The sequence below is a fragment of the Pseudomonas sp. FP2300 genome (assembly GCF_030687595.1).
Classification (GTDB): domain Bacteria; phylum Pseudomonadota; class Gammaproteobacteria; order Pseudomonadales; family Pseudomonadaceae; genus Aquipseudomonas; species Aquipseudomonas bijieensis.
This window is the reverse complement of sequence record NZ_CP117440.1, coordinates 4,250,478-4,307,284: the sequence shown is the minus strand read 5'-3', so window position 1 is coordinate 4,307,284 and position 56,807 is coordinate 4,250,478. Positions and strand designations below refer to the sequence as shown.

Sequence of the window (56,807 nt, the reverse complement as noted above, 5' to 3'; positions counted from 1 at the left end):
TGGTTCGGCATCCTGGTAGCGGCTACGGTGCCGTTGAGCAGTTTCCTGAAGCGGCCGGCGGCCCTGAAGGCACTTGATCGGCTCACGGGCGGTGTTTTTGTCGCGTTTGGGCTCAAACTCGCTGTTTCCAATCCTGCTTGAGCCGAATGCCGCATTGCCAATAGCCAGTTCACGCATGCGGATTCAAAGAGCCGGCAGTTTCTGCGTCAGCGGTTGGGTCTTTGGCGTACCCGTGCGAACCAGCATCGGGCCGAACACCGCCAGCAGGCCCAGCAGAATGAGCGGGAAGTACATCAGCGACTCCAGGCCAAAGCGCCCCACGATAATTGTGATCGCGGCGTGCCCCATGAGCATCCCTGAAAAGCCGATGCCCTTAACGATGCCGATCATGACCCGCATGCCCGCATTCAGGCTGTCGCAAAAGTAGATCGGCTACAGGGTTCGTATTGACGAGCGAATCGCCCGCGCGCATTCGATAACCGCGGGCGCCAGCTTGCGTTCGGCTTCCTCCATGGTCCAGCGACTGCTGGGCACGACCACATGCACTGCCGCCACCGGCAAACCCTGGCTGCCTATGATTGGCGCGGCAATGGACATGTCGCCCAGGAACAGCTCTTCCTTGTTTATGGCGTAACCCCTGCGCCGCGTGATCTCGATCTGCTCGATGATGTCGTCGATCTCGGTCAGTGTGTACTGGGTGTGTCGTTTGCGATCGCTGGCTTGCAGGGTGGCAGCGAGTTCGTCGTCTGGCTGGGCACTGAGAAAGGCCCGTCCGGAACCGGTGCAGTACATCGGTATGCGGCTGCCGATGGGCATGTGGATTGGGATGAATTTCGGCGCTACGAAGCGAGCGACGTAGACCATGTCCAGCCCGTCGGGCTCGGTCAGATTGGTCGTCTCTCCGGTAGCCTGCGCGAGCTCGGCAAGGAATGGGTTGGCCACGTCGACCAGCGTGTCGGCGGCCAGGTAGTTGTAGCCGATTTCCATGACCTTCGGGGTCAGCTGGAAGCGTTTGGTCTGCGGATGCTTGCGCACATAACCCAGCTCTTCGAGGGTGTGGATCATGCGTTGGGCGGAGCTTTTGTTGATCTCTGCCGCTTGCGCGATATCCGCCAGATTCATCGTGCGCCTGGATGCGTTGAAAGCTCGCAACACCGCCAGGCCTTTCTCCAATGACTGATTGAACAGGGGATGAGGGGTATCGCTCATATGGAAATCCTTGTTTTTTTGCTTTGTGTATATCGATATTCGATACTTATAAATCTCTTTACGATTTTAGTAAATCGTTTATAGTCATTTTAAGCCCTCCTGCCATTCACTTGGGGCAACCCTTACCGGACTTAAGACAAATAAAAGCGTCCAATGGGAGATACGCCATGCTTACTCGCTTTCGTGCACTCACGTTCGTTGTTGCCCTGGCTACCAGCATCGTTTCAGCCAATGTCGTCGCCGAGCCCGTCTACAAGGTTGGCGCAACCGCGACGGGCATTCCCTTCACCTTTCTCGACGTCAAGAGCCAGAGCATCCAGGGCATGATGGTTGACGCCGCGCAGGCGGTGGCCAAGGCTGGTGGTTTCGAGGTGGAGATCCAGCAGACCACTTTCGCTTCACTCATTCCGTCACTGACTTCAAACAAGATCGACCTGATTTCCGCGGCCATGCTCCGCACGCCGGCGCGGGAAAAGGTGGTGCAGTATTCCGATCCGGTCTTCAGCTATGGCGAGGGGTTGATCGTCAAGGTCGACGACCAGACCCAGTACACCCGCATGGAGGACTTTGCCGGTGAGGTCGTCGGCGCCCAGGTCGGTACCGTGTTCATCGATGAGCTGAACAAGCGTGGCGTCTTCAAGGAAGTCCGTAGCTATGATTCGATCCCGGACCTGATGCGAGACCTGGCGCTTGGTCGTATCAAGGCAGGCTTCGCCGATCGTCCGGTCGTCGCCTACCAATTGGCTCAAGGCACGCAGAACAAGGTGCATCTGGTCCAGAGCTATCAGCCCGTGGTGATCGGGGATGTCTGCCTGATCATGCGCAAAGGTGACAGTGCGACACTGGAGCAGGTCAACAAGGGCATCGCTGCGATCAAGGCTGATGGTTCGCTCGATCAGATCATCAGCAAGTGGAAACTCAACTGATGGTTGCGTCGGCCGCCCGCAACGGCGGGCGGGTCCACTCATTGTTTCGTGGGTAGCCTTATGTTTTTCCAGAATGCCTTGGACTTTCTTCCTATCTTGCTCAAAGGGGCGGCGGTCACTCTGCAGGTGACGGCCGGGTCGTTTGTCCTCAGTTCGCTGATCGGGCTGGTCCTGGCCCTGATGATGGTCTCCAAAGTCCGCGCGATCGCCTTGTTTGCCATCAGCGTGGTGAACGTCATTCGTGGTCTGCCGATCATTGTGCAGCTGTTTTACATCTACTTCGTCCTGCCGGAATTCGGCATCCAGCTGACGGCAATGCAGGCCGGCATCATTGGCCTGGGGATCGCTTATTCGGCGTATCAGGCCGAGAACTTTCGGGCCGGTATCCAGGCGATCCAGCAAGGACAGATCGAGGCGGCCGAATCCTTGGGCATGCGGGGCGCGATGGTGATGCGGCGAGTGGTGCTGCCCCAGGCATTTCGCATTGCCTTGCCGCCTTACGGCAATACGCTGGTCATGATGCTCAAGGACTCGTCGTTGGTCTCTACCATCACCGTGGCCGAGATGACGCGTGCGGGGCAACTGATTGCCTCCTCGACCTTCGAGAACATGACGGTCTATACCCTGGTGGCGTTGCTCTACCTTGCCATGAGCCTACCACTGTCCTTTGCGCTGCGTCGTCTGGAAGCACGCTTCAGCACCCGGAGAACGTCATGATCGAGATCAAGGGCATTCACAAGCGTTACGGCAACGTCCCTGTTCTTGAAGGCATCGATCTGCAGGTCAAGAGTGGTGAAGTGGTGTGTCTGATCGGCCCTTCGGGTTCGGGCAAATCCACGTTGCTGCGCTGCATCAACGGTCTGGAAAGTTATGATCAGGGCGACGTCCTGATCAGCAACGAACGGGTCGACCGCAATGCCAGGTCGATCCACGATATTCGCAGCCGGGTGGCGATGGTCTTTCAGCGCTTCAATCTGTTTCCGCACCGCACCGCGCTGGAAAATGTCATGGAAGGGCCTATCTACGTGAAGAAGGAGCCCCCCCAGGCCGCCCGCAGGAACGCCGAGGCGCTGATGGAAAAGGTGGGCTTGTCCCACCGAATGAATGCCTACCCGGACGAACTGTCCGGTGGCCAGCAGCAACGGGTCGCCATTGCCAGGGCGTTGGCGATGAACCCGCAGGCCATCCTCTTCGACGAGCCGACCTCCGCGCTCGATCCAGAGCTGGTCGGTGAAGTGCTGGCGGTGATGCGCAATCTCGCCAATGAAGGCATGACCATGATCGTGGTCACCCACGAGATGGCCTTCGCTCGAGACGTGGCCGACAAGGTCTGTTTTCTTCACAGCGGCAAGATCGTCGAGTCAGGCCCGGCGGGGGAGGTGCTGAGTACCCCGACACATCCGCGCACCCAGGACTTTCTGCGCCGGCTGCTCAATCACAGTGCAGAGGTGCAGGCATGAATGCTCCTTTCGCACCTCAACTGCCAGCCTCTCTCTGGGCCGCGACTGCGACACCGGCGGTGGAAACGCCGGCGCTGGCTGAAGACAAACACGTGGATGTCGCCATCGTGGGCGCCGGCTACACCGGTTTGGTCACGGCTTTGCGACTGGCCGAAGCAGGTGTCAATGTCTGCGTGCTGGATGCCGGGGAGCCAGGCTGGGGGGCGTCGGGGCGCAACGGCGGACAGGTGATCCCCGGGCTGAAATTCGACCCTGATCAATTGCACAGCAAGTTCGGTACGGCTCGCGCCGAAGCGATGCTCGATGTGGCCGGTTCCGCCGCCGACGAAGTGTTTTCGTTGGTTCGCCAGTACGGTATCGAGTGTGACGCGACCCAGAAAGGCTGGATCCAGCCCGCCTGTTCGGCCACCGCGATGAAGGCGATCGAACAACGCGCCGCACAATGGCAACGCCGCGGGGTCAAGGTGGAGCTGCTGGACCGGGCTGCGGTCAGCCAACGTATTGGCACCGAAAATTACCTGGGGGGTTGGGTTGATCCGCGGGCCGGCAGCTTGCACCCACTGAGTTATGCCCGTGGCCTGGCGAAGGCTGCAATAGGGCGGGGCGCGATGATCCACGGCCACAGCCGTGTCACGGGATTGCAGCGACAGCAATCGGGGTGGACGTTGTCCACTGCGCAAGGATCCAGGGTCAATGCGCAGCGGGTGTTATTGGCCACCGATGGCTATACCGACGACCTGTGGCCAGGATTGCGCCAGACCGTCGTCGCGGCCAACAGCTTCATCATCGCGACCCGTCCGCTCCCACCGGCGATACGCAAGACCATCCTGCCCGGTGGCGAGGTTTGTTCGGACTCACGACGCTTGCTGCTTTATTTCAAGCAGGATGCACAGGGGCGTCTGCTTCTGGGAGGGCGAGGGCCTTTCTCGGAGCCTTCCCGGCAGCGTGACTGGGCGCACCTGGAGCGTTCGCTGAGGGCGCTGTTTCCGCAAGTGGCGGATGTGCCTGTCGAGTACCGCTGGAGTGGTCGGGTCGCCCTGACGCAAAGCTTTCTGCCCCATGTGCATGATCCCGCGCCGGGGCTGTCAGTCCTGCTCGGCTACAACGGTCGCGGCATTGCCTTGTCCACGGCGTTAGGCAAGCATCTGGCGGCGAAGCTGTCAGGGGCGACACAGGACTTCCCGTTTCCGGTCATGCCACTGCGCCAGATTCCCTTCCATGCCTTGCAGCGGCTTTATCTGGCTGCCGGCATCAGCTATTACCGGGTGTTGGATGCGCTGTTTTGAGCGCTGCTTGAAATTGGAGTTGAGCTTCGATCGCGTCCTTGTCGATGACTGACCAGACCTCGCGGATCCTGCCGTCCTCGAACGCGTAGAAGACGTTTTCCGCGAAGGAGATCCGCGCTCCATTGACGGCAAGGCCCAGGAACTCTCCAGTCGGCGTGCAATTGAATGCCAGGCGAGCCGCCAATTTGGGTGGCTCTATCACCAGGAACTCGATTTCAAAGCGCAAGTCAGGGATATCCCGGTAGTTCGCTTCCAGCATGCTTCGATAGCCGTGCAGTCCTAACCGTCTCGCGTTATGAACCACATCCGGATGCACGAAATGCCCCAGGCTTTCCCAGTCCTGTGCATTCAGGCAGGCGATGTAGTCGCTATAGAGGGTTGCAAGGTTCGAGGTCATGGGACTGTTCTCCGCTATATGCCTGTTTCCGCCTTCTGCGATCCCTGGCCTTGTTGCCAAGTGTCATGAAGGTGATGTGCTGGTTATCGATGGGGGGTGAGCCCCCGACGATAAAGGTCGAGCCATGCGCCGTTTGACCCTGTAGCAGTCATTGATATCCAGCGCGTTTGAAACTCTCACCCAGCTTAACCCCCATTTCAGGGGGAGCCGGCAAACTGATCCAGCCCGCCGACTCATTTGCCCCCGGTCACGTCGAGGAATGTCCCGGTGACGAATGATGCCTGCGCGCTGGCCAGCCATAGAATGGCCTGGGCCACTTCCTCCGGCTGGCCACCCCGGCCCATGGGGATTGTGTCCTTGATACGGTCGACCCGCCCCGGTTCGCCGCCGCTGGCATGCATTTCGGTGTAGATGTGACCGGGGCGAATACCGTTGACGCGTATCCCTTCGCGGGCCACCTCTTTGGCCAGACCGATGGTGAACGTCTCCAGGGCTCCCTTGGACGCCGCGTAGTCGATATATTCGTTGGGACTGCCGAGGCGCGCCGACGCCGAAGAGACATTGATTACCACCCCGCCCGGACCGTTGTGCCGGTAGGACATGCGTTTCACCGCCTGTTGGGCACAGAGCATCGGACCGATGGAGTTGACCGCGAAGATGCGCTGCATGCGTTCGAAGCCGAGGTCTTCCAGGCGCGACTGCACGGCCAGTACCCCGGCGTTATTGACCAGTACGTCGATACGGCCAAATGAGCGGTCGATGGCCGCGAACAGATCGGCGACCTGTCCGGGGTCCGCACTGTCGGCCCGCATGACCAGCGCCCGACGGCCCAACGCCTCCACATCCGCCGCCACCGCCAGCGCGGAGGACTCATGGGCAATGTAGCTGATCGCGACGTCATAGCCTTGGGCTGCGGCGAGCCGTGCGGTGGCGGCGCCCACTCCGCGACCGCCACCGGTGATCAGAATCAACGGTGCCTGGGAGACGTTATTCATCGAGGGTACCTCCTGTAACGGTGAGAAAGCGGGTGTATCAGCCAATCAAGAGAGTGCCGCTGACAATCACTGCGCACGCCACGACTCGGCGAGTGGTGAGTGTCTCGCCAAGGAACGCGTAGCCAATCAACGCGGCGAACAACACGCTGGTTTCGCGCAATGCCGATACCGCGCCCAAGGGGGCTTCGTTCATGGCGTAGATGACGATTCCATAGGCCAGCAAGGAGACCAACCCACCGACCAGGGCGGTCAATGTGCCGGGCCGGAAGGAGAATAAGCTGCGGGCGTCGCGCAGGCCGATGTACACCGCCGGCATCAGCACGCCCCACAAGGCGCACATCCACACCGTATAGGCCAGTGGCGCGCCGGAGAGTCTGGTGCCAATGCCGTCGGTGACGCTGTAGGCGGCGATGAAGCAGCCGGTTCCCAGGGCATAGGGCAGGCTGGGCACCGACAGGTTGCGTCCCCTGAAGGCCAACGAAATGATTGCGCCTGATACCAGCGCGATACCCAGTAGCGCACCGGGAGCAATGCTTTCCCCGGCAAAGGCCGCGGCGCCCAGGGTGATCAAGACGGGTGACGATCCACGCGAAACCGGATAGGTCTGTCCCAGGTCGCCGACCCGGTAGCTGCGCACCAGGAACAGGTTGTAGCCGACATGCAGCAACGCCGAAAGCAACCCATAGCCCCAACTGGCAACTGCCGGTGGCTCCATGAACACCGCGGCGACGATACTGGCGATAGCGATGGCGATGCACATGATCGTCATCGACCACAGTCGATCGGTGCCGCCACGCAGTAGCGCATTCCAGCTGGCATGCAGGAGTGCGGCGAAAAGAACCAGCAAGGTGATATGGATAGGCATGCGCCATTTTATGCAGCCCGGCTGCCCGGACTACAGCGAAGTCTCCTCATCGTTTCATGAGTGAATCCTCATGCATTATCCGTAAGCTCGTTGGACTTTCAGCGCCTCGCTGGTCAACCATTGGCGAAAGCTGACGATGTGCGGCTGCGATTCGCTGCCTTTCGGGCAGACGAAGTAGTAGGCAAGGGGGGAGGGGAACGACACATCGAAGAGCCGCACCAGGCGACCGTCGCTGATTTCGGTTTCAACATGCCCGCTGCGCACCAGGGCGACACCCTGGCCGAGCAGGGCAGTCTCGACCGTCATGTTGGTGTCCCCAAACCGGACGCTTTCCTTGAGCGGCAAAAACTCCAGCCCGACTTTTTCAAACCAGGCCTCCCATTTCGGCACCAGCTCGGCGCCATCACGGGTCAGCAGTGGGTAATGCAGCAGTTCGGCAGGGCTGCGCGGTGTCCCGAATCGCTGCAGCAGATCGGGACTTGCCACCGGAAACACCTGCTCGCCGAACAGAAACTCCGAATACAGGCCTGGATAACTGCCCTTGCCGAGCCGGATCGCGACATCGGCCTGGGCGCTGGAGAAATGGATGATCTTGTCCGTGGTGTCCAGCGAGACCAGTAGCTCGGGATGTTGCCGGGAGAGGCTCGGCAAGCGTGGCAGCAGCCATTTCAGCGCGAAGGAGTACGTGGTGCTGACTTCGAGTCGGACTCTGCCTTTCTGCTCTCGAAGATCGGCCAGGGTCGCCTCCAGGCTCATGAAGAATTCCCGCACGATGGGCGCCAGCGTAGCTCCCGCTGCGGTGAGGCTTAACGACTTGCCACGTTCGAACAACTGCAATCCCCAGAGCTCTTCGAGATGCTTGAGCTGGTGACTGACCGCGCTTTGAGTGACATGCAGCTCATTCGCGGCAGAGGTAAAGGTCGCGTGCCGGGTGGCGACTTCAAAGGCACGCAGTGTGGCGGTTGGCGGCAGATCTCTCATGTACAGGGCGTCTCGGCGAGTCATCAGAAATGCGTAACATGAGCGCTAGCTCATGATAGAGCATCATAGCCGCAATGGCCTTGTCGGTCGTTCAGTTGACTGAAATCCTCCATGGCCGCGCGCGAAGCGGGCACGTTGAGACTATGCTGATGGCCACAGCAGGTAGTGCATTGGTTTCAATCGTCAGCCACCAAGGAAAGGAGTCCGTATGTCTTCAGTTCTTCATGCCCGGTTCGACTATCGCAACGACCGAATGAGCAGGCCCGTAACCTGAAGTGCCCTTCATTGCTCTGGACAACCTCCAGATGGTCGATGCCTTGACTTGGAAATGGCAAATGGCACGGAATGCGACGCACCAAACGCTCTGCATTGAGCTCGGAAATGAGGCAGGCGCGCAGGCGCCACTGAGAATTTCCCAGCGGATCGAATACGACTCACTGACCGAACTGCCTCATGGCGCCTTACCCGGCGACCGTTTGACTCCGTCGATTTTCCTGTCCAGGCGCCCCGACGAACAATGGGCGGTGATGTTTCTTGGGCTCGATCGTTTCCACCGCATCAAACATGTCCTTGGCTACCCGATGAGCAAAGACGTCGATGAGCCGAGCGTCAATCCCAAGCGTGATGGAGAACCGCATGAACACTAAACCGATTCGCAAAATCCTGTGGCGCTTCGCCGGCTGCGTGACCGGGTTGGCGATGGTTGCCGCCCATCCAGCCCAAGCTGCCGACGGTATCGCCAGCAGCCCTACCGCAAGCTATAGCATTGCCTTCAGCAACTCCTACACGGGCAGCGATTTCCGCAAGGTGATGGTGCGTAACTGGCAGGAGATTGCGGCCCAGGCGCAAAAGGATGGCTTGATCCGGGAGGCCCCGGTGGTCAGCGCGAATAACTCGGCGTCGGAACAAGCGGCCCATATCCAGGAGATGATCGTCAAGGGCGTGAACGCCATCGTCGTCCTGGCCGCGTCCGACACGGCCCTCAACGGGGTGATCCGCGATGCTTGCAACGCCGGCATCGTGGTGGTCGTCATGGCCAGTCTGGTCACCGAAAGCTGTGTCTATACCGTGGACTACAACTGGTCTGCCATGGGTCGCGTGGAAGTGGACTATATCGCCGAACGCCTCAAGGGCAAGGGAACGCTGCTGGAAATCCGTGGCATTGCCGGCGATGCCACCGATCAAAACATCAGCGATGGCATTCGCAAGGCCGCCAGCGACTATCCGGGCCTGAAATTCGCCAAGACCGTGTACGGCAACTGGACGGCTTCCGTCGCGCGCAAGGAGGTGGCGTTGGTGCTGCCGTCGCTGCCCAGCATTGATGCCGTCGCTACACAGGGGGGCGATGGTTATGGCGCGGCCATGGCGTTCAAGGCGGCGGGGCGCCCTTTGCCGATCATCGTGATGGGGAATCGTCAGGACGAACTTGCGCTGTGGAAACAGGAGCGCGATGCCAATGGCTATGAGACCGTCTCCGTTTCCGCCTCCCCGAGCGTATCCCAGGTGGGCTTCTGGGTGGCCCAGCAGATCCTGGCGGGCAAGCAAGTGCCGAAGTTCGTCGAGGTGCCGCTGGTACGTATCGATGGGAAAGACCTGGACGCCTGGCTCGCAACGATGCCGGTGGGCGGCGCCGCCAATCCTTTCTACAGCCAGGCTTCCGTGGCGGCGATGATCGACGCGGCCATCAACAAAACCGCGCCGTCGGCGCCTTTGCCGGAGGTTACGAAGCAGTAGCGGCGGGCGGGAAGTGAGGTGGCGAGGCGCGATGTTGACATTCAAGCCAGTCAGGGACAGGCCCATTGCCGTCAAAATTGGCCTGGCGGTCGCCGCGCTGGTGTTCCTGATGCTGGCGGTATCGCTCGTGAACCTCTACGGCCTGCGAGGCATGGTACGTGCGGTGGATTCGGCCAGCCATTCCGCGGAAATTCTGGCCTCGGTCAACGGGGCCACCGGGCGGGTGGAAAACTTCATCGCCACCCGCGACCAGGAAAGCCTGTCCCAGGCCGAAGGCATGGTGGCGACGGCTATCGCCGGCCTGACCGCCATTCCGGCGGCAGAAGCGCAATCGCTCAAGGGCAGTCTGGAAAGGCTCGCCGCGGCGATCGCCGCTTTGCGGGCCGCGACTCTGACCATGGATGGCGAAACGGAGAACATGACAGCCAATTACGGTCGGATGCGCGAGGCGACGATTCTCGTCGAACAGGGTATCGCCAATGGACTGAAGGGGCTTGATGCCCGCACCGCTGAGCACGAGGCGCGGGTGAGCAACATGGAAAGCGCCCATCGCATCCTGGATATCCTGCGCAACGGCGAACGGATCATCACCACTAATGTGGCCAAGATGCTGGCGACTGGTGATGGGTCGGCCGCCACCGCGGCGCGCAATGCTGGCGCGGCACTCCCGCCCGTGGTCGAGCAATTGCGCGAGGTGATGGGGGCGCCGCAGGAGGGAGAGAACCTGGAGCAGTTGGCGGCGGCAGCCGCTGCTGCCAGCGTGGCCGTGGAGCACCTTGGCGAGGCGCCCAAGCTCCAGGGAGGCGAGGCTTTGCGGCATCTCGCCGCCGTCGAGGATGTGGTCGAACGCCTCGATGCAATGTTGGATGAAGTGGATAGGCACGTTGCCCATGACGCAAGCGACATTCAAGCCGCCACCGGTTTGCTGCACAATGCAGCCGCGTTGTCCAAGCGTTTCGCCGAGCGCGTTGCCACCCTGGAGGCGCAGACCTTGTCGTTTCGCCTGTCACCGTCGGCCGAGATTGCCAGCTCTGTCAGCGACATCCTGGGCGAGCTCACCCGTCTCTCTCGCGTTCTTCCTTCGTCCGGAGGGCTGAAAACGGAGGCTACGCCGCAGACTGTCAGCGATCAGATTGCCGGCTACCGGGCGGCATTCGCCAGGTTCCATCAGGCGAGCACCGCCTTGAGCGACGCACGCGACCAGGTTCGCAACGAGGCACGCAGCGCCGGCCTGCTGGTTGCGCGCTTCGCTGGTCAAGCGCGCTCCGACGCCTTGGTCCACAATGATCGTGGCATGCTTGCGACGATAGTCGCCGGTACCGTCGCCATCCTGCTAGCCGGCGCCATTGCCTGGAGCACGTCGCGTTTTGTCGCGCAGCCCATCGTGGCCCTGGCCTCGGTCATGCGCCGGCTTGCGGCTGGCGACCTGAATGCCAAGATCGCCAGCGTCGGACGTGGCGACGAGATTGGCATCATGACCCGCGCCGTACGGGTGTTCCAGGAAAATGCCCTGCGCATCCGGGTGCTGGAGGCCGAGGCCGAAGCCGAACGACAGCAAGTCCAGGCCTCTTTGGAGCGAATGGTCGCCGAACGCACCGACACGCTGCACCAACAGACGGAGGTGCTGGAGGCGCAGGCTGTCGAACTCATCGAGGCGCGCAACCAGGCCGAGACGGCTAACCAGGCCAAGAGCGATTTCGTTGCCACGGTCAGCCACGAACTGCGCACCCCCCTGACCCTCATCCTCGCTCCCCTGGAGCAACTCTCGGCGGCGAGCACCCCGCCGGCGGACTGGCGTGTGCAAATCGACCGCGCCCAACGCAACGCACTGCGCTTGATGAACCGGGTGAACGACATTCTCGACTTCTCCAAGGCCGAAGCGGGCAAGTTTGAGTTGTGCCCGACGCCAATTGACTTGAACAAAACGGTCGGTGTGCTGGCCGAGGATGCCGCCATGGTGGCCGAGGGCAAAGGCTGCACCCTGACCTGCAGCATCGATCCCACGCTCGGCACGGTGTTCCTGGACTCCCGACACTTCGAGAAGATTCTGCTCAACCTGGTGAGCAATGCCATCAAGTTCACGCCTGCTGGCGGCACCGTGCACCTGGCCGTCACTGCGCTCGATGGCGGGCGATTTGAACTCGCGGTGCAAGACTCGGGGATTGGCATCGCACCTGACAAACTGCCGCTGCTGTTCCAGCGTTTTTCCCAGATCGACAACTCCGCCACGCGCCACTACAGCGGCACAGGCATCGGTCTCGCCCTGGTCAAGGATCTGGTCGAATTGATGGGGGGCGAAGTCGGCGTCAACAGCGAGCCTGGGCGGGGTTCATGTTTCTTTGTTCGACTTCCGCTGGGAGTTGAGCAAAACACCGTGCCGAGCGAAGTCCGCAATATGCAAGAGCGATCGTCATCGAGCGCAACAAGAACAACCGAGCAGCGCCACCTGCGTTTTGATGACGGCCGCCTTGGCGGTCACAACGACCAAGCTGCGGCGCAAGGCGCAGACGACCGGCCGTATCCGGAACACGCCTCGCGATCCAGAGTGCTGGTGGTCGACGACAGCCCGGAAATGCTTGGCTATCTCAAGGAGCTTTTGCAAAACGATTACATCGTCGTCACCGCAACTGATGGCGAGCAGGCCTGGGCACTCCTGCAGCGTCGCCCCATCGATGTCGTCGTCTCGGATGTGATGATGCCGCAGCTCGACGGCTTTGGCCTGACAGCCAGAATCAAGGCCAGCGCCGGTTTTGCCCATTTGCCCGTGATCCTGGTGACTGCCCGCGGCGGCAGCGAGGCCTGCGTCACCGGGCTGGAGAGTGGCGCCGATGACTATATCGCCAAACCCTTCTCGCCGCTGGAGCTCAAGGCGCGGGTACGCGCGGCGCTACGCATGAGCCAGGTGCAAACCGAACTGCATGCGAAATCCCGTCAGGCGGGCATGGCCGAAATCGCCACCACTGTGCTGCACAACGTCGGCAACGTTCTCAACAGCGTGAACGTATCGGCAGAGCTGGTCAGCAGCCAGATGCGCACCTCCAAAGCCCAGGGGCTGGGAAGGGTGGCGCAGATGATGAATGAACACGTCCATGACCTGAGCGATTTTCTCACCACAGACCACAAAGGAAAGATGCTGCCCGGCTACCTGCTCAAGCTGGCGGAGGTGGTGGCGACAGAGCAACAGAGCATCATCGGAGAGCTCGACCAACTCACCAAGGGCATTGACCATATCAAAACCATTGTCGCCGCCCAGCAGTCCTATGCCGTTGCCGTCAGTATCGTCGAGACAGTGCCGGTCCCGGAGTTGATCGATGATGCCTTGCGCATGAGCGCCGGATCACTGGCGCGCCAGGAAGTGGCGGTGGTCAAGGACATTGACGACTTACCGCTACTGGCGCTGGACCGGCACCGAGTGCTGCTGATTCTGGTGAACCTGATCCGCAATGCCAAGCAAGCATTGAACGGCGTGATCGATCGCAGCCCCAGCATCACGTTCAGTGCCTCTCTCGTCGACGGGCCAGCATTGCGTATCACGGTGGCCGACAACGGCAATGGGATTGCGCCAGAGCACCTGGCGCGTATCTTTTCCCATGGTTTCACGACGCGCAAAGACGGTCACGGTTTTGGCCTGCACAGCTGCGCGCTGGCCGCGCAGGAAATGGGTGGCAGCTTGACCGTGCGTAGCGACGGGGCCGGGCAGGGCGCGACGTTCATTCTCGATATTCCCATCGATGCTGCGCAGAGCCAGATGTGAGTCTCGTTTCCCGCTCCAAGTATTTAAAAATGGATCTCCGAAAAGAGGTCCATTTTTTTGCCGGAATCAAGGACTGTTCTAATTGCTGCGCAGGCGACCGCGCACCAAGTTGTCGCTTCCAAAACTGCGGCTACACTCGATCTTGCTGGCCAAGACGGATCGACGGCAGCAGTGAGTTTTCGTTGGTTCCGTTGAATTATCTATCTTCGAGACAAGGAGCAGTCATGACTTCGCTAGACTCACTTCAGCAAAGACAAATCAATCTTACCCACGCGTACGTGGTGAACAATGCGGCGCTGTCTTCGCCGGATTGGAAGAACATGAAGAACCCATCGCCGAACCAGGTCAAAGACAACATTCTTACGCGCCTTAATGGCTCCAAGGTAGGCGGCGGTTATGGCGTAGCCTGGGGGCCCGCCCTGGTCCCGGATGGCGAGCATGTGGCTCACATCACGGTGGTGCTGGTCGGCGGGCAAAACGAAAACGACATCGTCGTGGTGACGAGTGGGACCCTTGCTGATTCCCTCAAGGATCAAATAGATGACCTCGATATTTCTCCAATGGTGCCGTTGCAGAACCTCATCAAGAACTGTCCAGTGCCGGCACACTTGGCGCAGGGGACTGCGGACGGTGTAAAGGCGATACTGGATCAGGTATCGACAATCGGTGTCCAGGGCACACTTTGCGATTTTCTGGCAAAACAGCGCAGTGGTGCAACGATCCGGTTGGTCGGGCATAGCCTCGGCGGTGCCTTGATGTCGGTTCTAGCGCTTTACTTGAAAGATAAATTCTCGAACTTCAATTTCCATTGCGAAACGATTGCTGCGCCAACGGCCGGCGATGGTATTTTTGCGAGCTATTTCAATCAGCAGATGGCCGGCAATGCGCTACGCATCTACAACACGCTGGATGTCGTTCCGATGGCATGGTGCGCAACCTCTCTCGACTTCTCCTTGACTCTCTATGAGCCTACCAACGTCATCGATGAAAAAATGAAGGAAATGGTTTGCTCCAAAATCGATACCGTTACCCGTAATAACTTGAACTACACGCAATGGGGCATGGGCGGTGCAAACATGGAGCTGCGGCTCTGTGGGAAACTTCAATCTCCGTGCCCAAGCTATGAAGCGCAATCCGGCTATCAGCACATCTACGAATACATGACGCTGCTGGGGTTGCAGCTTGGTGATATCCCGATGCCGCCGCCGTCTGGCAGCTAGCGCACAGTCTCATCGATCAGGTGTTCGAGTTGCAGTTGCCGGCATTCGTCCGGGAAATCACACAGCTGCAACTCGCTTATTCGCAGCGCTAATTTCATCCGGATCGTTCATGACGCGCGCCTCATCATTATTTTCCACATTCGCAATTCTGGACTTGTTTTTGAAGGGTACTGTGACTACTGGCTCCTCAGGGCATGATCGGTAGCTCAATGAGATTCGGGCAGCCTGAGCGAATACCTTCTTCGACAGCTCCCGCAATATCGCCAGCGCGCTCGATCCTGCGGGAAGGGATCCCCAGGGAAGAGGCGAGGGCCAGGAAATCGATCGCCGGGTCGCAGAGGTCCATGCCGATGAACTGGTGAGTGCTTGAACTTAGATAGTGCGCCTGGCTACGAGCGTAGTTCTTCAAAATGTTGTACTCGCCATTGTTCATGACAACGAACGTGACCGGCAGCCGTTCATGCGCCGCCGTCCAGAGTGCTTGCGGTGAGTACATTGCCGAGCCATCACCGACCAGACAGACTACCGGGCTGCGGTCCAGGCCAAGTGACGTACCGACAGCCGCCGGCATGCCCCAGCCCAGGATGGCGCTGCGGGTAAAAAGATACTGGCGGGCCGAATGGGAATCCAGGCAGGCACGGACATGAGGAATCGTGGCGGGTGCTTCGTCGACGATCCAGACGTCCGGCCCGATAGCCCGGATAACCTCGTGGGCAGCCACGAAAGGCGTTGTCACCGGAGTGTTGAATTCGCGGCTGAGGCGAGCGACGACATCGGCACGACGTGTATCGCGTTCCTGGCCCGCGACGTTTCGCAGCGTCGCGATTGCCTCGCTGTGTGGGGCCAATTTCTTGTCCAGTATCGGCAACAGCGCTTGCAAGGAAAGTCTTAAATCCCCGATCAGCCCTAGCGCTGTCTCATGGACCCTACCTAGTTGGTGCCCATCGCCGGTCAATTGGATAAGGCGACAGTGAGATGGAATAGCGGGGCCCTGGGAATATTGATAGCTGATCAACGAATGGCCGCCGAGCAGGAAGACCGCGTCGAAGTCAGCGAACGTCTCCCTGATATCGGAAGCCTTCGCAGGCAGCGTTCCCCGCCACTGCGGATGCGCCGTCGGGAACGGAATATGCCCGGGCCAGGATGGCCCGTAGACCGGCGCGCCGAGTGCTTCGGCGAGCATCACGGCTTCAACTTCCGCGCTCGACTGGATCACTTCTTCTCCAACGATAATCGCCAGACAGCCGGGGGTAATTGTCGCTAAGGCAGTGGCCAATTCCTCAATCATCCCGGTCACGGCACCGCGCTCGATTCGCGATGGCGGGCCGGCCGTTACATCCGTGTGTTGCTCCATCACGTTAATCGGCAGGGAAAGGAAAACCGGGCCGGCCGGCCCCGTGCGACAGTCCTGAAACGCACGACGCAGCAGCATCGGGATGTGTTCGGGATGATGAATTTCCTCCGCCCATTTGACGCTCGGTCTGGCGAGAGCGACGAGGTCTCCGTGGAGCAGCGGGTCGGTCACGCCATGTCGCGTGTCTTGTTGGCCCGCCGTGACGACAAGCGGCGTATTCGCCATCTTCGCGTTGAGAATTGCGCCCATTGCATTGCCGAGTCCACCGGCCGTATGGAGGTTGACGAAGCCGGGGCGACCGGATGCCTGCGCATAACCGTCGGCCATCGCTACGACTGAGGCCTCTTGGAGGCCGAGGATGTATTGGATGTCTGGGGCGCCGGAGAGGGCGTCGAGCAAAGCCAGTTCGGTTGTTCCCGGATTGCCGAAGACGTGGCGTACACCTTCGCTGCGAAGCACTTCTACGAACAGGTCCGCGCCGCGTTGCCCGCAACTGTTGGAAAAAACATTGGAACCTAAAGGCATGGCGCAGAACCTCATCTGGTCTGGAAGCTTTAATTTAGCCGGCTTGCTGTGGTGACTGTCATACGGCAATCGGATTGCCCAAGCTGGCGAATACAGCTTGGTTCCCTCATTGTGCAAAGCATCAACCATTGGTCGGTTCTGTCTCTTGGCACCTGTCTCTCCATTAAGCCGACCTCGCTGTATATCCAAGAGCTTATTTAATTTGCGCCCGATCTTTCCAGTAACTGGCTCCGGACCGAACCGTTACCCGTGGCCTTCAAAATCGCATTGCACAAGGCCCGGGCGACAGGTGCGTAACTGGTCTGGCTGGGCTGTGCGGTTTCGGGAGCTGCGGTGGGATTGATCAGGTGCACCGCGATCTGTCCTGGCAGCCATGAGACGAGTGGCCAACGGGTGCGATAGGCAGGTTTAGGCCGGGTATCTCCGGTGTTCGGAGCAAAATCGCAGGATGTCACAAACGCTATCCCTATCAGGCAAGCGCCTATGAGCTGCGAGCGCACGCGACCAGGATTTTTCAAGAAACCCATGTCCGCGACAACGACCGTGTCATGAATGATCAAGCGGCCTTCGTCGCTCACCTCGATATCGAGAACGACCGCCATGCAGGTCTGCGCGTCATAGTGGGCAGCGATGCCTTGCGCCCGACCATGTCTTGGGGGCTTGCCCCAATGAGCTTTCTCTGCCGCTTCGGTGATGACGCTCCGCATTCGATGGCCATCGACGCTTGATAAGTGCCGAGTGCCGTCGTTCACCGTCGATGCCGGATCAATCAGCGAAAGCAGGTAGTCCCGGTGATCCAGCTTGCAGGCTCGCACCTGCGCGGCCATGAATCGCTGTTCGGCGAACAGGCGCAGCAAGAGGCCTTTTCTGTCCAGGTTGCTGTCGAGCGTCGATTGCCAAGTGAATGGATCAAGAGTACTGACGTGCGCATCAGGATGGCTCATTGCGTTTCTCCTTCCGGCTGATGGCAAGAGGTCCAGCTAAAGTGATGTGTCCTTGGTGCCCGTAACGCTGGCACCGTAAGTGCAGTCATTGGGGGATACTTTAGTGAGAAGGATCTGACGTCAGAGTGACCGGAGGCTGACAGGAACATGTCAGGTTTTCATGGTGTCACTCCGTCACCAGTAATGGGTCGGCTCGCAGGCCTGAAGGTCAACCGCTGGCCCGCGTGACTGCGAATCATGCTGCCTCGGGTTTCTCTCCAGGCACATCTGTCGGGTCTGGAATCTCTCGGCACCCAACGAGGGGCTTCGCTGCGATCATTTGCGTCGCGGCCTTGGTGCAGCGCCGAACAGTTGTTCACGGACGCAGGACCAGGCGCAGTGCAGCCCCGTGCGCAATGCCACTGCATCGAGGGTCATGAGGCGCAAGCTGACCCCGCAATCGTTGGGCAGCGCGCTGACGCCCACGTAGCTGTCGGGCAGGTTGCTCAGGGCATCGCGCAGGCGTTGCTTGAGGGCGTCGACCGGTAGGTCATGCCCCACCAGCATGAAGGTCGCCAGCGCCTGCATGCCTTCGCTGACCCCTGGTAATCGACGGCACATGTCCTCTCCGGTCAGCGCCAGGTGATCACCTGCCAACAGCCGGCCGTTGTGGCTGCGCACTTGAAGGTCGGCGCGATAGGCGTCGAATACCCCTGTGTTGCCTTCAGGCGCATGCAGGCAGAACGCATCGCAAAGCATCACCCTGGCCGCGGGGTGCAGGATCACCTCGACCCGGCTGTGCAGCCTGGCGTGGGGAAACAGGATCGTCGCCATTGGCAGGTATTCGAGCAAGGCGCCGCTCTTGGCTTCCAGGCTGACCACCTGCTGCGCTGGCTGTTCGAGCATGCTGTGTGCGACGGTGGCCGCACCGGTGCTGACGTGTGCCTGGCTACCGGGTTCAGCCCGCACCTGCACGTGCAGGTGTTCCCCCGCGAAGATGCCCCCCGAACAGGACTGCAGGTACACCGCAGCCATGCCTGGCGGGTCGTCGGGCAGTTTGAGCGTGCGTCCCAGATGAAACGGGTAGCCCACCTGCTGCGCAGAAATGTAGCTGTCGCCATTCGGGGTTTGGCTGAAGGTAATTCGCGTCTGTGGCTCGACGGATTCGGTCAAGGGACGAAACAGCGTCTGAGGCGCGTTCATGGGCAATCGAACAGCACGGCGCGGCTGATGGCGTCGACCACCGCATCGACGCCTGCGCCCGTGGCGCAGTTGGTGAATAGCACCGGCTTTGCGCCGCGGGCCTCGGCGGATTCACGACGCATGCGTGCCAGATCGACCCCGACGTAGGGCGCCAGATCGTACTTGTTGACGACGAGCAGGTCGCAACTCAGAACTCCCGGCCCTCGTTTTCGCGGAATGTCGTCGCCCCCTGCAACGTCGATGACGAAGATCCAGTAATCCACCAGGTCCAGGGAAAAGGTCGACGCCAGGTTGTCGCCGCCGGATTCGATCAGGATCAGGTCCAGGCGCTGGAAACGCGCTTCGAGCTCGTCCGCCATCTGCAGGTTCAGCGTCGGGTCTTCGCGGATCGCCGTGTGCGGGCATGCGCCGGTTTCCACCGCGCGTACTCGCTCCGGGTCGATCAGGCCGCTGCGTCTGACTCGCTCGGCATCCTCGCGGGTCGCCAGGTCGTTGGTGATCACCGCAAGCTCCGTGCCTCGGGCAATAAAACGCGGGATCAGCTGTTCCAGCAGGCGGGTCTTGCCCGAACCGACCGGCCCCCCGATACCCACCCGTGCAGCACCGGGATGGGGGACGGGCTCGGCGAGCGGTTGTGCATTGAGTCGGGTATTCATCATCGGGCTCCTTGTACCTTAGGGTTCAGCGCAGCATGTAGCGCTGGGCCAGCGGGACTTCGCTGACCGGCTCACAGGTCAGGCGTTCGCCATCGGCGTATACGTCGAATGTCTGCGGATCGACACGGATGTCGGGGCAGGCGTCGTTATGCAACATGTCGGATTTGCGCAAGGTGCGGGTGCCGATGGCAGGCAGCAGGGCTTTTTTGAGGCCCAGTTTCGCTGCCGTGTCGGACTCCACGGCCAGACGATTGACGAAATTCACCGACAGAGCCTGTTTGGCCTCACCGAACGCACCCCACTGAGGGCGCATCACCAATGGCTCGCAGGTATAGAGCGATGCGGCCGAATCCCCCATCACGGCATGCACGATGAAACCACCCTTGACCACCAGTTCCGGCTTGATCCCGAAGAACGCCGGGCGCCATAGCACCAGATCGGCGATCTTGCCCGGCTCCAGCGAGCCAATGTAGCGGTCAATGCCGAACACCCGTGCCGCGTTGATGGTGTACTTGGCGATGTAGCGTTTGATCCGTTCGTTGTCGCCCAGCGCGGTGCTTTCTTCAGGCAGGCGGCCGCGCTGGTCCTTCATCTTCGAGGCCAGTTGCCAGGTGCGGCAGATGACTTCATTGATCCGGCCCATGCCCTGGCTGTCCGAGCCGAGGATCGAGATCGCCCCGGTGTCATGCAGGATGTCCTCGGCGGCGATGGTTTGCGGGCGCACCCGCGATTCGGCGAAGGCGACGTCTTCCGGCACGTCGGGATTGAGGTGATGACAAACCATGATCATGTCCAGGTGCTCGTCGAACGTGTTCACGGTGTAGGGATTGGTCGGGTTGGTGGAGGAGGGGATGCAGTTGGCCTTGCCGGCCACGCTGATGATATCTGGCGCATGCCCACCCCCCGCACCCTCGGTGTGATACATGTGAATGGTGCGATCGCCGATGGCCGCCAGGGTGTCTTCCAGAAACCCTGATTCATTGAGGGTGTCGGTGTGCAACTGCACCTGGAAATCGTATTCGTCGGCGACCTTCAGGCAGGTGTCGATCACTGCCGGCATCGCGCCCCAGTCTTCGTGGATCTTCAATCCCAGGCAGCCACCGCGCAGTTGCCCGAGCAACGATTCGGGTTTGCTGGAATTGCCGCGTCCCAGAAAACCGAAGTTGATCGGCCACGCTTCGCAGGCTTGCAGCATCTTGCCCACGTTCCATTCGCCGCCGCAGTCGATGCCCACCGTGATCGGGCCCAGCGAGCCGCCGATCAGGGTAGTCAGCCCTGCCGCCAGGGCGTGTTCGCACAGTTGCGCCGAGTCGAAATGCACATGCACATCGATGCCACCGGGGGTGACGATCAGACCTTCGGCGTCGCGCACTGTGGTCGCCACGCCGCAGATCAGTTGCGGGTGCACGCCGTCCATGACCTGCGGATTGCCGGCCTTGCCGATGGCGACGATCTTGCCGTCCTTGATGCCGATGTCGCCTTTGACGATGCCGATCACCGGATCGATGATCAGCGCATTGCAGATCAGCATGTCCAGTGCCCCGTCGTCGCTGTCGTGACCCGGCATCAGGCCCATGCCATCGCGCAGGGTCTTGCCGCCGCCGTGCAGGCATTCGTCGCCCGGCACCGAGTGATCGAACTCGACCTCGGCCAGCAGCGAGGTGTCGCCCAGACGCACGGCATCGCCAACGGTGGGGCCGTACATCGCGGCGTATTCCTTGCGAGTCATCGTTGCCATGGTTCAGGCCCCCTTGAAGTGTTGAGCACGCGCGCGGTCCAGCGCTGCGGCCTTGCAGGCCGGATCGTGCAGATTGCCATTGGTCAGGCCGCTGAAGCCGTGGATGTCGCCGCTGCCGCCAAACTGCACCAGTTGCACCTCGCGCAACTCGCCAGGCTCGAAACGCACGGCAGTCCCGGCCGGGATATCCAGATGCATGCCGAAGGCGATTTCCCTGGGAAAATCCAGCGCTTTGTTGACCTCGAAAAAGTGATAGTGGCTGCCAACCTGCACCGGGCGATCGCCGGTGTTGATCGCGCGCAGGGTGGCTGTGGGCCGGCCGCTGCTCAGCTGAATGTCGCCCTCTGGCGAGATGATCTCCCCCGGCGTCGGCATGATCGCCAGCGGTAGTCGACCGGGGCGGATCGGCTGGTGCACGGTGACCAGCTTGGTGCCGTCGGGAAACGTACCTTCCACTTGCAGCACCGGCAGCAGGTCGGCGACACCGGGAATCACGTCGTCGGTGGTAAGGAGGGTCGAGCCGAAGCCGATCAGCTCGGCGACGCTACGACCTTCACGCGCGCCTTCGAGAATCTCGTCGGCGATCAGGGCGCTGGCTTCCGGAAAGTTCAGGCGCAGGCCCTTGGCGCGGCGTTTGCGCGATAGCTCGGCGGCGGTGTACAGCGTCAGCCGTTCGAGTTCTGTCGGGGTCAGCAGCATGTTCAAGCTCCTGTGTTGACGGCAGGCACAGAGCCCATCGCCTCAATTGGCAAAAAGTCGGAGTTCCTGGGTTTCGTGACGCATCACGGCGATCTCTGCCATGGGGGTAAAACCGCAGGCGTCTTCAAGCTCGGGCACGGGCCAGGTGAGGATGTCCAGCAGCAGAGGCTGGATAGTGGTCAGCACCCTTTGCGCATCCAGATGGCCCATGACGCCCAGGCGTACGGCGGCACTGACCAGCCCCGTGCACAGCCCGTGAGCGGCGGCGAGTTGGCAGTGGTCGTGGTCCATGCCCAGGCGTTGCCAGAGCAACCCTTGCACCACGGCCAGATGCCCCGGTGCGTCGCCCGCCAGTACACACTGCTGGTAGGCCTCGGCGCCTGGTGTACCCATGGCCACATGCACACCCAGCATTGACTGACCCACACGGCGCGAGCCCAGGCGCAGTTCCTCGGCCAGGGTCAAGGCTTCGACCTGTGCATCCAGCGCACATAACCCCTGAGTGTCGGTGGCCGCGTACCAGGCTGCGGACAGGAACGCCCGGTCGAAACCGGCCCACCGGTGGCGCAGCTGTCCCTCGACGAATCCGCTGACCTGAGCACTGCGATCCCGATGCACGCCCCGTTGGCGACGAGGGGCCGAGATCTCTGCGCCCAGACGACCATCGGCCACCAGCGTCTCCAGCCCCCATGACCAGGCCACCGCGCCCCCTGGGAAAAAGCTGTCGGCCTGTTGCAACGCCAACAGACTGCTGTGTAGCGGACTCATGAACGCGACACCCGGCCGTCGGCCAACATCGGTGCCAGGCGCTCCAGGTAGTCCGCTTGCGGGCCATGTAGCGGGATCTGTAGCTGATCACCGGCGAAACGCACTTTCCAGTGCATGTTCCCTGCGAAATACCCCAGTTCCAGCGCTGCGCCAGCATCGCGAGGGCGCAGCGTCAGGTACTGCTGGTCCAGCATCTGCACGACGATGGCGCGCTCACCGTCGAGCATCAGCACCGAGCCGTTGCGCAACTGTTGATGGCGCTCAAGACGAATGGCGCAGTCAGTGCCACGGTCACTGGCCAGGCGCAGGCGATGACGCTGGATGTCGCTGGCCGAAAGGCTCAGGGTTTCGACCTGGCCGTTGTGGTCCAGGTCGTGCAGCCGCTCGGCGAGAGCAGGGTCGCTGGCCTGGCCGACGATGCGATCGAGTATCAACATGGCGTGGTCTCCAGTGCCGAATCAGATGGTCAGGTAGCGCAGGATGCGCTCGCGGTCCATGGTTTCACGGACCTCGCTGTGAACGAACTCGCCTTTCTCGATGATCAGGTAACGGTCGGCCACCGCCATGGCGAACGACAGCACCTGCTCGGAGACGATCAAGGAAAACCCTCGCTCTTTTTTCAGCAGGTTCAGGGCCCGGGCGATGTCCTTGATGATCGACGGCTGGATGCCCTCGGTGGGCTCGTCGAGGATCAGCACCTTGGGGTTGGAAACCAGCGCGCGGGCGATGGCGAGCTGTTGCTGCTGGCCACCGGACAGGTTGCCGCCCTTGCGTCGGCGCATCTCAAACAAGACCGGGAAATACTCGTAGATGTAGTCGGGGATCGGCGCGACCGGTGCACTCTGCATTCCGGTCAGAATGTTCTCTTCGACGCTTAGGTAAGGAAAAATCATCCGGCCCTGGGGCACAAAGCCGACGCCTGCCGCGACCCGGTCGTAACTCTTGCGCCCGGTCAGTTCTTCGCCCGCCAGTTTGATGCTGCCACTGCGCGCGGGGAGCATGCCCACCAGGCTCTTGAGCAAGGTGGTCTTGCCCATGCCATTGCGTCCCATGATCGCCAGGGATTCGGCGGGCGCCAGATTCAGGTCCAGATTGCGCAGCACGTGGCTGTCGCCGTAATACACGTTGAGGTTATTGACGGTCAGCATGCTCAGTGCCCCAGGTAGACGTCGATGACGCGAGGATCGTTTTGCACCTGATCCATCGAGCCGTAGGCCAGGGTCTTGCCCTGATGCAGAACGGTGACTTTGTCGGCCACCGATTTCACGAATTCCATGTCGTGCTCGATGATGACCATGGCGCGGCCCTTGGCGATCTGTTTGAGCAAGCCTGCGGTTTTTTCCCGTTCGCCCGCGCTCATGCCCGCCACCGGCTCATCGAGCAACAGCAGCTCGGGGCGTTGCATCAGCAGCATGCCGATTTCCAGCCATTGCTTCTGGCCGTGGGACAGCAACCCGGCCTTGCGGCCCAGTTGGTCGTGCAGAAAAATCATCTCGGCGATGTGTTCGATTTCAGTCTGCAAAGCCTTGTCCTTGCGGGCGAACAGGCAGTTGAAGATGCCGCGCTTGTCCGGTGAGGAGATGTCCAGGTTCTCGCGCACGGTCAGGTCTTCGTACACCGAGGGGTTCTGGAATTTGCGACCGACCCCGGCGCGAGTGATCTGGTACTCGATCATGTTGGCCAGTTGCAGATCCTTGAACCGGATGCTCCCGGCACTGGGGCGGGTCTTGCCACAGATCATGTCCAGCAGCGTGGTCTTGCCGGCGCCGTTGGGGCCGATAACCACATGCACCTGATTTTCCTCGACGTAGAAGTTGAGGCTGTCCACGGCTTTGAAGCCATCGAATGACACGGTCAGGTCTTCGACACTCAGTATCATCGCGCTCACGACTGCACCTCCTTGTTGCTTAGGCGTTGCAGCAGCCCGGCCAGCCCCGACGGCAGGAACAGCACCACGCCCATGAACAGAAAGCCGATGAAGTACTGCCAGAAGTTGACGAAGTTTTCCGACAGGTAGGTCTTCGCCACGCCGATCAGCAGCGTGCCGTAAACCGCGCCCACCAGTGACAGACGCCCGCCCAAGGCTGCGTAGATGACGATTTCGGTGGACGGGATAATGCCCACCAGGGAAGGGGAGGCGAGGCCGACCTGGAGTGTGAACATCACCCCGCCCAGGGCCGAAATCAGTGCCGCGACGGCGAAGATGAACGCCTTGAACAGAGCGGTGTTGTAGCCGGAAAAGCGCACCCGGTCTTCCCGGTCGCGAATGGCGACCACCACTTTGCCCAGCCGGCTGCGCAGAATGAACCCGCACAGCGCCACGCAGCCAAGCAACAGCAGGGTGGTGATGAGGTACAGGATCCAGGGCGTTTGCGGGGCTTGCAGGCTCAGGCCGAAGGCGGTCTTGAAGTCGGTCAGGCCGTTGACGCCGCCGGTGTAGCCTTGCTGGCCGATAATCATGATCGACATGATCGCCGCCAAGGACAGGGTGATGATCGAGAAGTACACGCCGCCCACACGCTTTTTGAAGTACGCGTAGCTGAACGCAAACGCCAGCAGGGGCGGGATGATCAGGATCGCGGCGATGGTGAAGGTCGCCGATTCGAACGGTTTCCACCACCAGGGCAAGGCATCGACGCTGTTCCAGATCATGAAGTCGGGCAGGGCCGAGCCATAGAAAGCAGCCAAGGCGCTGGCCGCTTCATCAGTGGCGGTCGCTTCCAGCTTCAGGTACATGGCCATCATGTAACTGCCCAGGCCGAAGAAGATGCCCTGGCCCAGGCTGAGAATCCCGCCGTAGCCCCAGATCAGCACCATGCCCAATGCACAGAACGCCAGGCTCAGGTATTTGCCCGCCAGCCCCAGGCGAAAATCCCCCAGGCTCAAAGGCAAAATGACCAGTAACAGGATCGACAGCCAGACCAGGCCATGTCGTTCGATCAGGGGCAACCAGCCCGCGCTGAGCATGCGCGATCCACGGGAGGGCGCCTGTGGCCGGATAAGCGGCTTTTCAGTCATGTCATTCATCTCAGCGTCTCACTTTCGCGGCAAACAGGCCGTTGGGGCGGAAGAACAGCAACACAATCACCACCATCAGGGTGATCGCCTTGGCCATGGAACCAGTGGTCAGGTACTCCAGCGAGATCTGCGTCTGGCCGATGGCAAAGGCGGAAAGAAAAGTCCCTAGCAGGCTTTCGACGCCGCCGAACACCACCACGATGAACGTATCCACCAGGTACTGCTGGCCGCTTACGGGGCCTGTTGAGGCGAGCATGGTGAACGAGCTGCCGGCAATCCCCGCGAGGCCGCAACTCAGAGCGAATGTGACGGCGTCAACGCGGGCGGTGTTGATCCCGGCGGCACCGGCCATGGCGCGGTTCTGGGTGACGGCGCGGATGCGCAGCCCCCAACGGCTGCGATACAGGAACAGAAACACGGCACCGGCAATGACCAACGTCAGGCCTATGATGAAAATCCGGTTGAGGGGCAACTCCAGTCCCTCACTGATCTTCCAGGCGCCTTGCAGCCACTCCACGGTCGGCACGCTGACTTCCTTGGGGCCGAATACCTGACGAAACACTTGCTGCAGCACCAGCGACAGGCCCCAGGTGGCGAGCAAGGTATCCAGCGGGCGGTTGTACATGAAGCGGATGAAGCAACGTTCAAGCAGGAAACCGAAGGTAAAGGTCACCACGAAGGCGACACCAATGCCGATGATGAAGTACCAGCCCATGAACTCGGGGAAATAGCGCTGGAACACCAGCGATGTGACGTAGGTCATGTATGACCCCATCGCCATCAGCTCGCCGTGGGCCATGTTGATCACGCCCATCAGGCCGAAGGCGATGGTCAGTCCCAGCGCCATCAGCACCAGCACCGAGAACAGCGAGAATCCGCTGAACACCTGCATTATCAAAATATCGAGAGTCATTGCGTCGCTACCTGTCGCTGCTCATGGGCGGACCGATTTCAGGAACCCTGGGTGGCCACTGGCGCGAGGTGATTCGCGCCGGGCCTCGCTTCACAGTTTCGGGAATGGGTTGGGCTCGATCGGCGCGGACTCGTAGATCACATCGACCTGGCCCTGGGCGTTGATGGTGCCGATGCGCGCACGCTTCCACAGGTGGTGGTTGTCCTTGTGCACCTTGATCTCGCCTTCAGGCGCATCGAGGGTCAGTTCCGAAGAGGCAGCGATGACGACCGGGACGTCGAAGCTGTTGGCTTTCTCCACGGCTTTCTTCCACAGGTATACCGCGGTGTAGGCCGCCGCCATCGGATCGCCCACCACGCGTTTTTCGCCATACCGGGCCTTGAATGCCGCGACGAATTTTTCGTTGACCGGATTTTTCAGGCTCTGGAAGTAGCTCATGCAGGTCAGAAAGCCGGTGAGGTTTTCGGCGCCGATGCCGGTGACTTCTTCCTCGGTGACAGCCAGGGCCATCAGCGTCTGGTTACTGCTGTCGATGCCCGCGGCCTTGAGCTGTTTGTAGAACGCCACGTTGGAGCCGCCGACGATGGTCGACAGGACGATATCGGGCTTGGCGGCCTTGATTTTGTTGATCACCGAGGAGAACTCGATGTTGCCCAGGGGCAGGTAGTCCTCACCGACGATCGAGCCGCCCTGCTTGTTCACCGACGCGCGGGCGAGCTTGTTGGTGGTGCGCGGCCAGATGTAGTCGGAGCCCACCAGATAGACGCTCTTGCCCTTGTTGGCCATCAACCAGCTGACAGCGGCCAGCGTCTGCTGCGAGGCTTCGGCGCCGGTGTAGATGATGGCCGGGGATTTCTCCAGACCCTCGTAGAACGTCGGGTAGTACAGCAGGCCCTTGTTACGCTCGAACACCGGCAGCACGGCTTTGCGCGAGGCCGAGGTGAAGGCGCCAAACGTGACCACCACGTGATCGTTTTCCAGGAGCTTGCGCGCTTTTTCGGCGAAGGTCGGCCAATCGCTGGCGCCATCTTCGACGATCGGTTCGATGGTCTTGCCCAGTACACCGCCGCTGGCGTTGATTTCGTCGATGGCGAGTTTTTCCGCATCCACCACCGAGGCCTCGCTCATGGCCATGGTGCCGGTGAGCGAATGGATGATCCCCACTTTGACGGTCTCTGCCGCCTGGACCTGGCTGGCCAGGGAAAACGGCAACAGGCTGAAGGCCCCCAGTAATAGGGCATGCTTGATCAAACGGCGCTTGTCGTTGTGCATTTCATTTCTCCCCAGGAATAAAAAAAGCCCGACGTCCCGGTTAAACGAATAATCGGGAGGTCAGGCTTCTTGTGCCGAATCTGGCGGGACAACTGTGTCCGATCCAGTCGTACGCCAAGTGTCTCCCTACTTGCCAAGTGGGCGTAGGGCAGACAGCCGGCGCGATGTCTCGGGAGAGTATCTGCAAGGGCAGTGCCAATTGCCGATGAGGACACAATCAGGGGCCATCGGGCACAACGGTCGGCATTCACTGCATCTATTGCAAACTTGACGGGCCTTGCGCCGGTTTGGCGCAAGGGGCCTGGTTGCGCACCAAAAGCGTGAAGGTTTCATCGGTGTTGTGCGAGCAGCATTGTCCTACCGACGGTCAACGCACCCTATGCGTGGCTCAGCGATCAGGCCGCTGGAAGGGGAGTGGCCCGCAATCTGCATGAGGACACGGCACTACCCTCGCAGGGTCCCTTGTCACACGCCCGTTCCCGGCAGGTGTGGAAGGTCCCTCGCATGGCCGGCCCCGACAGCGCAGTCGCACCGGTTTCAGGCACAAGCCGCCTGAGAGCAGCCGTTGAATCCACGGCCACCGCTCACCGATTCTTTGCACAATGACTCTTTGCAGATGGCCCGCCCCCCTGACGGACGCTGGGCGTCTGATATCACGTTGAACAAGGTTGATAGGCATGGTTGACCAGGCGATCCGCATAGGCGGTCTGTTTTCCGACACTGGCGTCACGGCGGCCGCCGAGCGCTCGACAATGCGCGGTGCGCAATTCGCGATCGAGCAGATCAACGCGGCCGGTGGCGTAGGGGGGCGGCCTCTGGAGCTGGTCACCCGCAACCCCGATTCGACCCCCGCGTTGTATGCCATGCATGTCGAGTCGTTGATCCGTGAGGAAAACCTGCGGTTCTTCTTCGGCTGCTACACCTCTGCTGCGCGTAAGGCTGCGTTGCCGATCGTGGAGCGCTACGACGCGTTATTGATGTACCCGGTGTACTACGAAGGTTTCGAGTACTCGCGCAACATCATCTACACCGGCGCGACACCCAATCACAACGCGGTGCCACTGGGCAATTACATGCTCGACAACTTCGGCAACCGGGTGTTGATGATTGGCTCCGAGTACGTCTATCCCTACGAAACCAATCGGCTGATGAGCGACCTTCTGTATGAGCGCGGTGGCACCAAGCTGGGTGAATATTACCTGCCGCTCAAGAATGCCCGGCCCGAGGATTTCGCCAAGCTGATGGTCAAGGCCAGGGAGCTCAAGCCGTCGTTCATTTTCTCCACGGTTGTGGGCGAGACCATGGCGCACTTGTATCAGGCCTATGCCGATGCCGGTTTCGATCCGGCCGTGATGCCCATCGCCAGCCTGACCACCAGCGAGACCGACATCAAGCAGATGGGGGTTCACTTGGGGGCAGGGCACATTTCGGCAGCGACCTATTTTCAGTCGGTGGACACTGCGATCAACCGCCAGTGCATCGCGCAATACCGTGCGCTGTTCGGTCAGGAGCAGGTCACCGACCGATGCTGGGAGGCTGCTTATTTTCAGGTGCACCTGCTGGCCAAGGCGATTCTCAGTGCAGGCAGTACCAACGTCGATGACGTGCTGCAAGCCATGCGCGGTCTCGAATTCGAGGCGCCTCAAGGGCGCGTCAGGGTCGATGCGCACAACCATCACACCTACCTTTTTTCGCGCATCGGGCGGGCCAATGCCCAGGGTCAGTTCGACATTCTTTATGAAAGCCAGAACGCCCTCAAACCCGATCCATACGCCATCGCGCCGCGCCTGAACGACTGGTCGAGCGGCACCGGGAGGCCGCTATGACCTTGCGCGCGGCAAAGAAACGGCAACGCAGTGACAGCAGCGCGGGGATCAAGGACCTGCGCGACATCAGTGTGCTGGTGGTGCACCCGGATGATGACGATGGCCGCAATCTGATCGCGCAACTGCAGCGCATCGGCTGTCAGGTGCGTGTGCAGTGGCCGATTCCCGAGCGGCTCAACACCGAGGTGGACGTGATCGTGCTTGCCGTTTCCCCCGAAAGTCTTTCGACCAACACACCCTGGCTGCTGCACGCCAGCACAGCGCCGATCATTCCGGTGATCGCCTACGAAAACCCGATCATTGTCGAGGCGTTGGTGCAGCTCAACGCCTGCTCGGTGATCCCGTCGCCAGTTCGCTCGTTCGGACTGCTCACGGCGTTGGCGCTGACCCTGAGTCAATCGCGCAAGGCCCGTGAGCGCGAAAAACACGTCAAGCGACTGGAAGGGCGGATGGCCGTGATGCGCACGGTGCAGCAGGCCAAGATCATCCTGATCGAAACCAAGGGTATGTCGGAAATCGACGCTTACAACGCCCTGCGCGATCAGGCGATGGCCAAACGCGAACCGGTGGAGAAGATCGCCGAAGCATTGGTGAAAGCCCACGAACTGTTTCAACAAGCCTGTTCCTGAGCGTCCGGCCCAATGGGCCTGACCCTCTTCTGCACGGAGGATTGCCATACGCCCTTGATCGGCAGGTATGGATCACCGTGTGGCGACCGGCCTGGACAACGGAGTCCTCCGGAGCGAACCGCAACCTGCGTATCCGCGCAGTGGGTTCGAGTCAATGGCTGCCTGATTGCGGGCAGCCCTTAACCGATATCTGGAGAACACCCCATGTCCGTAAAACGCCCAAGCAAAGCCGACTTTCTAATCGCCGCCGAAGACCACAGCTATCACCTGAGCGACAGTCAGATGGAATGCTTCCTCAATTTGGCTGACGAGACCCTCGGTTCCTACGACGCCATTGACAAACTGTATGCGCAAACCATCGCGCAGCAACCCCCCGAGCGTGAATTCAGCAAGGCGCCGGACGCTGACAATCTGCACGGCGCCTGGTACGTGAAAACCCATATCACAGGCGCCGCCCAAGGCCCGCTGGCCGGCAAGACGGTGGTCATCAAGGACAACGTTTCCGTGGCCGGCGTGCCGATGGCCAACGGCTCGCTGAGCCTGGACGGTTATGTCCCTTCAGAGGATGCAACCGTGGTCAAACGCCTGCTCGCTGCGGGTGCGACAGTGGTGGGCAAGTCGGTCTGCGAGGACCTGTGCTTCTCCGGCGCCAGCTTCACCGCCGCCAGTGGGCCTGTGAAAAACCCATGGGACCTGACCCGCAACGCGGGCGGTTCCTCCAGTGGCAGCGCCGTGTTGGTTGCCTTGGAGGAGGTCGACATGGCGATCGGCGGGGACCAGGGAGGATCGATCCGCATGCCCTCGGCCTGGAGCGGCATCGTCGGCCACAAGCCGACCTACGGCCTGGTGCCTTACACCGGGGCTTTCCCGATCGAAAGGACCATCGATCACGTCGGCCCGATGGCCAACAGCGTGCGTGACGTGGCCGTGATGCTTGATGTCATCGCCGGGGCCGACGGCCTTGACTCCCGTCAGAAGAACCCGCCAGCCGTTGCCTGTGTCGCCACGCTTGATCAGGGCGTCGCGGGCCTCAGAATTGGCGTGCTGCGCGAAGGCTTCGCGGTTCCCGGCGTGTCCGAGGATCAGGTGGATGCTCAGGTCAAGGCGGCGGTCGCGCAACTGCAGAGCCTTGGCGCGACGGTCGGCGAAGCCAGCGCGCCCTGGCATTCTGGGGTGGCGCTGGACATGTGGAATGTCATTGCCACCGATGGCGCGGCGTATCAGATGCTGCAGGGCAACGGCTATGGCATGAACGTGGATGGCTATTACGATCCGGACATCATGAGCTACTTCGGTGCCAAGCGTCGCGAGCACGCCGATGCGTTGTCCAGCAGTGTCCGCGCCGTGGCGTTGACCGGCCACTACAGCTTGAAAAATCTGCACGGCGCCTATTACGCCAAGGCGCGCATGCTGGTGCCGGAACTCACTCGTCAATACGACGAAGCGTTCAAGGATTTCGATGTACTGGTGATGCCAACCATGCCCTTCGTGGCGACGCCGCTGACCGCTGCCGATGCGCCGATCGAGGAGTACGTGCACAGTGCGCTGAACATGCTGACCAACACCGCGCCGTTCGACCTCACGGGCCACCCGGCGACTTCGATTCCTACAGGTCTGGCTGATGGCTTGCCGGTGGCGATGATGATCGTCGCCCCACGGTTCCAGGACGCCCTGGCCTTGCGCGTGGCTCAGGCCTACGAGCAAGCCCGTGGCCCATTCCCTAAACCGCCGCGTCGTTAAGCCGGTCTTGGCCGGGTGCTGGCGGCGTAAGTGCCAGCACCTTGCCCTTTTCAGGATTCAGGAGTGTTTTCATGGGATTGACTCAATCAATACGGCTTTCTCTGGGCGCCGCCTTATGCCTGCTGCCGGTGTTCGCATTTGCCCATCCAGGGCATGACGAATCAGGCTTGATGGCGGGCGTGGCGCACCCCTTGAGCGGGATGGATCACCTGTTGGCAATGTTCGCGGTCGGTCTCTGGGCCGCGCAGCAGGCCGGCAAGGCGCGCTTGATGTTGCCACTGACCTTTGTCGCCGGCATGTTGCTCGGCGGCTTGTTGGGGTTCGAAGGGTTCGCCATTGCACATCTGGAAACCGGCATCGCTGCATCGGTGCTCGCCTTTGGCTTGCTGGTCGCGGTGGCGGCACGTCCACCTGTGGCGCTTGCCCTCGCCATCACCGGCCTTTTCGGACTGGCCCACGGCATCGCCCACGGCATGGAATTTCCGGAGATGAGTAGCCCTGCGGCTTATGCGGTCGGTTTTCTGATCGCGACATCGGCACTGCATGCAGCTGGCTTTGCACTGGCGCGGGGGCTGCCGATGCGCGCCGCTGCACTGGTTCGTGCGCTCGGCCTGGTGTCGGCGGGGGCAGGAATCACGTTGTTGGCAGGTTGATGGCGGGGTGTTACCCAAAGCGGACGCGAGCAGTGAGGTTGGTGCATGCAGCCTCACTACTCGGCTCATTTCGATTCAACGCCGATTGAGCTACTAGTGGTTGCCCGCCCAGATGGGCGGGCGTCGGTCAGTCCAGGGCATCGCCCGTTCAAGCTGCGCCGCCAACTGCAGGAGTAAATCCTCACGCCCATAAGCTGCGCCGAACTGCATGCCGATAGGTAAACCGGATGCCAGGTCCTGCGTCAGTGGCATCGACATGGCAGGGCAGCCGCTGACATTGAAAACGGCAGTGAAAGGGGAGTGGTCGAAGACATGGGCTATCCACCCTCGGCCATCGAGCGTTTCCTGATTCGCATTGTATTGGCCCACGAGGGGCTGGGGGGCAGGCAAGGTCGGCGTCAGAAGCACATCGTAATTGCAGAAAAAATCTCCAACTTTTCGGGTCACAACATTGCGCTGGTACATCGCTTCCAGCAATTGGGTTGCGCTCAGCTCACAGCCGAGCCGGTAAAGGGCGAGCGTGGCAGGCTCCAGAGTCGATTCATCGATGGGCCGATCCGTCGCAGTCGCGATGGCGTCGATCCAGGCGGCTGTGTTGCTGGACCAGAATCGCGCATTCAGTTCTACGAAGGCTTCCCAGCTCAGGCCTATGTCCGCGACGGCAGGAGTGACGTGGTGGCCCAGTCCCTCCAGCGTTTGACAGACTAGGTTCAAACCGGCGCTTACGGCAGGTGCTGTCGGCTGACCATTGAGGGCATGGCCTTGTACGGCGATGCGCAAAGGCCCGGGCTCGCGACTCAGCAGCGACCGGTAGGATTGTGTCGGCGGTGCAATGTGAAAAGGATCGCCTGATGCGGGGCCGTGCACGGCGTCGAGCACACTGGCGGTATCCCGGACGGTACGGCTGAGCACCCCGTGTACGGCCAGCCCTGCCCAAACCTCGTCGACATCCGGTCCCATGGGTAAACGTCCCCGGCTTGGCTTCAGGCCAAACAAACCACAGGACGCGGCTGGTACGCGGATTGAGCCGCCGCCATCGGTCGCATGGGCTATCGGGACCATGCCAGCGGCGACAGCGGCCGCCGAGCCACCACTGGACCCGCCGACGCTGCGGGTCAGGTCCCAAGGATTGCGAGTGGGGCCGTCTACACGGTTTTCTGTGGTGGTGCTTGCCGCCAGTTCGGGGGTGGTCGTGCGGCCTAGGGCGAGTAGGCCGCTGCGGCGAAACCGCGCCATCAGCTCAGAGTCGGCTCCGGCAACGCAACCCTGCGCCAGTCGGCTGCCCAGTTCATTGCGACGATTGCGCGCGGTCAGGCCCAGATCTTTCACCAGCATTGGCACGCCGTGCAAAGGCCCGGATTGTGCCTGCGGCTCGTCAGCCCATGTATCGACGACGGCATTGATGTGCGGATTAAGTGCCTGTATGGCCTGCAGGGCAGCGGCGCGTACTTCAGACTCGCTGATCTGACGGTCGGCAATCATGCCTGCCAGACCAACGGCGTCATGTTCGGCGTAATCGGAAAGATTCATTGAAATCTCCAGAAATGAGAGGTTGATACTTCTTAGTATCGCGCGATACTTGTTGGTATCATGTGATACTGTGTAGTATCGTTGTCAAGCAGAATTTCATCACCAGAGAATGTCCGTCGTGCCAAGACCTATTCGCCCAGAACGCATCGCCCAGCTGCCACCCCGCGAGCGCATTATCGATGCCGCCCAGGCGCTGTTTTTTGAGCAGGGCATTTCCCGAGTCACTGTGGACGCTATTGCCGCCTTGGCGGGGTCGACAAAAATGACGTTGTATCGGCATTTCGAAACAAAGGATGTGCTGGTGCAGGAATGGCTGAGACTGCTCACTGAGCAATACAGTGCAGTGCTTGACGAGTTGTCGAGCCAGTGGCCCGGTCAACCGGTGAGGCAGTTACTGGGGTTCGCTGAATTTATCGCCGCAGATCTGGCCAGCTCCGGCTACCGAGGATGCCCCTTCACAAATAGCCTGGCCGAGCTCCCCGACCCACTGCACCCGGCGAGGCGTTTGATCGAGTCGCACAAGCAGCGCCAGTTTCAGCGACTCGCCACGTTGTGCAAGGAGGCGGATTTGCCTTGTCCAATGGACGTGGCGCAGGAACTGACACTGCTGATGGAGGGGGCGCAGGTGGTGGCTCAGAATAAAGGAATGGACGAGGTCGGTGCCCGTCTGATGCGGATAGTGAGCAAACGTTTAGGCGTTACCGTGTAGGGTAATCGGCATCAGGGAAACACCCTGACTCCGGTTCAAGGTCAGCATGCAAGCTCATCAATAAGGGAGCTAAGAAAGAAAGCGTCAGCTTCAGCTCCTTCGCATGCAAGACGCAGCGATGCGCGGGAGGGCTGAGGTAGTTCAGGCGTCGATGACGTGCCCGGCTCCCGGTATATCCGCGCGCTGTATCTGCTCCAGTATCAGGCTGTCGGTGATGTTCAGGTCGTCCAGCAGCAGAAACATCTTGCTCAGCACTTCGGCCATTTTCTTGTCGGTGTCGGCGAACGGCAGGTAGAACTCCGTAGAGCTGCTGCCGACGGGCACGATACACAGGTAGTTGCCGGGTTCGATATGGATGGCTGCGCTGCCCAGATGAATGCGGTAGTTCGCGCGCTGGCCGGTAATGTGCAGAAAATGCCCTTCGCATCTGACGTTTCGTAACCCCAGACCCTGAATCAACTCGCCGACCAGTTCGGCGCGTCGTTGCAGGGTTTCGTTGCTGGTGCTGTAGCCGTCTGCGGCGTGGGCCACGGAGACCAGCAGGTCGGCGTCACGCATGATTTCCGAGAACAGCAGCGGCGGTACGTGCTCAAGGGGGATGGCCTTCTGGTCGCGGTAGAACGCAATCGTGTCGAAGGTAAAGTGTTCTGTTTCCGAGAGGTAATGGCCGGTATCCAGAAAGTTGAACATGGCATGGATGCCGTGCTCTTTGCTCTCGTAATAGATGTCCTCGACGCTTGAGGTCGACCAGTTGCGGACCTGCAGCAACCGGGCAGCTACCTTGCCTTTCAGGCGGTGGCCGGCGAATCGGTTGGACCACAAGCCAGTGTCTCGCTCGGCAGGTGTCAGCAGGTACAACTCGCGAAAGGCCTGTTTGAACGGCTGCACGCGGCGATGGGTCACCACTTCTTTCTGCCAGGCCGACAGTTGTCCAGCCATGAACAGATGAAAAGGGTGAGCAATACGCAGGTGCTTTTCAGCGATGTGTTGGCGGCCTTCAAGGTCAGTCACCGTCAGCGTCGCGCTATCGAGCCAGCCCAGCGCAGCGTCGTCGGCCTGCATGATCAGCTGTTCGAGCAGCAGGCGAACCGCAGGCATTTTCAACAGCGGCTTCAGCTCGTCCAGAGCCAGGCTTTCGCCGCTGCTCATCATTGCTTCCAGGGTGCGGCAGAAGCGGGCGATCTGTTCCTTGAGCTGGGTTTGCTGCGTTTTGAGGGCGATGAAGTCGGCGTGCTTGCGAATCGCAGGCGGTGCGCTTTTGAGCGTCTTGCCGGCTTTGCAGATGTGCAACGTAGGCGACAAGCCGTCGATTTCCAGCGTGACGTCATAGCCATCGATGGTGGCGGCTGTCACGGTGGATTCGGCGATTTCCGATTCCATGGCCCATTCCAGGCGAATCACCGAAGGGTAACCGGCGACACGCGCCAGGTTTTCCAGGCCTGCCTGCACCGCTGCGTGGGAGTTGGCCTGTCGCTGAGCGCCGTATTTACGTACCTCTTTGTGCAATTTCTTGAGCGTCAGGTAGCGCTGGCGTACGTCGTCCGGCCCTGTGACGGGTAGCAAGCCATAGATGCGCATGGCCGGCTGTGCGTGGCGGGTCAATTTCTTTTCCAGCGCCGCTCGACCGATGCCCTGGTAGGCGTCGAGCAGTACACGCGTCTCGGGAAACGCCCAGTGCGAGGGTTCGAGTGCCGCGAGGTACTCGCGCAGGTGGTCTGGGTCGGCTTCGGCCAGGGCCTTGTCCAGCAGGTAGCGGTCCACCACGCCCACGGTTTCATCCAGCGTATTGGGCAGGTCGCTGCCCCAGCCGGACCGAGGGGCCAGGGCAATGTTCAGGTATTCACGCTGGAAGCCTTGCAGATCACTCCAGCCGAGCGCGTCGAGCACCACTCGGCTGGCTTGGCCGGCGTAGGGCAGGGCGGTGAGCAGGGTATTTCTTGAAAAGCCGGACAACGCCGCGAGCAGCTCTGGGGATTGGTTTTTGGGCAAATCCTGAAGCAGCAGGAAGTATTGGAGCACCGCAGCCGTGTAGCCGAAGCTGTCGAAGTCATCCGGCGTTATGCCCAGTCGTTCGATGACCGCCAGAGCCTGCAACAACCAACGGGTCTGATACACCTCTACCGAGCGGAAGGTGTCAGCCAGCCTCTCGGCGTTATCGGGCAATCCAGCCAGGGCGTCCTCGACATAACGAACGGTGAAGTTCGCCAGTTCAGGGGGCGCGACGGCAGGTTCTTGCGTGGGGATTTCATCAATCTGAGACGACTCATCATCGATGTCTTCCGGGTCCTCGTCGTTTGCATCGTCCTCGTCGAAATCTTCATCGGCGTACCGAGTCAAGTCCACATCATCGCTGTCCAGCCCGGCGTCGTCCGAGTAGAACATCATGGCGCGGCCCCAGGTATTGGCGGCCCGGACGAAGCGCGGGTAATCGAGGCGGCCCGCTTCCAGCAGGCTCAGGGCGATGCGCTGGATTTCCTTGTGCACGTAGATATACGCGTCGGCGATCTTCCTTTGTTCGCCACCGGGCGCTGAAGGGGGCTGCTCGCGGTTCCAGCTGCCGTCCAGCAACCATTCGGCGAAGGTCTGCCAGGCCGGGGTGGACGGATAATTGCTCAGGCGATGGATGCAGGCGTGAACGTCGGGGAAGGCCCAGGCCTGGTCCGGGCTTCTTCGGTAATAGGCCGGGTCATCTTCGTCAGTGGGCAAGGGATAGTCACTGTCCTCGAAGGCATATTGCAGCATGTGCTGCAGTCGCGCACCGATCTGCTCCAGTGCATAGGCATCCGGGCGAGCCGTGATCCACGCATCGCAGAGTCGATATTGCAGGCCATAGCGCTGTTGATCGCGGCGGTCCTCCAGATCGTCCCAAACGGTCGGGAACACAAAACCATCCGCCAGTGCCTTGGGCCCATCCTTGGGATGCTGCCTGACCCAGTCATCGGCGATGCGCAGGAAGTCGATGCCTTCCCAGAAATCGGGCTCGAATTCGTCGTAGTGGCTGAACTCGGGATAGTCATCCAACGCTCTATCACAGAATGTTCGCAGCGCAGCGAGGCGTGTGGTTTGTTCGGGCGCAGGACGGCGTGATTGCATGAGGGTATCCGAGCAAAAAAGTGAGCGACGAGGATCAACCGCCAATCAGCGGCACCAGGCGGATGAACGCGAGCGTGGAAGGGGGGCTCAATTCAATGGATTCATCGAGTCTTTGCAGCATGACGCCGTTGTGCAGAACGCGGAACGCACGGGTTTCAAAACCCTTCAAGGCGCGTTCGACCTCAACGCTGACATCCAGGTCCAGAGGTGCGCTGGCCTGAGGCATGACAACCGCGCCTTCACTGGCTTGCCGAAGAACGTCCCGCTCGCTCAGGTATTGGCGGTCGAGCACCTCGCGCACCGACACTTGTGCCAGCCAGTGCTGGACCGACAGCGCGGCGATCTGTTCGGCGACGGTCAGGCGAATGAGCTCGGCGACCGTCAAGGTCAGCGAGGTCGGTGTCAGGGTGACAGGCGGCAGCAAAGGCTCCTGGCGTGCGCCTTTCAGGCAATAACTATGAACCACGAACTCCATGACGCATTCCTTGCAAGCCAGGCCAGCCGGGGCGGGTGGCGCCTTAGCATAGCCCGGTCTGCAACAAACTTCATCGTGCTGCGCGCTCGTGCAGTGCCTGGCTCAGATTACTTTAGCCATCCGACGACCACTCATGAAACACAAGAGGCCCCCCATCGCGGTCAGTGCGCTCAACGCATAGAACATCGTGGGGGCCGGGGTATGCATCAGCAGGTATCCGCAGATCACCGGGCTCAGGGCGCCACCCAGCGCCGCCAGGTTTTGCGCGCCGTAGTAGCTGCCGCGCAGTTCTTCCGGGGCCAGGGTGTCGACGAAAAGGAATTCGGCCGGGTAAATGATCATTTCACCGAGGGTGAAAATGAACATCGCCACGCACCAGCTCACCATGCTGTCCGCCAGGCTGAAGCCGATCAGGCCAAGAATGAACAGGCTGGTGCCTGCGGCGATCCAGTAGCGCAGCTTCTCGCGATCGAGGAACCGACCGATTTGATATTGCAGCAAAATCACACTGATGGCGTTGCAGGCGAGCAGGGCGGCCATGATGTCCAGCGCGCGCTTGGAATCGTGGGTCACCAGCAGGTATTGCGACAAGTAGAGGGTGAAGCGTCCGTGCACTACCGTGCTGAGCAGGCAGCCGCAGGTGAACATGACTGGGGATGCCGGTCATCAGGAAAATGCTGGAAAACGCGATGCCAGCGGCGATCAGGAATGGCCCGATCGGATAGACACCGGCAATCACCACGCCGAGCATGGGACCGGTGGCATAGCCAATGTTGGTCAGGGTGTAGCGCAGGGAAAACGCCTTGGCGCGCTGGCCCACGGGCAGGTTTTCACTGAGGATCGCCTTTGAACCGATAAGGAACAACGCTGACGCTGCCCACTACGACAGCTTTTCCGCCTCGGCAACCCAGGTGGAGGCCGTTGCACTGCTGATCAAGACGGGGCGTTTTCTGGGGTTCCTGCCCCAGCACTATGCCGCGCCGATGGTAGGGCGGGGAGAGTTTCGCGCGGTGCGCCCAGACCTGTTCTACATCGTCACGCCGTTCAGTTTGATACTGCGCCATAACATTGTACGCAGCCCCTTGGTCAAGGCATTTGCCCAGGCATTGGGCGTGGACTTGAAAGCCTCGGTTTGATTGTTTGCGGCGATAAGCACTAATGGTCCCCTGGCGGCGAATGAGGACAATTTGACCATGCTTAAAGCCTGGCATTTACAACAATGCGCACGCCTTACTAGTCGGCCTGTTTGTTGCGTCGATTGATTGAGTTCACAGCCGAATGCTGCCAGTCAAAGCGTGGTGAAGCCGGTTGCATCGGATTGATGAACCGGGTCATGGATGGTCTATGTGCGGGCAGCCACGGAAGCCTGAAAAAGAAATCTTCGAGCACTTAAAGTGGTCGGCGAACAGCATCTTGCGAAACCAGGTCGGGTAGTGATCGGGTTGGGCACCGCCCGGCCAGGGAAGAGGTCAGTAAGCGGTTTTCTTGAAGGGACGCGCGGATACACCTCGATAAAACGACAGAATGGCCAGCACCTGTACCACGACCGCGCCTGTCACGACGGCGCCGATGGCGTGATTCTGATCGGTGAAGGCGGAGCGCAGCAGGCCGAAAAGGGCCGGGGCGAAGGCGTAGGTGGCCTGGCTGATCGCGACCATCAGGGCGATCACCCTGGCGGTTTGTTCACGGCTGAACTCGGCCTGGGCAATCAGTGGCGGCAACGATGTGGCATTGCCGATGCCCGAACCGATCAGCGCCACGGCTATCCAGGCCACAGTCGGGTGAAGGTCCAGGCCGAGAAGCATCAGCGTGCCCAGCACCTGGATGGCATAACCGAGGCAGGCCAGTTGTCGGCGGTTCATGCCTTGGATCATCAGGCGTGCGGCGACGTATCGCCCGCCCATCGCACTGGCAGTGGCCAGGCCCATGGCGAATGAGGCGTCATGTGCCCCCATGCGTCCGACCAGGATCGAGTACAGGTGCGCGATCAAGCCGATCTGGGCGAACAGCCCCAGGGACATGCCGGCTGCCAGGCTGCGGAAACGTGCCGACCTGAGCGTCTGCATGGTGCTCCACGGCGTGGCGCTGGCGCTGATCGGCAGGGGTTCGGGCTGGTCTGCATTGTCGGGATGTTGTCCCAGGCTTTGTGGGCTTTTGCTGAAGACCAGGAAGGCGAGGGCGCCTATCAGCAGCACGGCGATGACGCTGATCACCAACGCCGCCATGGCGAAGCCGAAACGCTCGATCAGCAACACCCACAGCGGCGAAAAGATCACGCCACCCAGGCTGGCGCCGTTGTAGGCCTTGCCCAGGGCCTTGGGTCTGTCCTTGACGTACCACGGAGCGATCAGGGTGTTAACGGCGGCGGCACCCAATGTCACCCAGCCGATGCCCGAACAGACGGCGCCGGCATACAGCATCCATAGCTGGTCGGCTTGAGCCCAGATGTTCACGCCGATGCCCAGGACGATGCTGCCCAGCAGGGTAATGGCGGGTATCCCGAAGCGTGCGTAAAGTCGTGGCAGGTTGGCGATGACGATCGTGCCGCTGAGAAAGTGCAAGGTCACGGCAGTCGAGACCTGGGCGATCGGCCAACCCGTGCGCTCCATGACCGCTTGCATATAGATCGGCGGCCCATAGAAGCCGATCCCCCAACCGATCATCGCCAGGATGAACGTGCAGGTCAGTACGGTTTTTCCAAAAAAGCGGGTGTGTGTCATCGCCATCTCCTCCAAGTTGGCTCATAGCCTATGGGCTCGACGGGTTCCTCACTTCGAGGTGCGTCGAACAATGGATGTCGAGTGGGTGATCGTCAGTCCAGCAATCTGGCTCGGAGTCTGTAAAAAAATATTCGCATCGGATTGTCGATTTCGGCCAACGCCATTCGATTAGCCCATAGAGCCGCCACACGGACGGCTTGATCCATCCACTCTCAGGAGATCAGAGCATGCGATTTATGGTGATCGTCAAAGCCAGTCCGGAATCGGAAGCCGGACAGATGCCCAGCGAAGAACTGTTGGCCGCCATGGGCGCCTACAACGAAGAATTGGTCAAGGCCGGGGTGATGCTCGCCGGTGAAGGCCTGCATCCCAGTGCCGAGGGCGTGCGTGTGCAGTTTTCCGGCAAGGACCGGACGGTGGTCGATGGGCCCTTCGCTCAAACCAAGGAGCTGATCGCCGGCTTCTGGATCTTCAAGGTCCAGTCATTGCAGGAGGCCATCGATTGGGTCAAGCGCTGCCCGAACCCGATGGTCAGCGACAGTGAAATCGAGATCCGCCAGATCTTCGAGCTCGAGGAGTTCGGCGAGTCCTTTACGCCGGAATTGCGCGAGCAGGAAGAACGCTTGCGGGCGCAGATGTCCGGTCAATCGTGAAGCCGACTACAGGAGAACCCACCATGAGAATCATTCCCTACCTGACCTTCGACGGTCGTTGCAAAGAGGCCTTTGCGTTGTACCAGAAGGTGCTGGGCGGCGAGCTGTTTTCCATGTCCTTTGCCCAGGCGCCTGAGGAAACCGGCATGCCCAAGGATCCCGACCTGATCCTGCACACCTGCCTGACCGTCGATGCTTTCAGCCTGATGGCCTCTGACTGCCCGCCAGGCCAGCCGTACAGCAAACCGCAAGGCGTGTCGGTTTCCCTCAACGTCGACAGCGTGGAGGAGGCCGAGCGGCTGTTTAAGGGTTTGAGTGTCGGTGGCAGCGTGCACATGCCCTTGGCGAGGACCTTCTGGGCGGAACGCTTTGCCATGTTCGAAGACCGTTTCGGGATCGCCTGGATGGTCAATTACGAGGGCGGGCAATAAGTCGAGCGCTGCCTGGGTCGCGATGCGTCGCGGCGCTCGCGACATTCCTCACCTCATGCCCATCAATTGAGGATCCTGGCGAGCACGTTCGCCAGGGTTTCCCTTCGCCATGTGAACCTTGCGCGAATACTGCGTTCACTTATTAAGTTGCCGCTTTATGTGACCCACAGGGGACCTGTCTGGCTCTGGCGGCTGCTTCCTAGTGCCGATAAGGACTTCGCATGCACCCAACCTCGTCCACATTGCCCTTGAACGCCCCTGTCGAACGCGAACTCAGCTTGCGCGCGGTCAGTACGGGCATTGTCCTGGGTATCCTGCTGACGCCGTCCAATGTCTATGCCGGATTGAAGATTGGTTGGTCGTTCAATATGTCGATCATTGCCTTGCTGGTCGGTTATGGCATCTGGCAAGGCTTGGCGAGTCGATCGGTGGGGCGGCTGCCTTGGACGCTGCACGAAAGCAACATCAACCAGACCGTGGCCTCTGCCGCTGCGTCGATCATTTCCGGTGGGCTGGTCGCGCCAATCCCGGCCTACACCTTGCTGACCGGCCAGCAGCTGGACGCCATTCCCATGGTGGCCTGGGTCTTTTCCGTGAGTTTCCTGGGGATCTGGATTGCCTGGTATCTGCGACCGTCACTGCTCAATGACAAGGCGCTGAAATTTCCCGAGGGTATGGCGACCCTGGAAACCTTGCTGCACATCTACAACCACGGCCACGAAGCCGCGACGCGTTTGAAGGTGTTGCTCAGCGCCGCGCTGCTGTCCGGGGTGGCCAAGGGGGTCGACACCTTCATGTGGGCTATCCCGCGCTGGTCTCCAACTGCCCAACTGGAGCGCCTGACCTTTACCGCTGACCCTTCGCTGCTATTGGTCGGCTTCGGCGCGATCATCGGTATTCGCGTGGGTCTGACCCTGCTGCTCGGCGCGTTGCTGGCATGGGGCGGGTTGGCGCCGTGGCTGCTGGCCCAAGGCCTGGTGCAGTTGCCGCAGGGCAGTAGTGGTCCGCAGTTCGCTGCGCTGGTGGAGTGGCTGCTCTGGCCGGGGGTGAGCCTGATGGTCTGTTCGACCCTGGCCTCATTGGCAATTCGCCTGTGGGCATTGCACCGCTCCACCAAGGCTGGCGGCGGGGCGATCTGGACGATACCCAAGGCCGGGCCTGCCACAGGTTCCTTACTGGCGATCGTCCTGGTGGTGAGTCTGCAAGTGCTGTTGTTCGGCATCAACCCGTGGATGGCGCTGTTGACCATTCCCTTGGCGATCTGCCTGGCGGCGGTGGCCGCCCGGGTGGTCGGCGCCACGGGCATCCCGCCGATCGGAGCCATTGGACAACTGTCCCAGTTGAGCTTCGGCATCGTCGCGCCGGGGCAGGTGCCGATCAACTTGATGAGCGCCAACACCGCCGGCGGTTCGGCCGGGCAATGCACCGACTTGATGAACGATTTCAAGGTAGGCCGGGCGATTGGCGCTACGCCGCGCAAGCAACTGATCGCCCAGACCTTGGGGATTTTTGTCGGTAGCATCGTCGGCGTGTTGGCTTACCTGGCCCTGATCCCGGACCCGCAAGCCATGCTGCTCTCCGAAGAGTGGCCTGCTCCGGCGGTCGCCACTTGGAAGGCCGTGGCGCAAACCCTGACCCTGGGCCTGGATTCATTGTCCGCGAGCATTCGCTGGGCGATTTTCATCGGCGGCCTGGTCGGCTTGTTGTTGGGCGTGCTCGACAGCGTGCTGCCGGCGCATCGGGCCCGGTACCTGCCGAGCACGGCGGCCCTGGGCCTGGCCTTCGTGTTGCCGGCCTCGGTGTCCCTGATGATGGCCCTTGGTGCGGTGCTGACCTGGCTGGTGAGCTGTCGCTGGCCGACCCTCACAGAACGCTTCGCCATCACCGCGGCGGCGGGGTTGATTGCCGGGGAGAGCATTACCGGGGTCGGGGCGTCGTTGTGGCAGATGCTTGGGAATGGGTGAGGGGAGCGATATCGAAGAACGGGTGGGTTTCGTCTGGATGATGGGCGCATTGGCGCCCATCACCCGATCGCCCTGTCACGCTGAAGCGTTCAAATCCTCGTGGCGTGCTGGAGCACGAATTTCACACCCTTATGCCGTACGGCCGCCGAGCACTTCAGCGACCCAGTCGGCGATGTAGTGACCCGCATTGATACTGTTATCGAAGCTCGAATGCTGCACGCCACCCTCGCGTTCGGTGAAAATTTTCAGCTCGCGTCTGGGGCTGTTTACCAACTGTTCGTAGGTACGGTGCGCCCACTTCAGAGGAATCTGTGAATCCTTTTCACCGTGGGTGACGAGGAAGGGCACCTTGATGCGATCCAGTATGCCGTCCAGATGGACATTCTCGGCGATGCTCATGAACTCATCGGTGTCCTTGGCACCCCATACCCAAGACACATGCGACCAGTAATGCGGAACCGGGAAGCTGCCTTCCTTTTCCATGCGACGCTTCTGCACATCACGCCAGTCATGATTGGCACCCCACACGACACCGCAAGCGAAGCGCGGCTCGAAGGCTACCGCGCGCGGGCAGTAGTAGCCGCCGAGCGACACACCTTCCAGGCCAATGCGTTTGGCGTCGACATCGTCGCGGGTTTCTAGCCAATCCACCACGCGGCTGGCCCAATGCTCGCTGTCGAAACGCGCGGTCAGGTTATGCAGGCGCAATGCTTCGCCCGTGCCGGGTTGGTCGATGATCAAAGAAGAAACGCCACGTTTCGCCAGCCAGGCGGGCAGGCCGACGCGGTATTTCATTTCTTTGGTGGAGTCCAGTCCATTGACCTGCACCAGAATCGGCGCTGGGCCGCTGACGCCTTCGGCATGGACCAGCAGACCGGAAATGTGTTTGCCTTCGTAGGGGATTTCAACGCGTTCGCAGTTCTCCCGTGCCAGTTCGATACCACGTTGAAAGGTGTGTAAAAAGCGCTGGTACAGCTCTGTGCGACCAGGGGCTCCATGGGCCTGCAAGCGTTCGCAGCTCAAGTAATAGGTCGCGGCGCGGTTGTATTTTTCACCGGCAGACAACATTCGTCCCTTGCTTTCGTCTTCTTCGGCCAGGCCGCAAAGCTTGTCGGCCATGTTCGCCCAGGTCTCACGGAAGGCCTTGCTGCCGGCGGCATCCGGCTGCTTGGCGGCCTCCTGCAGCGGCGCGCACATTTCTTCGATTTCGCCGATGCGGGCGCCCATTTCGATGGCCAGGTCGACGGAAAGATTCCACACGTAGTTGGTCGGGAAGTAACGGAACATGATTGTTATTGTCCTTGTTGCAAGCAAAGGCAGGCAGCCAGCTCCGGCAAGGATGGTGGCCAGAGCTGGCGGTTCGAAGCAGGCTAAGGGGGAGGGCAATTGTTTGGCCAATCGCGAGTCGGGATGGGAGGTATTGCGAACGGCGATACAGCGTATGTGCGCCAACGACCCAAGGGTTTTCTACTCACAGTTCAAGCAGTCAATCCAGATACCTATCATCGTACTTTGCGATTGCTCATAACGCTGGATGCGATTGGTGTCGTTGAGGTACGACTCACTAGAGTTGACGCTACACCGCGCCATTGGCTGAAGTCCCAGGCGCACACAACAACAAGAACAAGGTATCGGCAAATGAGTGAGTCCAATTCCGTCACAGCGATCAGCCTGGGCGCCACGGGCAGGATGTTTTTCCACTACTGTGGGAGGATTTGACATGCCTGTACTGAGTCGCGTGCTTGGCAATCTGTCGGTGGGCGCCAAGCTGTCGCTGGGTTTTGGCCTGGTGCTGCTGGTCACCCTGGGGGTGGCGGCGACCGCTTTTCGTTCCATGGGGCTGTTGCAACAACGCGGTGAGCAATCGCACCAGGAATCATCGATTCAGGCATTGATGTTACGTGCCCGTATCGACGAGAAGGCGTTCGCCCTGGACCTTGCTCCGCAGCGCCAGGAGCAGGTCCGCGAGACGATCGGGAAGCTGAACCGGCAACTCGATGAGAGACCGGCCAATGGTGCCTCTCACGCCACCGTGCGCATGGCTGCCAGCGCATATCTGGAACAGTTTCTCGGCTATGCCGATTCGTTGCGCCGGGCTCGCGAAGCACGCCTGCGCATGCAGACGCTAGCGCAGACGGCAGGTGACAGTTTTACCCTGCTGTTTCTCGATCAACTGGACGGGCTCAACAGCCGGTTGGGGCAGGGGACGGCGCCGAGCAGCGACCAGATGGTGCGGCTCGAGCAGACCGCCGCATTGCGGGACAAGCTCGCCAAGCTGCGCGACAGTGAGCTGTATTACTCGCTCGATGGTGAGGAGCGTTATCGCAGCGACTGGGAAATGAGCATGAGTGACTTGCTGGCCGCCATGCAGGCGCTCGATCTTGGCGAACAGCAGGGCGAGTCGCTGCAGGACGCGAGCACGGCCTTGGGCGACTACCGCAAGGCCTTCGTCGAGTTTGTCGACAGCCGTCGGCAAAGCGCGCAAAGCAGTGCGGCGATGAATGCGCAAACCGAGCAGGTGAGCAAGCTGCTGGCCGAGGCTGATGAACAGCAAAGACAGGCGGTGCTGGAGGATAATCGCAATGCTGATCGCCAGTTGGGGTTGATCACTTGTCTGGCCCTCGCCTTGGGCATTGGCGCCAGCCTGCTGATCCGCCACTTGATTGTGCAGCCGCTGCGCCAGGCTGTGCAGTGGGTCCAGCGCGTGGCGGCAGGGGACTTGAGTCATCTGCCGTCAGACAGTGGTCGTCGTGACGAATTGGGCCAGTTGTTGGGCTCCGTGGGCAGTATGCTAGGCAGTCTGCGCGGCTTGGTCGGGCGCATCGACCGGGGTGTTGGCTCGCTCAACGGCATGGCCGGCAGCCTGGCCGAAGTGACCCAGAGCAACAGCCGTGGTGTCGAGCACCAACGCCAGGAAACCGAACTGGCCGCCACCGCCATGCAACAGATGGCCGCCACGACGCAGGAGGTCGCCCGCAACGCGGGCGAGGCCAGTGCGGCGGTAGCGCATGCCGACCAACAGGCGCGCGAGGGCGATGAGTTGGTGCGCCAGGCAGGTGGCAAGATCGACCATCTGGCTGCGGAGATGAGTGGTTGTGCTGAAGCTATGCGCTCCCTGCTGGTGGAAAGTGCGGCAATTGGTGGCGTGCTCGATGTCATCAAGGCTGTGGCCGAGCAGACCAATTTGCTGGCGCTCAATGCGGCCATTGAGGCCGCGCGTGCTGGCGAGCATGGTCGTGGATTCGCCGTGGTCGCCGATGAGGTGCGCGGCCTGGCGCGGCGTACACAGCGTTCGACCACAGAAATCGAAGGGCTGATCGTGCGCCTGAGCAATGTCGCTCAACAGGCCGCGGAGCGCTTGCAGGGCAGTCATGTGCTGAGCGACGAAACGGTTGTGCTTGCCGCGCAAGCCTCCCAGGCGTTGGCGCGGATCACCCGAGCGGTGTCCAGCATCGAGCAGATGAACCAGCAGATTGCCGCGGCTGCCGAACAGCAGAGTGTGATGGCCGAGCAAGTCAGCCAGGGTATGACGCGGGTTCGCGAAGTGGCCGAGGGCAGTGCAAAGGAAAGCCTGCAGCTGCAAGCCGCAACGGCCAACTTGCAGCGGGTTGGCGGTGAACTCAAGGCGGCCGTCGGGCACTTTCGTACCTGACCCGCTGTCGAGCCGCAGCGGCAACTACTGCTCCAGTTCGTTGATGATTTGACTGATCTTCGCCCGCAGCCAACGGTGCATCGGATCCCCCTCCATGGTCCGGTGCCAAAGCATGAACTCGCGCATCACTGGGATCTTCACCGGTGGTTGCACGATGCGCAACGGCAAGTAGTTGGCGTAGAGCCTGGCCATGCGCTGGAGCATTGTGGCGACGCGTTGGGTGCCGACGATAAGCTGCGGCAAGGTGTTGAAGTCGTGGGTCACCACTTCCATGCGCCGTGTGAAACCGTACTGGCTCATCAGCCATTCTTCGACGCTCAACTGGCGGTTGCGGCCAAAAATCACCGAGACATGGCCCATCTCGATGTACTGATCGAGGGTGATGCTGTCGCCCACTTGGGTGTTGCCGTCCCACACAACGCAAACATGCTCTTCTTCGAACAGTAATTGGGATGGATGACCTTCGATGAGATAGCGCTCAGGCACGATCATCATGTCGGCCTCGCCGCGCATCAGCATCTCTGTGGACGTGTCGCCAGGGCCCAGCAGTTCGAAAGTGATGTGCGGGGCTTCCAGGGAGATCTTCTGGATCACCCGGGCAAACAGAACGCTGATCAGATAGTCCGAAGTGATCAGGCGAAAATGGCGCTTGCTGGTGGCGGGGTCAAACACCGGTTTGGCGGTAATAGAGGACTGGATAGTCAGCAGCACCTGGCGTACGGGCGCCGCCAGTTCGCGGGCGTAGGGCGTGGGCTGCATCTTGCGCCCGACCTGCGCCAGCAGTTCATCTTCGAAGTAGAGGCGCAGCCTGCCCAGCACGCCGCTGGTGGCGGATTGGGTCATGTGCAGGCGTTCGGCGGCGCGTGTGATGTTCTGCTCTTCCAGTAACACATCCAGCGCCACCAGGAGGTTGAGATCCAGGTGGTTAAAACGCATGGCGGTCTCGATTCTTGTATTTATTTTGTAAATACCTTCCGACCTTCCTATCGCGCCGTCAAGCCCCCTGACGAGATGCGTCGACCGACGTCTTTGCGTTTTTTCACGGCGTTTGGCGCTGCGCAGCCAGGTATCGCATTTGCCGATAGGTCGCATCCTGACAAGCGATTAGTCAGTACGTTTTCGCCACTTCAGTATCGGCCCACAGTCGGTTGGCCGTGATGCTTTATCGACTCCACAACCAGCATCAGCAGCGCACTGCCTGGCACCGCACCCCTTAAGTGGAGTGTCCGGCCCTTGTGCTGAATAATTTTAAATGGAGTGGTAACAATGAACATCATTGGCCTTGATGCCTTGATTTTTGGCGTCGATGACATTCAAGCCTGTACTCATTGCCTGCGTGACTACGGCCTGCAACCTGTCGATGTCGACAGCGAGGGCGGTCGTTTTGAAGCCCTCGACGGCACTGCCGTGATTATCCGTCGTGCTGACGATGCCCGTCTGCCGGCGGCTATCGGGCCAGCTCCCTCGATTCGTGAAACCATTTATGGCGTGGCCAGCGTGGCTGATCTCGAGGCCATCGCCGACGAGTTGGGGCGCGATCGCCTGGTGACCCGTGGCGCCGATGGTTCGGTGCACAGTGTGGACGATATGGGGTTTGCCATTGGTTTCCAGGTCAGTATACGGCGCCCTTACAGCGCGCCGGCTGACCTGACCAATGCACCGGGTCATGCCCCCCAGCGTCCGGTCAACCAACCGGGCATCAACCCCGATATGCAGGCCCTGCCACGCACTCTTTCCCACGTGGTGTATTTCGTGCCGGATGCGGCCAAGGCCGAGGCCTTTTACAAGCGCCTGGGCTTCATGACCACCGACACCTTCGTTGGCGCCGGCCCGTTCATGCGTCCAGCCGGTTCCGATGACCACCATTGCCTGTTCATGATCCAGACGCCACCGCACATGAAGGGTTGCGAGCATTTCACCTTTCACATGGGCAGCGGCACGGAAGTGCTGCTGGCCGGGCGCCGTTTCGAACAGCAGGGCTGGACCAGTTTCTGGGGCCCGGGCCGTCACCTCTTCGGCTCCAACTGGTTCTGGTACTTCAACAGCCCGTTGGGCTGCCACATCGAATACGACGCCGACATGGACAAGCACGATGATGCCTGGCAAGCGCGCCAGGCGCCGTTGTCGGCGGACAACTCGCAATTGTTCCTGTTCACGTCCCGGGAAAAATGGTTCCCCAGCGGCCCGCCGCCCAAGCAGGCCTGAGTGCGGATTTCGTCCATGAGCCACGACGCCATTGCGCTATGTCGCCTGGATGAACTGGTCGAAGGGCAGGCCCGCGGGTTCGATCCCCTGGGTTCGGGGAAGGACAGTGTGTTTGCCCTGCGCCATGGTGGCGAGGTGCGGGTCTATCGCAACAGTTGCCCACACCTGGAGGTGCGCCTGGAGTACCGCAAGGACCGTTTTCTCAGTGTCGATGGCAGCCAGATCGTCTGTTACGCCCACGGCGCCCGGTTCCTTCCGGACAGTGGCCTGTGCGTCTACGGGCCGTGTCTGGGCGAGCGCCTGACGGCTTTGAAATGGCAGGCGCAGGCCGATTGGCTGGTGCTGGAAGCGGATCAGTTGGAGGCGTGTGGACCTTAGTCAACGTATCGCGGTTGCTGATACATCGTATCCCTACATGCGATTAGTCAAACGCCTGCTTTGCCGAGAAAGTGGACACAACGCGCTAGCGAATGCGTGCAGAAACAGCCGGTAGTGAAGTCTCGGACCGCTCCGGCAGAACGCTTGCGTGAATAACAAGAATAAGAGTGAGACAAGCATGAAAGCAGTGAAAAAAGTGCTTATCGTCGGTGGTGGTATCGGTGGACTGTGCGCTGCAATCGCTTTGCGTCGCCAGGATATCGACGTCGATCTGGTCGAGCTCAAGACGCAGTGGACGGTCTACGGCGTCGGCATCATCCAGCAGAGCAATGTCGTGCGTGAGATGGCCAAGTTGGGTGTGTTGGACGGCTACCTGGATGCGGCCTACGCGTTCGAGGATGTGACCATCAATACCATGGCCGGTGAGCAACTGGCGCGAATTCCCGGTCAGCGCCTGGCTGGCCCCGAGTATCCGGCCAACGTCGGCATCTCGCGCCTGGCCCTGCATCAAGTCCTCAGCGAAACCACCATTGCCCTGGGTGCCTCTATTCGCCTGGGCCTGAGCGTGCAAACCCTGGAGCAGGTGGGCGAGGGCGTTGATGTGCTGTTTACCGATGGCAGTCGCGGTTGTTACGACCTGGTCGTGGGCGCCGATGGCCTGTACTCGCAAATACGCGGTTTGCTGTTCGGCGAGCAGTACCGACCGCGTTTCACCGGCCAGTCGGTGTGGCGCTACAACTTTCCACGCGCCGCTGGAATCGATCACCTGGCTACCTTCCAAGGCCCCGCCGGCAATGCCGGGCTGGTGCCACTGGGGCGCGATCAGATGTACATGTTCGTCACCTCCCATGAGCCTGCCAACCCGAGGATGGATGCCGCCACGCTGGCGACTCAGATGCGCCAGCGCCTGAGCGGTTTTACCGGGCTGATCGGTGAATTGCGCGAGCAGATTCGCGACAGCGACCGGGTGGTCTACAAGCCGCTGGAGGTGGTGTTCGTCCGCGAGCCCTGGTACCGCGGTCGTGTCGTGCTGATTGGCGACGCGGTGCACGCCACGACGCCGCACCTGGGCCAGGGCGCCGGCATGGCCATTGAAGATGCCGTCGTGCTCGGCGAAGAGCTGGTCGCCGGCGGCAGCGTCGAACAGCAGCTCGAACGCTTCATGGCGCGCCGTTATGAACGCTGCAAATTCATCAGCGAAAGCTCGGTGCTGGCCGGTGACAAGGAAATGGCCCACGACAGCCGCTTTGACCGGATCGGCCTGGTCAGGCGAATGCTCGAGGTCACCGCAGAGCCCATCTGAGGCGCCGGCAAGACTGAATTCGCTCTCCCATGGATGTTTCATGCCTGTGCAGGCTTGGCCCGGTTGGACTGCGGGCGCCGTTTCACCAGAAGAGCTGACATACAACAACAATAAAGAGGGTTACTTCGATGGCTACTCGCAAGATCGCTGCGTCGCGGCGCGTCCCCTTCACCCTGACCCTCGCGGCCAGCCTGGGGCTCGGCGCTTCGGCTGCCCAGGCCTTTCAGATCGATACCGGCAATCCTGATCTCAGCTTGCGCTGGGACAACACGCTCAAGTACAGCGCGGCCTGGCGCCTTAAGGACCCCAGCAGCAAACTCAGCGAGGGCCAGACGGCGCTGAACCAGAATGACGGCGATCACAACTTCGGAAAGGGGCTGATCTCCAATCGCCTGGATATTCTTTCGGAACTGGATATCGGCTATCACGACTTCGGCGCGCGCGTGAGCGGTGCCGCCTGGTACGACACCGTTTACCAGGACCGCAACGACAACAACGACGCAGCCAGTGCCAATCAGCGTTCGGTGGGCTTCGACGAGTTCACCAGTGACACGCGTCATCTGCATGGTGGCGATGGCGAACTGCTGGATGCCTTTGTCTACTGGAACGGCTCCCTGGCCGACCGTGCCTTATCGGTTCGCGCGGGGCGCCACGGCCTTATCTGGGGCGAGAGCCTGTTCTTCGGTGGCAACGGCATCGCCGGTGCTATGGCGCCGGTGGACGTGGTCAAGGCGCAATCGGTGCCCAACACTCAGTTCAAGGAAATCACCCGGCCGGTCAACCAGCTCTCGACCGCCTACCAACTGACCGACAGTGTGTCATTGGGCGCCTTCTACCAACTGGAGTGGGAGGCCACCCGCTTGCCGGGCGCCGGCAGCTATTTCTCCACCAGCGATACCATCGGCGAGGGCAATGAAAGGTTGATCACGGGCGGGCCGTTCCCGGATTTCCTGGGTGGTAATGCCAACAGCCCGGCTGCGTTTTTCCATGGCAAGGACAAGAAAGCCAGGAGTTCCGGCCAGGGCGGCCTGCAACTCAAGTACAACACCGGGACGACGGATTACGGCCTGTACGCGCTGCAGTATCACGAGAAAACGCCCACGTTGTATTTGAAACCGAATGCCACCGGGCCGAACTTCAGTACCGGACAAGTCGGCGAATATTCCTGGGTCTACCCGGAAGACATCCGTGTCCTGGGCGTCAGTTTCGCGACCTCCGTGGACGAGTACAGCTTTGCCGGCGAGGCATCGATGCGTTGGAACATGCCACTGGTGTCCAACGCTCAGACCGTCCTGCCGGGCGTCGATGCGGACAACAACGACGATGCCCTATACGCCGTTGGCCGTACGGCCCATGTGAACCTTAACGTCCTGGCATCGCTGGGCCCTTCCTTTGTTTCCAATGAAGCCAGCCTGACAGGGGAAGTGGCCTGGAACCGCCTGCTGGCCGTGACCAAAAACCGCGCAGCCCTGGACCCCAACGCCACCGATGACGCCCTGGGCCTGAAACTGGTTTACACGCCCACCTATCGCCAGTTCTTCCCTGGCATCGATATCAGCGTGCCGCTGGGCATCAGCTATTTCCCCATGGGCAAGTCGGCTGTGATCAGTGGGTTTGGCCCGGATAGAGGAGGGGACATGAACATCGGTGTCTCCGCCACCTACCTGGATCAAGTGACCGTGGGGCTGACCTACACCCACTTCTACGGGCCCGAGGACACCAGCCTCAACGCCGCCAACCAGTTCAATTACAAGCAGTCGCTGAAGGACCGGGACTACCTGGCCTTCTCGGTCAAGACCACGTTCTAAGAGGATTCGCGCATGACCATTCAGTTCACTCTAAAGGCCTTGTGCTTGACCCTGCTGGTCGCCGCCGCGCCGATGGCCTTGGCCGCCAGCGCCGAACAAGCGGCCGCGCTGGGCAAGACCCTGACACCCTTCGGTGCCGAGAAAGCCGGTAATGCCGATGGCAGCATCCCGGCCTGGGACGGTGGCTACACCAAGGTCGACCCGAGCTACGTACCGGGCGGCAAGCGTGGCGATCCATTTGCCGCGGACAAACCCTTGTTCAGTATCACTGCGCAAAACGTGGCGAAGTACGCCGACAAGCTCAGCGACGGCACCAAGGAACTGTTCAAGCGCTTCCCGGACACCTATCGCATCGATGTCTATCCGACTCGGCGTACGGCGGCTGCGCCGCAGTGGGTCTATGACAACACGCTCAAGAATGCGACCCGCGCCAAACTGGTCGACAGCAGCGCCGGCCTGATCCCCGACGGTGCCTTTGGCGGGATCCCGTTTCCGATTCCACAGAACGGTACCGAAGCCATCTGGAACCACCTGCTGAACTGGCGCGGCACCTCGGTGGCGGGGCATTTTCGCCACTATCTGATGACGGCCGACGGTAACCAGGTGATGACCAGCGACGGCCTGTTGACCCAGGAAATGCCTTACTACTTCGAGGAGGGCGGCCCTGAAAACTACTCGGGTGACTACTGGCAGGTGCGCTTTGTCAATTCCGGCCCGGCGATTCGTGCCGGCGAACAGATCCTGGGGCGTGAGAACATCAACGGCGACAAATCCCAGGCTCATGTCTATCTGGCCGGTCAGCGTCGGGTGCGTACGCTGCCCAACGCCTGCTGCGATACCCCTACGCCGTCCACCGCCGGGGTCATGTCCTTCGACGAGCTGTTCGTGTGGCAGGGACGTACCGACCGGTTCGACTGGAAACTGGTGGGCAAGCAGGAAATGTATGTTCCCTACAACACCAACAAGGTGCAGGCCGCCGCCCAGCCGCAAGACCTGTTCGCCAAGCACCATCTCAATCCTGACTACGTGCGTTGGGAGTTGCACCGCGTCTGGGTAGTGGAGTCGACGTTGGCCGCGGGCAAGCGTCACCAGTTGCCCAAAGGCCGCTACTACCTCGACGAAGACACCTGGCAAGCCCTGCTCGGCGACCGTTGGGATGCCAGCGGTCAATTGGCCAAGACCCTATGGTCCCTGCCTTCCGTACTGCCCGACTTGCCAGCCGTGGTGCAACTGTCTGCCGGTTTTTATGACCTGACTTCGGGTGCGTGGTTTATCCAGAACGTCTACGCCGGATTGACGGATCAGTATCGTGCGGTGGACCGGTACAAGGCCTCGGAGTTCTCGCCCGCGGCGATGGCCGGACGCGGCGTGCGTTAAACCTGAGCTGAGCGTGAAGGGCAGGCCTGTCGGTCTGCCCTCGGAATGCGAGTGTTTTTCCGAGGTAGGTTATGAACAGAATCAGTCAGGCGGGCGCGTTGTTCCTGGCCCTGTGTTTGCCCTTTGCCGCCAGCGAGTGCCTGGCAGGTACGACGGCCGTGGGCGCGCCGTTGAGCACCCCGGCCATGGCGGTACCGGCGGCGCAGAAGAGCGTATTGATCGATCTGGCGCGGGCCGGGACACGCCTGGTGGCCGTGGGTGAGCGTGGCCTGGTGCTGCTCTCTGACGACAATGGGCAAAGCTGGCGTCAGGCTTCGGTGCCGGTTTCGGTCAGTCTGACGGCCGTGCAGTTCGTCGATGCGCAAAAGGGTTGGGCGGTCGGTCACGCTGGCGTGGTATTGGCCACCCGTGATGGCGGCGAGCACTGGACAGTGCAACTCGACGGCTTGCGTGCGGCACAGCTCGAACTGGCCGCCGCCACGGCCGACCAGGCCAACGCTGTCAATCCGGATGAGGCTTTGGCACGCGTACAAAATGCCGAGCGTCTTGTCGCCGATGGTGCGGACAAGCCCTTCCTGGCGCTCGAATTCATCGATGCTCAACGCGGACTGATCGTCGGCGCCTACGGCCTGGCGCTGTGGACTGCCGATGGCGGTGCTACGTGGCAGTCGCTGATGGGGCACATCGCCAACCCGAATGGAATGCATTTGTACGCCATCAGTCACCAGGGAACGCGCTGGTTCCTGGCTGGCGAGCAGGGTTACCTGGCGCGCTCGGATGACGACGCCGCTTCGTTCAAGCAGTTGGAGAGTCCCTATGAAGGCAGTTTTTTCACCTTGCAGAGCCGCGCCGATGGCGCCCTGTTGGTCGGCGGTCTGAGGGGCAATGCCTTTGTATCCAACGATGGCGGTGAGAGCTTCCAGCGCCTGCCTGTGCCCATGCCGATTTCTTTCAATGACGCCACCCGCCTGGCCGGCGGCCAAGTGCTGCTGGTCAACCAGGGCGGCGGTTTGTTTCTCAACGGTGAGCAGGCCGGAACGGCGCTGCTGCCACTGGGCAAGCCCTTGGGTAAGCCTGTTTCAAGTGTGATCGAGGCCGCCGATGGCAGCCTGATCGTTGCCGGTTTCACCGGGCTGCAGCGTCTTGCGCAGCCATCCACTGCCGCTTCGGAGTGAGGTTATGACGTCCCCTGGTAGTTTCCCCCAGTCCCCCGTGAATGCGTTCGATGACTTTGATCCGCGTTCCGGCTCGGTGCTCGAACGGGCATTGTTCAACCATCGCCTGTGGGTGTTGCTGCTGTGCCTGGCGACCACGCTGGTGCTGGGTTGGCAGTCCAGTCGTGTCGAGCTCAATGCCAGTTTCGAAAAAATGATCCCCACCCACCATCCCTATATCGCCAACTACCTTGAGCACCAGAAGGAACTGAGCGGGCTGGGTAACGCGGTGCGTATCGCGGTGGTCAACAAACGGGGCGATATCTACGACGTCGCCTACCTCAAGACCCTGCAAGCGTTGAGCGACAAGATCTATCTGCTGCCCGGCGTCGACCGTGCATACATGAAGTCGCTATGGACGCCGGCCACGCGCTGGGTGGCGGTGACCGAAGCGGGCCTGGACGGTGGGCCGGTCATTCCGGATAACTACGATGGCGGCGCCGCTAGCCTCACGGCACTGCGACGCAACGTGCAACTGTCCAACGAAATCGGCCAGTTGGTGGCATTCGACCAGGCATCGAGCATCATCCATGTGCCCCTGTTGCAGCGCA

At 60.9% G+C, this 56,807-nt stretch carries 50 protein-coding genes and 5 pseudogenes (2 of these 55 cut by a window edge); 29 read left to right on the top strand and 26 right to left on the bottom strand.

Annotated features, from left to right (window positions below; translation table 11 throughout):
• A protein-coding gene (locus PSH86_RS18890) for a LysE family translocator (RefSeq protein WP_163858039.1) crosses the window boundary here: on the top strand, positions 1-141 show its 3' end. The gene continues 489 nt to the left of window position 1, outside the view; the window shows 141 of its 630 coding nt (coding positions 490-630); its start codon lies beyond the left edge, outside the window; its stop codon occupies positions 139-141.
• 42 nt (positions 142-183) lie between these two features.
• On the opposite strand, the gene PSH86_RS18885 is transcribed toward PSH86_RS18890, so the two are convergent.
• Together PSH86_RS18885 and PSH86_RS18880 are read right to left on the bottom strand one after the other, a co-directional pair.
• On the bottom strand, positions 184-399 hold the full coding sequence (locus PSH86_RS18885) for a hypothetical protein (protein WP_305484250.1): 216 nt from the start codon (positions 397-399) through the stop codon (positions 184-186).
• Positions 400-432: 33 nt separating this feature from the next.
• A complete protein-coding gene (locus PSH86_RS18880) occupies positions 433-1,209 on the bottom strand; it encodes an IclR family transcriptional regulator (RefSeq protein ID WP_232199768.1) in 777 nt (258 codons plus the stop codon).
• A gap of 167 nt (positions 1,210-1,376) precedes the next feature.
• Here PSH86_RS18880 and PSH86_RS18875 point away from each other — a divergent pair, with 167 nt between their 5' ends.
• From PSH86_RS18875 to PSH86_RS18860, 4 genes are read left to right on the top strand one after another with little or no spacing between them, the layout of a single operon-like run.
• On the top strand, positions 1,377-2,135 hold the full coding sequence (locus tag PSH86_RS18875) for an ABC transporter substrate-binding protein (protein ID WP_305484245.1): 759 nt from the start codon (positions 1,377-1,379) through the stop codon (positions 2,133-2,135).
• 60 nt (positions 2,136-2,195) lie between these two features.
• The gene (locus PSH86_RS18870; protein WP_134924878.1) at positions 2,196-2,852 is read left to right on the top strand and encodes an amino acid ABC transporter permease; all 657 of its coding nucleotides are present in this window, start codon (positions 2,196-2,198) and stop codon (positions 2,850-2,852) included.
• Positions 2,849-3,595 (top strand): amino acid ABC transporter ATP-binding protein, encoded by a 747-nt coding sequence (locus tag PSH86_RS18865; protein ID WP_163858044.1) that lies wholly within the window; start codon positions 2,849-2,851, stop codon positions 3,593-3,595. Before PSH86_RS18870 ends, PSH86_RS18865 begins: the two co-directional genes overlap by 4 nt.
• Entirely contained in the window at positions 3,592-4,881 is a 1,290-nt protein-coding gene (locus PSH86_RS18860; RefSeq protein WP_305484239.1) for an FAD-binding oxidoreductase, read from the top strand. The genes PSH86_RS18865 and PSH86_RS18860 overlap by 4 nt, the downstream gene beginning before the upstream one ends.
• Here PSH86_RS18860 and PSH86_RS18855 read toward each other — a convergent pair.
• The 4 genes from PSH86_RS18855 to gcvA form a co-directional block, all read right to left on the bottom strand.
• On the bottom strand, positions 4,847-5,278 hold the full coding sequence (locus PSH86_RS18855) for an ester cyclase (protein WP_116832773.1): 432 nt from the start codon (positions 5,276-5,278) through the stop codon (positions 4,847-4,849). The two genes, PSH86_RS18860 and PSH86_RS18855, sit on opposite strands and share 35 nt — an antisense overlap.
• Positions 5,279-5,511: 233 nt before the next feature.
• A complete protein-coding gene (locus PSH86_RS18850; RefSeq protein WP_109753316.1) occupies positions 5,512-6,273 on the bottom strand; it encodes an SDR family oxidoreductase in 762 nt (253 codons plus the stop codon).
• A gap of 37 nt (positions 6,274-6,310) precedes the next feature.
• Positions 6,311-7,138 carry a DMT family transporter gene (locus tag PSH86_RS18845; RefSeq protein WP_134924875.1) on the bottom strand — a complete coding sequence of 276 codons (828 nt, stop codon included), beginning with the start codon at positions 7,136-7,138 and terminating at the stop codon, positions 6,311-6,313.
• 75 nt (positions 7,139-7,213) lie between these two features.
• The gene (gene gcvA, locus PSH86_RS18840; RefSeq protein ID WP_305484229.1) at positions 7,214-8,119 is read right to left on the bottom strand and encodes a transcriptional regulator GcvA; all 906 of its coding nucleotides are present in this window, start codon (positions 8,117-8,119) and stop codon (positions 7,214-7,216) included.
• A gap of 305 nt (positions 8,120-8,424) precedes the next feature.
• Between gcvA and PSH86_RS18835 the strand changes: the two genes are divergently transcribed.
• The 6 genes and pseudogenes from PSH86_RS18835 to PSH86_RS18820 all read left to right on the top strand — a co-directional run bounded on the left by PSH86_RS18835 (position 8,425) and on the right by PSH86_RS18820 (position 14,827).
• Positions 8,425-8,766 carry a GGDEF domain-containing protein gene (locus PSH86_RS18835; protein WP_305484227.1) on the top strand — a complete coding sequence of 114 codons (342 nt, stop codon included), beginning with the start codon at positions 8,425-8,427 and terminating at the stop codon, positions 8,764-8,766.
• On the top strand, positions 8,756-9,853 hold the full coding sequence (locus tag PSH86_RS18830) for an ABC transporter substrate-binding protein (protein ID WP_305484224.1): 1,098 nt from the start codon (positions 8,756-8,758) through the stop codon (positions 9,851-9,853). The genes PSH86_RS18835 and PSH86_RS18830 overlap by 11 nt, the downstream gene beginning before the upstream one ends.
• A gap of 31 nt (positions 9,854-9,884) precedes the next feature.
• Positions 9,885-12,149: pseudogene (locus PSH86_RS30665) on the top strand (ATP-binding protein); the annotation flags it as partial.
• Positions 12,141-12,746: pseudogene (locus PSH86_RS30660) on the top strand (response regulator); the annotation flags it as partial. The pseudogenes PSH86_RS30665 and PSH86_RS30660, both read left to right, overlap by 9 nt.
• Positions 12,747-13,607: a sensor histidine kinase gene (locus PSH86_RS30655; protein WP_370873822.1), complete on the top strand. Its 861-nt coding sequence runs from the start codon at positions 12,747-12,749 to the stop codon at positions 13,605-13,607.
• Positions 13,608-13,831: 224 nt separating this feature from the next.
• A complete protein-coding gene (locus PSH86_RS18820) occupies positions 13,832-14,827 on the top strand; it encodes a lipase family protein (RefSeq protein WP_305484218.1) in 996 nt (331 codons plus the stop codon).
• A 187-nt stretch (positions 14,828-15,014) separates the two neighbouring features.
• Here the strand turns inward: PSH86_RS18820 and PSH86_RS18815 are convergent, their stop codons facing one another.
• The 13 genes from PSH86_RS18815 to urtA form a co-directional block, all read right to left on the bottom strand.
• Complete coding sequence (locus PSH86_RS18815) at positions 15,015-16,835, bottom strand: thiamine pyrophosphate-binding protein (RefSeq protein WP_305484215.1); 1,821 nt, start codon at positions 16,833-16,835, stop codon at positions 15,015-15,017.
• Between the two features lie 68 nt (positions 16,836-16,903).
• Positions 16,904-17,650 carry a hypothetical protein gene (locus PSH86_RS18810; protein ID WP_305484212.1) on the bottom strand — a complete coding sequence of 249 codons (747 nt, stop codon included), beginning with the start codon at positions 17,648-17,650 and terminating at the stop codon, positions 16,904-16,906.
• Positions 17,651-17,965: 315 nt separating this feature from the next.
• Positions 17,966-18,832: an urease accessory protein UreD gene (locus tag PSH86_RS18805; protein ID WP_305484209.1), complete on the bottom strand. Its 867-nt coding sequence runs from the start codon at positions 18,830-18,832 to the stop codon at positions 17,966-17,968.
• Positions 18,829-19,488, bottom strand: a complete 660-nt coding sequence (gene ureG, locus PSH86_RS18800) for an urease accessory protein UreG (RefSeq protein WP_163858076.1) — start codon at positions 19,486-19,488, stop codon at positions 18,829-18,831. The genes PSH86_RS18805 and ureG overlap by 4 nt, the downstream gene beginning before the upstream one ends.
• Positions 19,489-19,513: 25 nt before the next feature.
• Positions 19,514-21,226: an urease subunit alpha gene (gene ureC / locus PSH86_RS18795; protein WP_305484206.1), complete on the bottom strand. Its 1,713-nt coding sequence runs from the start codon at positions 21,224-21,226 to the stop codon at positions 19,514-19,516.
• Positions 21,227-21,229: 3 nt separating this feature from the next.
• Entirely contained in the window at positions 21,230-21,925 is a 696-nt protein-coding gene (locus PSH86_RS18790; RefSeq protein ID WP_305484203.1) for an urease subunit beta, read from the bottom strand.
• Between the two features lie 42 nt (positions 21,926-21,967).
• Positions 21,968-22,693, bottom strand: coding sequence for an urease accessory protein UreF (locus PSH86_RS18785; protein WP_305484201.1), 726 nt, complete (start codon positions 22,691-22,693; stop codon positions 21,968-21,970).
• Positions 22,690-23,130 (bottom strand): urease accessory protein UreE, encoded by a 441-nt coding sequence (gene ureE / locus PSH86_RS18780; RefSeq protein WP_176687565.1) that lies wholly within the window; start codon positions 23,128-23,130, stop codon positions 22,690-22,692. The genes PSH86_RS18785 and ureE overlap by 4 nt, the downstream gene beginning before the upstream one ends.
• A 21-nt stretch (positions 23,131-23,151) precedes the next feature.
• Positions 23,152-23,841 carry an urea ABC transporter ATP-binding subunit UrtE gene (urtE, locus tag PSH86_RS18775; protein ID WP_249015237.1) on the bottom strand — a complete coding sequence of 230 codons (690 nt, stop codon included), beginning with the start codon at positions 23,839-23,841 and terminating at the stop codon, positions 23,152-23,154.
• Positions 23,842-23,843: 2 nt separating this feature from the next.
• Complete coding sequence (urtD, locus tag PSH86_RS18770; protein ID WP_305484198.1) at positions 23,844-24,581, bottom strand: urea ABC transporter ATP-binding protein UrtD; 738 nt, start codon at positions 24,579-24,581, stop codon at positions 23,844-23,846.
• Positions 24,578-25,720, bottom strand: coding sequence for an urea ABC transporter permease subunit UrtC (gene urtC, locus PSH86_RS18765; RefSeq protein ID WP_163858088.1), 1,143 nt, complete (start codon positions 25,718-25,720; stop codon positions 24,578-24,580). Before urtC ends, urtD begins: the two co-directional genes overlap by 4 nt.
• Before the next feature lies 1 nt (position 25,721).
• Positions 25,722-26,624, bottom strand: a complete 903-nt coding sequence (urtB, locus tag PSH86_RS18760) for an urea ABC transporter permease subunit UrtB (protein WP_305484196.1) — start codon at positions 26,622-26,624, stop codon at positions 25,722-25,724.
• Between the two features lie 90 nt (positions 26,625-26,714).
• Positions 26,715-27,896, bottom strand: a complete 1,182-nt coding sequence (gene urtA, locus PSH86_RS18755; protein ID WP_305484195.1) for an urea ABC transporter substrate-binding protein — start codon at positions 27,894-27,896, stop codon at positions 26,715-26,717.
• Between the two features lie 677 nt (positions 27,897-28,573).
• On the opposite strand from urtA, the gene PSH86_RS18750 reads away from it, so the two are divergent.
• The 4 genes from PSH86_RS18750 (at position 28,574) to PSH86_RS18735 (ending at position 32,744) form a co-directional block, all read left to right on the top strand.
• The gene (locus PSH86_RS18750) at positions 28,574-29,722 is read left to right on the top strand and encodes a transporter substrate-binding domain-containing protein (protein ID WP_116832756.1); all 1,149 of its coding nucleotides are present in this window, start codon (positions 28,574-28,576) and stop codon (positions 29,720-29,722) included.
• Positions 29,719-30,351, top strand: coding sequence for an ANTAR domain-containing response regulator (locus PSH86_RS18745; protein WP_116832755.1), 633 nt, complete (start codon positions 29,719-29,721; stop codon positions 30,349-30,351). Before PSH86_RS18750 ends, PSH86_RS18745 begins: the two co-directional genes overlap by 4 nt.
• 204 nt (positions 30,352-30,555) lie before the next feature.
• Positions 30,556-32,091, top strand: coding sequence for an amidase (locus PSH86_RS18740; RefSeq protein ID WP_163858092.1), 1,536 nt, complete (start codon positions 30,556-30,558; stop codon positions 32,089-32,091).
• 71 nt (positions 32,092-32,162) lie between these two features.
• The gene (locus PSH86_RS18735) at positions 32,163-32,744 is read left to right on the top strand and encodes a HupE/UreJ family protein (RefSeq protein WP_163858095.1); all 582 of its coding nucleotides are present in this window, start codon (positions 32,163-32,165) and stop codon (positions 32,742-32,744) included.
• A 93-nt stretch (positions 32,745-32,837) separates the two neighbouring features.
• Here the strand turns inward: PSH86_RS18735 and PSH86_RS18730 are convergent, their stop codons facing one another.
• Positions 32,838-34,274 (bottom strand): amidase, encoded by a 1,437-nt coding sequence (locus PSH86_RS18730; protein WP_116832752.1) that lies wholly within the window; start codon positions 34,272-34,274, stop codon positions 32,838-32,840.
• A gap of 118 nt (positions 34,275-34,392) precedes the next feature.
• Here PSH86_RS18730 and PSH86_RS18725 point away from each other — a divergent pair, with 118 nt between their 5' ends.
• Positions 34,393-34,983 carry a TetR/AcrR family transcriptional regulator gene (locus PSH86_RS18725; RefSeq protein WP_239548605.1) on the top strand — a complete coding sequence of 197 codons (591 nt, stop codon included), beginning with the start codon at positions 34,393-34,395 and terminating at the stop codon, positions 34,981-34,983.
• 141 nt (positions 34,984-35,124) lie between these two features.
• Here PSH86_RS18725 and PSH86_RS18720 read toward each other — a convergent pair whose 3' ends face one another.
• From PSH86_RS18720 to PSH86_RS18710, 3 genes and pseudogenes are all read right to left on the bottom strand, one after another.
• Positions 35,125-38,076: a DUF4132 domain-containing protein gene (locus PSH86_RS18720; RefSeq protein ID WP_305484187.1), complete on the bottom strand. Its 2,952-nt coding sequence runs from the start codon at positions 38,074-38,076 to the stop codon at positions 35,125-35,127.
• Between the two features lie 34 nt (positions 38,077-38,110).
• Positions 38,111-38,551: a hypothetical protein gene (locus PSH86_RS18715; RefSeq protein ID WP_176687570.1), complete on the bottom strand. Its 441-nt coding sequence runs from the start codon at positions 38,549-38,551 to the stop codon at positions 38,111-38,113.
• A gap of 102 nt (positions 38,552-38,653) precedes the next feature.
• Positions 38,654-39,425: pseudogene (locus tag PSH86_RS18710) on the bottom strand (MFS transporter); the annotation flags it as partial.
• Between PSH86_RS18710 and PSH86_RS18705 the strand changes: the two are divergent.
• Positions 39,424-39,687: pseudogene (locus PSH86_RS18705) on the top strand (LysR substrate-binding domain-containing protein); the annotation flags it as partial. The pseudogenes PSH86_RS18710 and PSH86_RS18705 sit on opposite strands and share 2 nt — an antisense overlap.
• A gap of 333 nt (positions 39,688-40,020) precedes the next feature.
• Here the strand turns inward: PSH86_RS18705 and PSH86_RS18700 are convergent.
• Positions 40,021-41,271, bottom strand: a complete 1,251-nt coding sequence (locus tag PSH86_RS18700; protein ID WP_305484185.1) for an MFS transporter — start codon at positions 41,269-41,271, stop codon at positions 40,021-40,023.
• Between the two features lie 227 nt (positions 41,272-41,498).
• Here PSH86_RS18700 and PSH86_RS18695 point away from each other — a divergent pair, with 227 nt between their 5' ends.
• From PSH86_RS18695 to PSH86_RS18685, 3 genes are all read left to right on the top strand, one after another.
• Positions 41,499-41,924 carry a YciI family protein gene (locus tag PSH86_RS18695; RefSeq protein WP_232201529.1) on the top strand — a complete coding sequence of 142 codons (426 nt, stop codon included), beginning with the start codon at positions 41,499-41,501 and terminating at the stop codon, positions 41,922-41,924.
• Between the two features lie 23 nt (positions 41,925-41,947).
• On the top strand, positions 41,948-42,355 hold the full coding sequence (locus tag PSH86_RS18690) for a VOC family protein (RefSeq protein WP_109753283.1): 408 nt from the start codon (positions 41,948-41,950) through the stop codon (positions 42,353-42,355).
• Positions 42,356-42,576: 221 nt separating this feature from the next.
• Positions 42,577-44,319 carry an OPT family oligopeptide transporter gene (locus PSH86_RS18685; RefSeq protein ID WP_305484182.1) on the top strand — a complete coding sequence of 581 codons (1,743 nt, stop codon included), beginning with the start codon at positions 42,577-42,579 and terminating at the stop codon, positions 44,317-44,319.
• 129 nt (positions 44,320-44,448) lie between these two features.
• On the opposite strand, the gene PSH86_RS18680 is transcribed toward PSH86_RS18685, so the two are convergent.
• Complete coding sequence (locus tag PSH86_RS18680) at positions 44,449-45,606, bottom strand: S9 family peptidase (protein WP_305484181.1); 1,158 nt, start codon at positions 45,604-45,606, stop codon at positions 44,449-44,451.
• A 433-nt stretch (positions 45,607-46,039) separates the two neighbouring features.
• On the opposite strand from PSH86_RS18680, the pseudogene PSH86_RS30650 reads away from it, so the two are divergent.
• A pseudogene (locus PSH86_RS30650) lies at positions 46,040-47,065 on the top strand (methyl-accepting chemotaxis protein); the annotation flags it as partial.
• A gap of 42 nt (positions 47,066-47,107) precedes the next feature.
• Complete coding sequence (locus PSH86_RS30645; protein WP_370873821.1) at positions 47,108-47,971, top strand: methyl-accepting chemotaxis protein; 864 nt, start codon at positions 47,108-47,110, stop codon at positions 47,969-47,971.
• 24 nt (positions 47,972-47,995) lie between these two features.
• On the opposite strand, the gene PSH86_RS18670 is transcribed toward PSH86_RS30645, so the two are convergent.
• Positions 47,996-48,907: a LysR family transcriptional regulator gene (locus tag PSH86_RS18670; protein WP_176687576.1), complete on the bottom strand. Its 912-nt coding sequence runs from the start codon at positions 48,905-48,907 to the stop codon at positions 47,996-47,998.
• Between the two features lie 330 nt (positions 48,908-49,237).
• Here PSH86_RS18670 and PSH86_RS18665 point away from each other — a divergent pair, with 330 nt between their 5' ends.
• From PSH86_RS18665 to PSH86_RS18635, 7 genes are all read left to right on the top strand, one after another.
• On the top strand, positions 49,238-50,176 hold the full coding sequence (locus tag PSH86_RS18665; protein ID WP_176687577.1) for a VOC family protein: 939 nt from the start codon (positions 49,238-49,240) through the stop codon (positions 50,174-50,176).
• A 15-nt stretch (positions 50,177-50,191) separates the two neighbouring features.
• Positions 50,192-50,554, top strand: a complete 363-nt coding sequence (locus tag PSH86_RS18660) for a Rieske 2Fe-2S domain-containing protein (protein WP_176687578.1) — start codon at positions 50,192-50,194, stop codon at positions 50,552-50,554.
• A gap of 178 nt (positions 50,555-50,732) precedes the next feature.
• On the top strand, positions 50,733-51,857 hold the full coding sequence (locus PSH86_RS18655) for an FAD-dependent oxidoreductase (RefSeq protein ID WP_232201525.1): 1,125 nt from the start codon (positions 50,733-50,735) through the stop codon (positions 51,855-51,857).
• A gap of 128 nt (positions 51,858-51,985) precedes the next feature.
• Complete coding sequence (locus tag PSH86_RS18650) at positions 51,986-53,665, top strand: DUF1302 domain-containing protein (RefSeq protein WP_232201524.1); 1,680 nt, start codon at positions 51,986-51,988, stop codon at positions 53,663-53,665.
• A 12-nt stretch (positions 53,666-53,677) separates the two neighbouring features.
• Positions 53,678-55,042 carry a DUF1329 domain-containing protein gene (locus PSH86_RS18645; protein ID WP_176687581.1) on the top strand — a complete coding sequence of 455 codons (1,365 nt, stop codon included), beginning with the start codon at positions 53,678-53,680 and terminating at the stop codon, positions 55,040-55,042.
• A gap of 71 nt (positions 55,043-55,113) precedes the next feature.
• Complete coding sequence (locus tag PSH86_RS18640; protein ID WP_305484173.1) at positions 55,114-56,217, top strand: YCF48-related protein; 1,104 nt, start codon at positions 55,114-55,116, stop codon at positions 56,215-56,217.
• 4 nt (positions 56,218-56,221) lie between these two features.
• Positions 56,222-56,807, top strand: the 5' portion of a protein-coding gene (locus PSH86_RS18635; protein ID WP_232201521.1) for an RND family transporter. 1,949 nt of this gene lie beyond the right edge of the window; 586 of the gene's 2,535 nt are visible here — the first part of the coding sequence; it begins with the start codon at positions 56,222-56,224; the stop codon falls past the right edge of the window.

Bases quoted from the DNA above. Each gene is read 5' to 3' on its own strand.
- PSH86_RS18720 (WP_305484187.1), bottom strand. From the start codon at position 38,076: ATGCAATCACGCCGTCCTGCGCCCGAACAAACCACACGCCTCGCTGCG.
- PSH86_RS18820 (WP_305484218.1), top strand. From the start codon at position 13,832: ATGACTTCGCTAGACTCACTTCAGCAAAGACAAATCAATCTTACCCAC.
- PSH86_RS18680 (WP_305484181.1), bottom strand. From the start codon at position 45,606: ATGTTCCGTTACTTCCCGACCAACTACGTGTGGAATCTTTCCGTCGAC.
- PSH86_RS18750 (WP_116832756.1), top strand. From the start codon at position 28,574: ATGGTTGACCAGGCGATCCGCATAGGCGGTCTGTTTTCCGACACTGGC.
- PSH86_RS18745 (WP_116832755.1), top strand. From the start codon at position 29,719: ATGACCTTGCGCGCGGCAAAGAAACGGCAACGCAGTGACAGCAGCGCG.
- PSH86_RS18865 (WP_163858044.1), top strand. From the start codon at position 2,849: ATGATCGAGATCAAGGGCATTCACAAGCGTTACGGCAACGTCCCTGTT.
- PSH86_RS18685 (WP_305484182.1), top strand. From the start codon at position 42,577: ATGCACCCAACCTCGTCCACATTGCCCTTGAACGCCCCTGTCGAACGC.
- PSH86_RS18845 (WP_134924875.1), bottom strand. From the start codon at position 7,138: ATGCCTATCCATATCACCTTGCTGGTTCTTTTCGCCGCACTCCTGCAT.
- urtE (WP_249015237.1), bottom strand. From the start codon at position 23,841: ATGCTGACCGTCAATAACCTCAACGTGTATTACGGCGACAGCCACGTG.
- PSH86_RS18850 (WP_109753316.1), bottom strand. From the start codon at position 6,273: ATGAATAACGTCTCCCAGGCACCGTTGATTCTGATCACCGGTGGCGGT.
- PSH86_RS18655 (WP_232201525.1), top strand. From the start codon at position 50,733: ATGAAAGCAGTGAAAAAAGTGCTTATCGTCGGTGGTGGTATCGGTGGA.
- ureC (WP_305484206.1), bottom strand. From the start codon at position 21,226: ATGGCAACGATGACTCGCAAGGAATACGCCGCGATGTACGGCCCCACC.
- PSH86_RS18665 (WP_176687577.1), top strand. From the start codon at position 49,238: ATGAACATCATTGGCCTTGATGCCTTGATTTTTGGCGTCGATGACATT.
- PSH86_RS18670 (WP_176687576.1), bottom strand. From the start codon at position 48,907: ATGCGTTTTAACCACCTGGATCTCAACCTCCTGGTGGCGCTGGATGTG.
- gcvA (WP_305484229.1), bottom strand. From the start codon at position 8,119: ATGAGAGATCTGCCGCCAACCGCCACACTGCGTGCCTTTGAAGTCGCC.
- PSH86_RS18740 (WP_163858092.1), top strand. From the start codon at position 30,556: ATGTCCGTAAAACGCCCAAGCAAAGCCGACTTTCTAATCGCCGCCGAA.
- PSH86_RS18880 (WP_232199768.1), bottom strand. From the start codon at position 1,209: ATGAGCGATACCCCTCATCCCCTGTTCAATCAGTCATTGGAGAAAGGC.
- urtB (WP_305484196.1), bottom strand. From the start codon at position 26,624: ATGACTCTCGATATTTTGATAATGCAGGTGTTCAGCGGATTCTCGCTG.
- PSH86_RS18810 (WP_305484212.1), bottom strand. From the start codon at position 17,650: ATGAGCCATCCTGATGCGCACGTCAGTACTCTTGATCCATTCACTTGG.
- PSH86_RS30655 (WP_370873822.1), top strand. From the start codon at position 12,747: ATGAGCCAGGTGCAAACCGAACTGCATGCGAAATCCCGTCAGGCGGGC.
- PSH86_RS18805 (WP_305484209.1), bottom strand. From the start codon at position 18,832: ATGAACGCGCCTCAGACGCTGTTTCGTCCCTTGACCGAATCCGTCGAG.
- PSH86_RS18650 (WP_232201524.1), top strand. From the start codon at position 51,986: ATGGCTACTCGCAAGATCGCTGCGTCGCGGCGCGTCCCCTTCACCCTG.
- ureG (WP_163858076.1), bottom strand. From the start codon at position 19,488: ATGAATACCCGACTCAATGCACAACCGCTCGCCGAGCCCGTCCCCCAT.
- PSH86_RS18870 (WP_134924878.1), top strand. From the start codon at position 2,196: ATGTTTTTCCAGAATGCCTTGGACTTTCTTCCTATCTTGCTCAAAGGG.
- PSH86_RS18815 (WP_305484215.1), bottom strand. From the start codon at position 16,835: ATGGTTGATGCTTTGCACAATGAGGGAACCAAGCTGTATTCGCCAGCT.
- PSH86_RS18790 (WP_305484203.1), bottom strand. From the start codon at position 21,925: ATGCTGCTGACCCCGACAGAACTCGAACGGCTGACGCTGTACACCGCC.
- PSH86_RS18785 (WP_305484201.1), bottom strand. From the start codon at position 22,693: ATGAGTCCGCTACACAGCAGTCTGTTGGCGTTGCAACAGGCCGACAGC.
- ureE (WP_176687565.1), bottom strand. From the start codon at position 23,130: ATGTTGATACTCGATCGCATCGTCGGCCAGGCCAGCGACCCTGCTCTC.
- PSH86_RS18855 (WP_116832773.1), bottom strand. From the start codon at position 5,278: ATGACCTCGAACCTTGCAACCCTCTATAGCGACTACATCGCCTGCCTG.
- urtC (WP_163858088.1), bottom strand. From the start codon at position 25,720: ATGAATGACATGACTGAAAAGCCGCTTATCCGGCCACAGGCGCCCTCC.
- urtA (WP_305484195.1), bottom strand. From the start codon at position 27,896: ATGCACAACGACAAGCGCCGTTTGATCAAGCATGCCCTATTACTGGGG.
- PSH86_RS18640 (WP_305484173.1), top strand. From the start codon at position 55,114: ATGAACAGAATCAGTCAGGCGGGCGCGTTGTTCCTGGCCCTGTGTTTG.
- PSH86_RS18860 (WP_305484239.1), top strand. From the start codon at position 3,592: ATGAATGCTCCTTTCGCACCTCAACTGCCAGCCTCTCTCTGGGCCGCG.
- PSH86_RS18690 (WP_109753283.1), top strand. From the start codon at position 41,948: ATGAGAATCATTCCCTACCTGACCTTCGACGGTCGTTGCAAAGAGGCC.
- PSH86_RS18695 (WP_232201529.1), top strand. From the start codon at position 41,499: ATGCGATTTATGGTGATCGTCAAAGCCAGTCCGGAATCGGAAGCCGGA.
- PSH86_RS30645 (WP_370873821.1), top strand. From the start codon at position 47,108: ATGCTAGGCAGTCTGCGCGGCTTGGTCGGGCGCATCGACCGGGGTGTT.
- PSH86_RS18715 (WP_176687570.1), bottom strand. From the start codon at position 38,551: ATGGAGTTCGTGGTTCATAGTTATTGCCTGAAAGGCGCACGCCAGGAG.
- PSH86_RS18875 (WP_305484245.1), top strand. From the start codon at position 1,377: ATGCTTACTCGCTTTCGTGCACTCACGTTCGTTGTTGCCCTGGCTACC.
- PSH86_RS18730 (WP_116832752.1), bottom strand. From the start codon at position 34,274: ATGAATCTTTCCGATTACGCCGAACATGACGCCGTTGGTCTGGCAGGC.
- PSH86_RS18660 (WP_176687578.1), top strand. From the start codon at position 50,192: ATGAGCCACGACGCCATTGCGCTATGTCGCCTGGATGAACTGGTCGAA.
- PSH86_RS18830 (WP_305484224.1), top strand. From the start codon at position 8,756: ATGAACACTAAACCGATTCGCAAAATCCTGTGGCGCTTCGCCGGCTGC.
- PSH86_RS18885 (WP_305484250.1), bottom strand. From the start codon at position 399: ATGCGGGTCATGATCGGCATCGTTAAGGGCATCGGCTTTTCAGGGATG.
- PSH86_RS18645 (WP_176687581.1), top strand. From the start codon at position 53,678: ATGACCATTCAGTTCACTCTAAAGGCCTTGTGCTTGACCCTGCTGGTC.
- PSH86_RS18835 (WP_305484227.1), top strand. From the start codon at position 8,425: ATGGTCGATGCCTTGACTTGGAAATGGCAAATGGCACGGAATGCGACG.
- PSH86_RS18700 (WP_305484185.1), bottom strand. From the start codon at position 41,271: ATGACACACACCCGCTTTTTTGGAAAAACCGTACTGACCTGCACGTTC.
- PSH86_RS18735 (WP_163858095.1), top strand. From the start codon at position 32,163: ATGGGATTGACTCAATCAATACGGCTTTCTCTGGGCGCCGCCTTATGC.